Source organism: Cryobacterium tepidiphilum (assembly GCF_003716325.1).
GTDB lineage: Bacteria > Actinomycetota > Actinomycetes > Actinomycetales > Microbacteriaceae > Cryobacterium > Cryobacterium tepidiphilum.
Genome location: NZ_RDSR01000013.1, coordinates 1 through 57,208, shown reverse-complemented (window position 1 = coordinate 57,208; position 57,208 = coordinate 1). Strand labels below are relative to the sequence as shown.

Annotated in this window: 51 protein-coding genes (1 of these 51 cut by a window edge); 10 read left to right on the top strand and 41 right to left on the bottom strand. The window is 66.5% G+C overall.

Annotated elements, in window-relative coordinates:
* Window positions 1-1,115, top strand: partial view of a xylulokinase gene (gene xylB, locus EEJ31_RS09010; RefSeq protein WP_123045977.1) — the 3' portion only. 283 nt of this gene lie to the left of the window's left edge; the window shows 1,115 of its 1,398 coding nt (coding positions 284-1,398); the start codon falls outside the window, past its left edge; its stop codon occupies window positions 1,113-1,115.
* Window positions 1,116-1,210: 95 nt separating this feature from the next.
* On the opposite strand, the gene EEJ31_RS09005 is transcribed toward xylB, so the two are convergent.
* From EEJ31_RS09005 to EEJ31_RS08970, 8 genes are all read right to left on the bottom strand, one after another.
* Window positions 1,211-2,323 carry a glycerate kinase gene (locus EEJ31_RS09005; protein ID WP_123045991.1) on the bottom strand — a complete coding sequence of 371 codons (1,113 nt, stop codon included), beginning with the start codon at window positions 2,321-2,323 and terminating at the stop codon, window positions 1,211-1,213.
* 84 nt (window positions 2,324-2,407) lie between these two features.
* Window positions 2,408-3,784, bottom strand: a complete 1,377-nt coding sequence (gene aldh / locus EEJ31_RS09000) for an aldehyde dehydrogenase AldH (RefSeq protein ID WP_123045976.1) — start codon at window positions 3,782-3,784, stop codon at window positions 2,408-2,410.
* 30 nt (window positions 3,785-3,814) lie between these two features.
* The gene (locus tag EEJ31_RS08995) at window positions 3,815-5,383 is read right to left on the bottom strand and encodes a GMC family oxidoreductase (RefSeq protein ID WP_123045975.1); all 1,569 of its coding nucleotides are present in this window, start codon (window positions 5,381-5,383) and stop codon (window positions 3,815-3,817) included.
* Window positions 5,380-5,901: a hypothetical protein gene (locus tag EEJ31_RS08990; protein WP_123045974.1), complete on the bottom strand. Its 522-nt coding sequence runs from the start codon at window positions 5,899-5,901 to the stop codon at window positions 5,380-5,382. The genes EEJ31_RS08995 and EEJ31_RS08990 overlap by 4 nt, the downstream gene beginning before the upstream one ends.
* Window positions 5,902-5,981: 80 nt before the next feature.
* Window positions 5,982-7,142, bottom strand: a complete 1,161-nt coding sequence (locus EEJ31_RS08985) for a substrate-binding domain-containing protein (RefSeq protein ID WP_233563818.1) — start codon at window positions 7,140-7,142, stop codon at window positions 5,982-5,984.
* A gap of 95 nt (window positions 7,143-7,237) precedes the next feature.
* On the bottom strand, window positions 7,238-8,308 hold the full coding sequence (locus EEJ31_RS08980; protein WP_123045972.1) for an ABC transporter permease: 1,071 nt from the start codon (window positions 8,306-8,308) through the stop codon (window positions 7,238-7,240).
* On the bottom strand, window positions 8,308-9,354 hold the full coding sequence (locus tag EEJ31_RS08975) for an ABC transporter permease (protein ID WP_123045971.1): 1,047 nt from the start codon (window positions 9,352-9,354) through the stop codon (window positions 8,308-8,310). Before EEJ31_RS08975 ends, EEJ31_RS08980 begins: the two co-directional genes overlap by 1 nt.
* Window positions 9,351-10,850: a sugar ABC transporter ATP-binding protein gene (locus tag EEJ31_RS08970; protein WP_123045970.1), complete on the bottom strand. Its 1,500-nt coding sequence runs from the start codon at window positions 10,848-10,850 to the stop codon at window positions 9,351-9,353. The genes EEJ31_RS08975 and EEJ31_RS08970 overlap by 4 nt, the downstream gene beginning before the upstream one ends.
* Window positions 10,851-11,060: 210 nt before the next feature.
* Between EEJ31_RS08970 and EEJ31_RS08965 the strand changes: the two genes are divergently transcribed.
* The 4 genes from EEJ31_RS08965 (at window position 11,061) to EEJ31_RS08950 (ending at window position 14,425) form a co-directional block, all read left to right on the top strand.
* Window positions 11,061-11,744, top strand: a complete 684-nt coding sequence (locus tag EEJ31_RS08965) for a GntR family transcriptional regulator (RefSeq protein ID WP_123045969.1) — start codon at window positions 11,061-11,063, stop codon at window positions 11,742-11,744.
* Between the two features lie 43 nt (window positions 11,745-11,787).
* Window positions 11,788-13,110 (top strand): GNAT family N-acetyltransferase, encoded by a 1,323-nt coding sequence (locus EEJ31_RS08960; RefSeq protein ID WP_123045968.1) that lies wholly within the window; start codon window positions 11,788-11,790, stop codon window positions 13,108-13,110.
* Window positions 13,111-13,175: 65 nt separating this feature from the next.
* The gene (locus tag EEJ31_RS08955) at window positions 13,176-13,685 is read left to right on the top strand and encodes a DUF421 domain-containing protein (protein ID WP_123045967.1); all 510 of its coding nucleotides are present in this window, start codon (window positions 13,176-13,178) and stop codon (window positions 13,683-13,685) included.
* A 44-nt stretch (window positions 13,686-13,729) separates the two neighbouring features.
* Window positions 13,730-14,425 (top strand): ion transporter, encoded by a 696-nt coding sequence (locus tag EEJ31_RS08950; protein ID WP_233563817.1) that lies wholly within the window; start codon window positions 13,730-13,732, stop codon window positions 14,423-14,425.
* Between the two features lie 21 nt (window positions 14,426-14,446).
* On the opposite strand, the gene EEJ31_RS08945 is transcribed toward EEJ31_RS08950, so the two are convergent.
* Complete coding sequence (locus tag EEJ31_RS08945) at window positions 14,447-15,283, bottom strand: undecaprenyl-diphosphate phosphatase (protein WP_123045966.1); 837 nt, start codon at window positions 15,281-15,283, stop codon at window positions 14,447-14,449.
* A gap of 122 nt (window positions 15,284-15,405) precedes the next feature.
* Between EEJ31_RS08945 and EEJ31_RS08940 the strand changes: the two genes are divergently transcribed.
* Window positions 15,406-16,050 carry a VTT domain-containing protein gene (locus EEJ31_RS08940; protein WP_123045965.1) on the top strand — a complete coding sequence of 215 codons (645 nt, stop codon included), beginning with the start codon at window positions 15,406-15,408 and terminating at the stop codon, window positions 16,048-16,050.
* Here the strand turns inward: EEJ31_RS08940 and EEJ31_RS08935 are convergent.
* From EEJ31_RS08935 to EEJ31_RS08920, 4 genes are all read right to left on the bottom strand, one after another.
* Window positions 16,025-17,014: a sensor histidine kinase gene (locus EEJ31_RS08935; RefSeq protein ID WP_233563816.1), complete on the bottom strand. Its 990-nt coding sequence runs from the start codon at window positions 17,012-17,014 to the stop codon at window positions 16,025-16,027. The two genes, EEJ31_RS08940 and EEJ31_RS08935, sit on opposite strands and share 26 nt — an antisense overlap.
* The gene (locus EEJ31_RS08930) at window positions 17,011-17,682 is read right to left on the bottom strand and encodes a response regulator transcription factor (RefSeq protein WP_123045963.1); all 672 of its coding nucleotides are present in this window, start codon (window positions 17,680-17,682) and stop codon (window positions 17,011-17,013) included. The genes EEJ31_RS08935 and EEJ31_RS08930 overlap by 4 nt, the downstream gene beginning before the upstream one ends.
* A 102-nt stretch (window positions 17,683-17,784) precedes the next feature.
* On the bottom strand, window positions 17,785-20,007 hold the full coding sequence (locus EEJ31_RS08925) for an NADP-dependent isocitrate dehydrogenase (protein WP_123045962.1): 2,223 nt from the start codon (window positions 20,005-20,007) through the stop codon (window positions 17,785-17,787).
* Between the two features lie 106 nt (window positions 20,008-20,113).
* Complete coding sequence (locus EEJ31_RS08920; RefSeq protein ID WP_123045961.1) at window positions 20,114-21,397, bottom strand: APC family permease; 1,284 nt, start codon at window positions 21,395-21,397, stop codon at window positions 20,114-20,116.
* Window positions 21,398-21,476: 79 nt separating this feature from the next.
* Between EEJ31_RS08920 and EEJ31_RS08915 the strand changes: the two genes are divergently transcribed.
* Window positions 21,477-22,673 carry a cation:proton antiporter gene (locus EEJ31_RS08915; RefSeq protein WP_123045990.1) on the top strand — a complete coding sequence of 399 codons (1,197 nt, stop codon included), beginning with the start codon at window positions 21,477-21,479 and terminating at the stop codon, window positions 22,671-22,673.
* A gap of 97 nt (window positions 22,674-22,770) precedes the next feature.
* Window positions 22,771-24,126 (top strand): ABC transporter substrate-binding protein, encoded by a 1,356-nt coding sequence (locus EEJ31_RS08910; protein ID WP_233563815.1) that lies wholly within the window; start codon window positions 22,771-22,773, stop codon window positions 24,124-24,126.
* 205 nt (window positions 24,127-24,331) lie between these two features.
* On the opposite strand, the gene EEJ31_RS08905 is transcribed toward EEJ31_RS08910, so the two are convergent.
* Together EEJ31_RS08905 and EEJ31_RS08900 are read right to left on the bottom strand one after the other, a co-directional pair.
* Entirely contained in the window at window positions 24,332-25,270 is a 939-nt protein-coding gene (locus EEJ31_RS08905; protein WP_123045959.1) for a carbohydrate ABC transporter permease, read from the bottom strand.
* Complete coding sequence (locus tag EEJ31_RS08900) at window positions 25,270-26,265, bottom strand: carbohydrate ABC transporter permease (RefSeq protein ID WP_123045958.1); 996 nt, start codon at window positions 26,263-26,265, stop codon at window positions 25,270-25,272. The genes EEJ31_RS08905 and EEJ31_RS08900 overlap by 1 nt, the downstream gene beginning before the upstream one ends.
* A gap of 212 nt (window positions 26,266-26,477) precedes the next feature.
* On the opposite strand from EEJ31_RS08900, the gene EEJ31_RS08895 reads away from it, so the two are divergent.
* Window positions 26,478-26,705, top strand: coding sequence for a hypothetical protein (locus EEJ31_RS08895; RefSeq protein WP_148040154.1), 228 nt, complete (start codon window positions 26,478-26,480; stop codon window positions 26,703-26,705).
* Between the two features lie 9 nt (window positions 26,706-26,714).
* On the opposite strand, the gene EEJ31_RS08890 is transcribed toward EEJ31_RS08895, so the two are convergent.
* Window positions 26,715-27,278, bottom strand: coding sequence for a DUF488 domain-containing protein (locus EEJ31_RS08890; RefSeq protein WP_123045956.1), 564 nt, complete (start codon window positions 27,276-27,278; stop codon window positions 26,715-26,717).
* 76 nt (window positions 27,279-27,354) lie between these two features.
* Between EEJ31_RS08890 and EEJ31_RS08885 the strand changes: the two genes are divergently transcribed.
* Entirely contained in the window at window positions 27,355-27,996 is a 642-nt protein-coding gene (locus EEJ31_RS08885) for a LysE/ArgO family amino acid transporter (protein ID WP_123045955.1), read from the top strand.
* 85 nt (window positions 27,997-28,081) lie between these two features.
* Here the strand turns inward: EEJ31_RS08885 and EEJ31_RS08880 are convergent, their stop codons facing one another.
* The 25 genes from EEJ31_RS08880 to rplJ all read right to left on the bottom strand — a co-directional run bounded on the left by EEJ31_RS08880 (window position 28,082) and on the right by rplJ (window position 56,684).
* Complete coding sequence (locus EEJ31_RS08880) at window positions 28,082-28,489, bottom strand: Pycsar system effector family protein (RefSeq protein ID WP_148040153.1); 408 nt, start codon at window positions 28,487-28,489, stop codon at window positions 28,082-28,084.
* 125 nt (window positions 28,490-28,614) lie between these two features.
* Entirely contained in the window at window positions 28,615-29,532 is a 918-nt protein-coding gene (locus tag EEJ31_RS08875; protein WP_123045953.1) for a hypothetical protein, read from the bottom strand.
* A 166-nt stretch (window positions 29,533-29,698) separates the two neighbouring features.
* Window positions 29,699-30,673, bottom strand: coding sequence for a class 1b ribonucleoside-diphosphate reductase subunit beta (gene nrdF / locus EEJ31_RS08870; RefSeq protein WP_123045952.1), 975 nt, complete (start codon window positions 30,671-30,673; stop codon window positions 29,699-29,701).
* Window positions 30,674-30,705: 32 nt separating this feature from the next.
* Window positions 30,706-32,811: a class 1b ribonucleoside-diphosphate reductase subunit alpha gene (gene nrdE, locus EEJ31_RS08865; protein WP_123045989.1), complete on the bottom strand. Its 2,106-nt coding sequence runs from the start codon at window positions 32,809-32,811 to the stop codon at window positions 30,706-30,708.
* 32 nt (window positions 32,812-32,843) lie between these two features.
* Window positions 32,844-33,248, bottom strand: coding sequence for a class Ib ribonucleoside-diphosphate reductase assembly flavoprotein NrdI (nrdI, locus tag EEJ31_RS08860; RefSeq protein WP_123045951.1), 405 nt, complete (start codon window positions 33,246-33,248; stop codon window positions 32,844-32,846).
* A 39-nt stretch (window positions 33,249-33,287) separates the two neighbouring features.
* Window positions 33,288-33,521 (bottom strand): glutaredoxin-like protein NrdH, encoded by a 234-nt coding sequence (nrdH, locus tag EEJ31_RS08855; RefSeq protein WP_123045950.1) that lies wholly within the window; start codon window positions 33,519-33,521, stop codon window positions 33,288-33,290.
* A 633-nt stretch (window positions 33,522-34,154) separates the two neighbouring features.
* Window positions 34,155-35,300 carry a type IV toxin-antitoxin system AbiEi family antitoxin domain-containing protein gene (locus EEJ31_RS08850; RefSeq protein ID WP_123045949.1) on the bottom strand — a complete coding sequence of 382 codons (1,146 nt, stop codon included), beginning with the start codon at window positions 35,298-35,300 and terminating at the stop codon, window positions 34,155-34,157.
* Between the two features lie 197 nt (window positions 35,301-35,497).
* Window positions 35,498-36,679: a multiple monosaccharide ABC transporter permease gene (gene mmsB, locus EEJ31_RS08845; RefSeq protein ID WP_123045948.1), complete on the bottom strand. Its 1,182-nt coding sequence runs from the start codon at window positions 36,677-36,679 to the stop codon at window positions 35,498-35,500.
* Complete coding sequence (mmsA, locus tag EEJ31_RS08840; RefSeq protein WP_123045947.1) at window positions 36,676-38,217, bottom strand: multiple monosaccharide ABC transporter ATP-binding protein; 1,542 nt, start codon at window positions 38,215-38,217, stop codon at window positions 36,676-36,678. Before mmsA ends, mmsB begins: the two co-directional genes overlap by 4 nt.
* A gap of 79 nt (window positions 38,218-38,296) precedes the next feature.
* Complete coding sequence (gene chvE, locus EEJ31_RS08835; protein ID WP_407643224.1) at window positions 38,297-39,433, bottom strand: multiple monosaccharide ABC transporter substrate-binding protein; 1,137 nt, start codon at window positions 39,431-39,433, stop codon at window positions 38,297-38,299.
* 64 nt (window positions 39,434-39,497) lie between these two features.
* Window positions 39,498-41,015: an L-arabinose isomerase gene (araA, locus tag EEJ31_RS08830; RefSeq protein WP_123045945.1), complete on the bottom strand. Its 1,518-nt coding sequence runs from the start codon at window positions 41,013-41,015 to the stop codon at window positions 39,498-39,500.
* Window positions 41,015-41,725 carry an L-ribulose-5-phosphate 4-epimerase gene (locus tag EEJ31_RS08825; protein WP_123045944.1) on the bottom strand — a complete coding sequence of 237 codons (711 nt, stop codon included), beginning with the start codon at window positions 41,723-41,725 and terminating at the stop codon, window positions 41,015-41,017. Before EEJ31_RS08825 ends, araA begins: the two co-directional genes overlap by 1 nt.
* The gene (gene araB, locus EEJ31_RS08820; protein ID WP_233563814.1) at window positions 41,722-43,470 is read right to left on the bottom strand and encodes a ribulokinase; all 1,749 of its coding nucleotides are present in this window, start codon (window positions 43,468-43,470) and stop codon (window positions 41,722-41,724) included. Before araB ends, EEJ31_RS08825 begins: the two co-directional genes overlap by 4 nt.
* Before the next feature lie 365 nt (window positions 43,471-43,835).
* Window positions 43,836-44,861 (bottom strand): LacI family DNA-binding transcriptional regulator, encoded by a 1,026-nt coding sequence (locus EEJ31_RS08815; protein ID WP_123045942.1) that lies wholly within the window; start codon window positions 44,859-44,861, stop codon window positions 43,836-43,838.
* Between the two features lie 127 nt (window positions 44,862-44,988).
* The gene (locus EEJ31_RS08810; protein WP_123045941.1) at window positions 44,989-46,137 is read right to left on the bottom strand and encodes a cystathionine gamma-synthase; all 1,149 of its coding nucleotides are present in this window, start codon (window positions 46,135-46,137) and stop codon (window positions 44,989-44,991) included.
* 70 nt (window positions 46,138-46,207) lie between these two features.
* Complete coding sequence (locus EEJ31_RS08805) at window positions 46,208-47,572, bottom strand: cystathionine beta-synthase (RefSeq protein WP_123045940.1); 1,365 nt, start codon at window positions 47,570-47,572, stop codon at window positions 46,208-46,210.
* Window positions 47,573-47,690: 118 nt separating this feature from the next.
* Entirely contained in the window at window positions 47,691-49,568 is a 1,878-nt protein-coding gene (locus EEJ31_RS08800; RefSeq protein WP_407643226.1) for an ABC transporter ATP-binding protein, read from the bottom strand.
* Window positions 49,569-49,722: 154 nt separating this feature from the next.
* Window positions 49,723-50,604, bottom strand: coding sequence for a carbohydrate ABC transporter permease (locus EEJ31_RS08795; RefSeq protein ID WP_123045938.1), 882 nt, complete (start codon window positions 50,602-50,604; stop codon window positions 49,723-49,725).
* Window positions 50,601-51,965, bottom strand: coding sequence for an ABC transporter permease subunit (locus EEJ31_RS08790; RefSeq protein WP_123045937.1), 1,365 nt, complete (start codon window positions 51,963-51,965; stop codon window positions 50,601-50,603). Before EEJ31_RS08790 ends, EEJ31_RS08795 begins: the two co-directional genes overlap by 4 nt.
* Before the next feature lie 24 nt (window positions 51,966-51,989).
* Entirely contained in the window at window positions 51,990-53,324 is a 1,335-nt protein-coding gene (locus tag EEJ31_RS08785; protein WP_123045936.1) for an ABC transporter substrate-binding protein, read from the bottom strand.
* Between the two features lie 178 nt (window positions 53,325-53,502).
* On the bottom strand, window positions 53,503-54,741 hold the full coding sequence (locus tag EEJ31_RS08780) for an MFS transporter (protein WP_123045935.1): 1,239 nt from the start codon (window positions 54,739-54,741) through the stop codon (window positions 53,503-53,505).
* A complete protein-coding gene (locus EEJ31_RS08775; RefSeq protein ID WP_123045934.1) occupies window positions 54,738-55,178 on the bottom strand; it encodes a MarR family winged helix-turn-helix transcriptional regulator in 441 nt (146 codons plus the stop codon). Before EEJ31_RS08775 ends, EEJ31_RS08780 begins: the two co-directional genes overlap by 4 nt.
* A gap of 81 nt (window positions 55,179-55,259) precedes the next feature.
* Window positions 55,260-55,412 carry a hypothetical protein gene (locus EEJ31_RS13885; protein WP_158603934.1) on the bottom strand — a complete coding sequence of 51 codons (153 nt, stop codon included), beginning with the start codon at window positions 55,410-55,412 and terminating at the stop codon, window positions 55,260-55,262.
* Between the two features lie 323 nt (window positions 55,413-55,735).
* Window positions 55,736-56,119 (bottom strand): 50S ribosomal protein L7/L12, encoded by a 384-nt coding sequence (gene rplL, locus EEJ31_RS08770; RefSeq protein WP_123045933.1) that lies wholly within the window; start codon window positions 56,117-56,119, stop codon window positions 55,736-55,738.
* A 43-nt stretch (window positions 56,120-56,162) separates the two neighbouring features.
* Window positions 56,163-56,684, bottom strand: a complete 522-nt coding sequence (gene rplJ, locus EEJ31_RS08765) for a 50S ribosomal protein L10 (RefSeq protein ID WP_123045932.1) — start codon at window positions 56,682-56,684, stop codon at window positions 56,163-56,165.
* Window positions 56,685-57,208 lie beyond the last annotated feature (524 nt).

Below are 57,208 nucleotides of genomic sequence, written 5' to 3'. Positions count from 1 at the left end.
GCGCGCAGGCCGCCCTCGACCTGATCACGGAAGTCGGCGCCGAGGAGTACGCCGCCCGCACGGGGTCAGTACCGGTCGCGTCGTTCACGGCCACCAAGCTGCGCTGGCTGCGCGACGCCGAGCCCGAGAACGCGGCGCTCGTCGCGGCTGTGGCGCTCCCCCACGACTGGCTCACCTGGCGGCTGCGCGGCTACGGTCCCGCCAACGAGAGTCCGCTCGGCCCGGACCTCGTCGCCCTCACGACCGATCGCTCCGATGCCAGCGGCACCGGCTACTGGTCACCGGTCACTGGCGGCTACGACCTCGACCTGTTCGAGCGGGCGCTCGGCCACCCGGCCCTGCTCCCGCGCGTGCTCGCCCCCGGCGAGCCGGCCGGCAACACCCCCGGCGGCATTGTTGTCGGGCCGGGGGCCGGCGACAACGCAGGAGCCGCGCTGGGGCTGGGGGCGGGCGCGGGCGACGTGGTCGTCTCGATCGGCACGAGCGGCACCGTGTTCGCCGTGACCGAGACCCCCGCAACGGATGCCTCGGGCACCGTCGCCGGATTCGCCGACGCGAGCGGGTTGTTCCTGCCGCTCGTCGCGACGCTCAACGCCGCGCGGGTACTCGACTCCATCGCCGGCCTCCTCGGCGTGGACCACGCCGAGCTCGGCCGGCTGGCCCTCGAGGCTCCGGCCGGTTCGGCGGGACTCGTGCTGCAACCGTATTTCGAGGGCGAACGCACGCCGAACCTGCCGCGGGCCACGGCATCCGTCTTCGGCATGACGCTCGCGTCGACCGGCCGGCCGAATCTCGCGCGGGCGGCCGTCGAGGGGCTCCTCTGCGGGCTCGCCGACGGCCTCGACGCGGTGCGGGCGCAGGGGGTGACGGCCGAGCGCATTCTGCTGATCGGCGGCGCCGCGCAGAACCCCGCCGTGCAGGCGATCGCCGCGCAGGTGTTCGACGTGCCCGTCGTCGTGCCCGCGCCCGGCGAGTACGTGGCCGACGGGGCGGCGGCGCAGGCGGCGTGGGCGCTCAGCGGCACGCGCCCGAACTGGGCGCTGTCGATCGTCGCGAAGCCCGCGGTCGACCACCGGCCCGTCATCCGGGAGCAGTACGCGGCGCACCGCGCCTGACGGCGGCGCCCCGCTCAGCCACGACGCGCGGCTCGAACGCCACTGCGCGGGTTGAGTTCAACGCGCGCAGCGGCGTTCAGCCGGCGCGACGCGGATCAGGAGCGTGCGGCCGCAACCTCGGCGCCCGACGCGGCGAGCGCGGTGCCGGCCACGCGCAGGTACCGCAGCGGGTCACCCATTGCAGCAGCGCTCGAACCCGCCAGCTCGGTCAGCGACTGGGCGCCGACGAAGCCCCTGGTCTCGGCGCCGATGCTGCCGGCAACAAGCAGCGCCGTCACATCCGCTGCCTCTGCCAGCCCACGAACGTAGCTGGCGACCTTGCCGGCGTCGCTCTGGTCGTCGAAGCGGCCCTCGCCCGTGATCACGATGTCGGCTCCGGAGATCGCGCCGGGCAGCCCGACCGCGTCGCCGACGGCCCCTGACCCGGCAGCGATGACGGCGCCCCACGCTACGAGCCCGAAAGCGGTGCCGCCCGCGGCGCCCGTGCCGGGCAGGTCCGCCTTCGCCGGCATCCGCGTCGCCAATGCGGCCAGGTTCGCTTCCATGACCCGCAGCTGTGTGGCATCCGCCCCCTTCTGCGCACCGAAAACGGATGCCGCACCCGCCGGCCCCAGGAGCGGGCTCGTGACGTCGCTAAGCACGGTGGCACCACCCGCCGGCAGTGCGCGCAGATCGCTGAGGTCGACCCGGTCGAGGTCGCCCAGCCCGCGGTTGCCCAGGGCGATCTGCTGCCCCTCCGCGTCGAGGAACCTTGCGCCGAGGGCGGTGAGCGCGCCCGCGCCGCCGTCGGTCGAGGAGCTGCCGCCCACAGCGAGCAGCAGCCGGTCGACGCCGTGGTCGAGGGCGGCGGCAATGGCCTGGCCGAAGCCGAGCGTGTGCGCGTCAAGCGGGCGGAGCCTGTCGAGCAGGCCGAGTCCACTGGTGTTGGCGAGCTCGACGACTCCGGTGCCGTCGGGAAGCAGCAGCCAGCAGCTGTCGACCGGGCGGTCGTCGGGCCCCTGCACAGTGACGGGCATGCGGGTGGCTCCCGGAACGGCCGCGGCGAAGGCGTCGAGCGTTCCTTCCCCGCCGTCGGCCATCGGGAAGTGGCGCAGCACATCGTTCGGCCGCACCGATGCCCATCCGCTGGCGATGGCGTCGGCGACGTCGACGGCGGTGGCCGTTCCCTTGAACGAGTCCGGGGCGATGACCACGGTGAAGGCAGGCATGTGCTCAAGCATGGCATGAGCGGTTAACGGCCCGCGCAGCCTGCCTCCCACGAGGATGGAGTGCGCGTTCTTCGGGAGCCTGGCTCAGGCCTGCCATACCGTCTTCACATTGACGAACTCGCGGATGCCGAAAGCCGACAGCTCGCGGCCGTAGCCTGAGTCCTTGACACCGCCGAAGGGCACTGCGGGGAACGACGCCGTCACGCCGTTGACGAACACTCCCCCCGCTTCGATCTCCCGGCCGAGCCGCGCGATCTCCTCCTCGTCCGTCGTCCAGACGCTGGAGCTGAGCCCGAAATCGGAGTCGTTGGAACGCTCGATCGCGTCGTCGATGCTCCCCACCCTGTAGAGGCAGGCCACCGGGCCGAAGCATTCCTCGCGGTAGATGCGCATGTCGGGGTTAACATCGCTCAGCACTGTTGCCGGATAGAACCAGCCCTCGCCCTCAGGAACCTCGCCCCCGACCAACACGGTCGCGCCCTTCGAGACTGCATCCTCCACGAGCTCCTGAACATCCTGTCGTCCGCGCTCGGTGGCAAGCGGCCCGAAGGCGGAGTCGTCGGACAGGGGGTTCCCGGCTTTGGCGGCCGCCATGCCTGCCACGAATTTCTCAGCGAAGGCGTCGTAGACGTCTTCGTGCACGTAGTAGCGCTTCGCGGCAATGCACGACTGTCCGGAGTTCTGCACCCGAGCCCCCACCGCCGCTTGTGCCGCCTTGTCCACATCAGCGGATGGCAGGACGACGAAAACATCCGTGCCGCCGAGTTCCAGCACGGTCTTCTTCACGTTCTTCCCGGCGGCCGCAGCCAGGGAGGCACCAGCGGCGACCGACCCGGTGAGCGTGGCGGCCCGGATTCTACGGTCGTCGAGCAGGGGTGCGACGTCCTTGCCCTCGACAAGGAGGGTCTGGAACGCACCGCGCGGGAATCCGCCTCGTTCGAAGAGGTCACCGAGGTACAGCGCACACTGGGGAACGTTCGACGCGTGCTTGAGCAGCCCGGTGTTGCCGGCCATGAGCGCGGGCGCAGCAAAGCGCACCGCCTGCCACAGCGGGTAATTCCAGGGCATCACCGCGAGCACGACGCCGATCGGGTCGAAGCGCACGCTGAGCGCAGAGGCGTTGACAGCGGATGGCTCAACCGGCGTCTCGGGAGTCAGATAGCGTTCCGCGTTGTCGGCGTAGAAACGCATTCCTGTGGCCGACTTCAGCGCCTCGTACTTCGCCGTCGAGAACGTCTTGCCCATCTCGGTCGTGATGAGGCGAGCCACATCGTCAGCTTCCGATTCCAGGATTTCCGCGGCCTTTCGCATCCACTCGGCCCGCTCGGCGAACGTCGTCCTCTGAAGCTCACGGAAGGCGGCGTCAGCGGCGTGGATCTTCTCCTCGACCTGCTCTGCGGTGAACGGCTCGAACGTCTTGAGGGTTGTCCCGGTGGTGGGGTCGATCGTGGCGATTGTCATTTCGGTTTACTCCTTGATTGCGTGGTGCGGTCAGAGCACGCCTACGCGCGCCTGCTCCATGAGGTATTCGGCCTGTCGAAGCACGAGGGCCATGATGGTGAGTGTCGGGTTCGCGGCCGCTCCCGACGTGAAGATGGATCCGTCGGAGATGAACAGGTTCGGAATGTCGTGTGCTTGCCCGAAACTGTTGACCACTCCGTCTGCGGAGGAAGCACTCATCCTGGCCGTGCCGAGGTTGTGGCCGGAGGGCATTCCCGGCGCGCGAGTGGTACGCACTGCTCCCACCGCCCGGAAGAGCTTCTCCCCCTGCGTGTAAGCGTGGTCTCGCATCGCGATGTCGTTGGGATGGTCGTCGTAATGCACCTCAGGCGCGGGCAACCCCAGGTGATCCTTCAGACTGCTGCTCAGGGTCACCCGATTCGTCTCGCGAGGCATGTCTTCGCCGCAGATCCACATACCCGCGGTGCGCGTGTACGCCTCGATCTTCGACGTGAACTCCGGCCCCCAGCCGTGCGGGGTCATGAAGGTCGAGAAGGAGGGCAGCCCCTGCGCGATGCTCTCCATGTAGTAGCCGCCGACGAAACCGCGGGAGGGATCGTGCCGTGACTCATCATTGACGATGCCGGCCATCGGCTCGCCGCGGTACATGTGCACCTCATCGGGGAACTCCGCGTACACCACACCGGTTGTGTGCCGCATGTAGTTGCGCCCGAGCTGTCCCGAAGAGTTGGCGAGACCATCCGGATGGCCGTTGGTCGCCGACGTCAGCAGAAGGCGAGGCGTCTCAATGGCGTTGCCGGCCATGGCAACCACGCGCGCGCTCTGGCGGTGCAGTACGCCGTCCACGTCGCTGTACACGACCCCGTCGGCTCGCCCATCGGTACCGAGGGTGATCTGGACGGCCTGGGAGTTGGTGCGAAGTTCCAGGAGTCCGGTGGCCAGCGCCTTCGGAATCTCGCTCACGAGTGGGGACCACTTCGCTCTGCTCTTGTCGCCTTGCTGGCAGAATCCGTCCTGCAGCGTGCCCGGTCGGCCGTCGTACGGCTCGACGTTCGTGGCATACGGGCCCGTCGCGTAGTGCTCGTAGCCCAGACGAGCGGCACCGTTGGCCAGCACCTTGTAGTTGTTGTTCGCCGGCAATGGAGGGCGACCGTGCCGATGCGATGTCCCCATCGCGATCTCGGAAGCGTCGTAATAGGGCTCGAGCTCCTGCAAGTCGATGGGCCAATCCGCGAGCGCGGCATCAGACACCTGTCCGTACACTGAACGGGGGCGGAACTCGTGCGCTTTGAACCTCGGCGTGAGGCCCGTCCAGAACGTCGCTGTACCGCCGACGACCTTGCCCATCCATGCCGGGCTTCCCGGAAAGTCCGACGCGAGGCTCCAAGTGCCCGTCGCGAGCCTCGGGTCCTTCCAGGTGAGCTGATCGAATGCCTTGCGTTCATCGTTGACGAAGTCCTCGTTCGACACCCACGGTCCGGCCTCGAGCATCACGACTTTTTTCCCCTGCCGCACCAGTTGCAGGGCGAGAGTCGCGCCACCGGGGCCAGAACCGATGATGAGTGCGACATCGTCGTCGGTGAGTTCGTAGCGGGTCATGCGTTGCTCCTTGTCTGGGCGGCCGCGTTTTCCGGCGTCACTGTCAGCGAGCCGATCTCAACGAACGGGGCGTCGCTCTCCTCGATGCGGGGTTCGGGGAGCCAGGCGAGGTCGTTGAACCCCCGGTCACGGTAGCCGCCGTGTTCGAAGGATGCGCCGGGGTAGCCCACGGCCGCCCATACTTCGTGATCGTCGTACAGGTGCCAGGCGACGAGGTCGCGAAGCGTCGCGAAGAAGCGTGTCTCCTCCCGTGCCGTGAGCAGGTCGTGCAGGTCAGTAGCGGGGACTTCGCCGAGATGGGCGCCGCTGGCGAGCCGCAGCTCTGTGAGTCCGTCGCGGAGCAGATGCCACAGCGCAGGCTCAACGGATGCCCTGGCCAGGATCTGCTCGACGGTTCGCTGGTAAGGCGCATCCGGCAGTCCGGGGTGCGGATAGAGAGTGCGGGCGAGGGACACGAGCTCGGCGACCTCGCCGGGGTCGGACCGGCCGTCGCGTGATGGCCTGTCGTCTGACGTCATTGTCGTAAATCTTTCTCTTCGTCGTATAGCGGGACGGCGGGAGTGCGAGGGGCTGGTCCGCCGGCCCCTCGCGCCACCGGTTACGGCATGGTCCGGTTCTGCCATACCGTGGGGAATCCGGGCAGGTTCTCTCCGCCGAAGGAGGAGTAATGGCCGTCGGGCATTCCCTTGTTGGCGGCGACCACGGCGTCGAGGTCGTCCTTCGTCACGGGCACCTGCGGGAGCACCCAGTCCTTCGGGATCGGCTTGCCCTCGAAGAGCATGGCCGTTGCCAATAGGGCGGTCCGCCACTGGAATGCCGAGTACACCGAGGCGAAGCCCTTAAACCCTTTGTCCTGCCAGGCACGCAGGTACGCGAGGCTGTCTTCACCGGTGACGATCGGGATGTCCTTGCCCGCGTCTTCGAATGACTCCACGGCCGGGACGGCCTGGTCGGCAAGGTCGACCCAGACAGCGTCGATGTCGCCCTTGGCGATTTCATCCGTGATGGTGCTCTTGATCTTCGTCGGGTCGGCGCCAGTGATGTAGTCCGTCACCTTGAGCCCTGCTTTGTCGAAGATATGCTGGGCTGCAGCCCACCGCTGCTCGAAGACGTCTACTCCGGGCGCCGTGCGAAGCGCGATGACCCGTCCGCCCTTCGCGACGTTGTCGGCAACGAAGGTCGCGGAGTCGATGCCCCAGGCCATCCCGCCGACGGAGTGGACGAACACTGTCTCGCAGTCGGTGCCGGCGCCGCGGTCGAAGATGATCACGGGCTTCCCGGTGTCACAGGCCCGCTGCACGGCCGGCGCCGTCGCCTGTGGAGAATTGGGGGCGATGATGAAGGCGTCGCAGTTGTTCTCCTTGATGAAGTAGTCGATGTCGGCAACCTGCGTGTCGTCGCTGTCCTGAGCGTTGCGGGTCTCCATGCCGGAAATGATGCCTTGGCCCTGAAGCACCTTCAGCTGCTGGTTCATCGTGATCCACCCCGTCTGCCGCCAGGTGTTGCTGAGCGCGGCGTTCGAGAAGCAGACCTTCTTCGGGCCATCGGCCTTGAACGGTGCCGGGTCGACCATTTCACCCTCGATGTACTGGAGGTAGGGCGTGGAGGGATCTCCCGTGAATGTCGCCGTTCGCTCCGCGTTCTCCAGGTCGAACTGCGTCTGATCGAACCAGCTGTTGGCCGTGGGCGTCCCGCTATCCGGCTGGGCTGCGCCCGCGGTGTTCGATCCGGGCGCACAACCGGAGAGCGCGAGGATCACGATCGCGGCTACCCCAAACGTCGTTGTTTTCGAGCCAATCTGATGCACTTTCTTCCCTTTCTTTGGTCCGGCCGCGGTGGCAGGAACGCTGGTGGTCATGCGGAGACTTCTTCCCCCGGGGACGGCGCCGGGGACGCCACCGGGATACCAGGCGACGCCGAGAATGCACGCCGGCGCCACCGGATGAGCGGCGCGCCGAGGGCGACGAGAATGATGGCGCCCTGGACGGCGGGACGCCACGTGGAGGCGACCCCGACGAAACTGAGCAGGCTGAAGAGCACCTCCAGGGCGAACGCCGCGGCGACGGCAGACATCAGCCAGCCTCGTCCGCCGCTCAGCGCCACGCCGCCGAGCACGACGGCGGTGATCGCGGCGAAGTCGTAACCGTCGCCGACGACCGGGCTCACCCCGGCATAGCCCACGAGGAGAACGGCGGCGACGGTGGACGCCAGAGACGACAGGATGAAGGCCCTGGTTCGCAACCACCACACCGAGGCCCCGCTCAAGCTGGTCGCCACGGGATTGTCCCCGGCAGCGATGAGCGTCCGCCCGAAGGGTTTCCGCATCAACCAGGCGGCGAGCACGACAAGAGCCATGAGCACCACGACGGAGTACGGCAGGAAGCCGAGGATCGGCACGTTCTCGAAGCCGTCACGCCCGATGGCCCGGAACGAGTTCACCGGATTGCCGCTCGGCGCCCCGCCGGTGGCATAGAAGGTGAGCCCGGAGATCGCCAGGGACGTGCCGAGCGTTGCGATGAAGCTCGGCACCTTGAGCAGTGTGGTGATGACACCGTTGACAAGTCCTACGGCTGCGCCGAGCCCAATCATGAGGAGAACCACGGGCAGGATCCTCGCCGCGTTCTGCCCGATGAGGTTTCCCGCGAGCACCACTTGTGCCGCGATCACCGCGGCCATCGACAGGTCCAGTTCCCCGGAGACGATGACGAAGTACTGTCCGGCCGCGACGATGGCCACCGGCGCGGTCCGGCCGATGAAACGCATCAGCTGGTCGGGGGCGGCAAGGCCGGGGTTGTACAGGATGAGGGCGATGAGGAGCGCCGCGAGCAGCAGGTAGATGGCGCCGCCCGGGGTTGCGAATGAACGCAGAACACGCACGCGCATCGGCAACGGGGCAGTGTTGTAGCGGGAGATGGACGTCGTCATCACAGTTCACCTCGTGCAGTCGAGACGGATGCTCGTCTCCCTTCGGAGGCGACCGGGAAACGGAAGGTGGTCCTTGGGATCGACGACCGCGCGTAGACGGCAACGGCCATGATGATGATCAGCCCCCGCACCACGTCCTTCAGATAGGGGTTCAGCTGCATGATGCCCATGACGCTGTCCAGGGTCGCGAAGATGAGGATGCCGCCCAGTGAGCCCCAGAGCGAGCCTCGCCCACCGGCGAGGACCGCCCCGCCGAGCACGACGGCGGCGATGGAGAGCAAGTCGTATCCGCCTTGTTCCCCCACGCCGGGGCTCCCCACGCCGAGCCGTGCGACGATCACCAACCCGGCGATACCGGCGAAGAGGCCGGACAGCGAGTGCGTGACGATGATCGGAACGGCGTTGTGGATGCCGGACATACGAGCGACCGCCGGATCACCGCCGACCGCATAGATGTGAAGACCCACCCGGGTTTTGGCGAGAAGGGCAACCGTGGCGACGAGACAGAGGAACATGATGATGGTCATCACCGGCACGAATCCGATGCTTGCCTCCCCGAGCGACGCCAGGGCAGGAGCAGCCTTCCCCGTGCTTCCCCGATAGTTCGAGAACAAGTAGCCGGAGACGATCAACCCCACGCTCAACGTTGCAATAAATCCGTTGATCTTCACAAAGCCGACCAGAAGCCCGTTGACGAGTCCGATAAGAGTGGTCGTGATGAGCGCCGTGGCGATCCCCGAGGCCATGTTGGCCGACTGTCCGGCCATGACCCCCGCCGACAGCACGCTCGCGATGCTCACGAGGAACGGAACCGACAGGTCGAGGCTGCCGACGAGGATGACGAGTGTCTGCCCGATCGATACGAACCCGAGAACCGTGGTGCTCGTGAGCAGCACCGAGATGTTTCCCTGGGTGAAGAATGACCGGCCTGCGGAGGCAGCGATCACGGTGCTCAGCAGGAGGACGACGAAGAACACCAGGTAGACGATGGTTGTGGTGGAGGAGAAGATGCGAGGCGCGCTTCCCAGCGCCGTGGACGCCCTCATGCTGCCACCTCGCTCGCGGAGACTCCCGAGGCCGCCTGGAGTATCGCTTCTTCGCTTGATCCAAGGGGAAGCTCCGCCGCCAGCCGCCCGTCCTTCATGACGAGAATCCGGTCGGCCATGCCGATCACCTCCGGCAGTTCACTGGAGACCATGAGGATTGCGTGGCCGGCCGCCGCCAGGCTTCGGATCACGCTGTACAGCGCGTGACGTGCGCCGACGTCGATTCCTCGTGTCGGCTCATCGAGCAGGATGATGCGCGGTTCGGCCAGCAGCCACTTCGCGAGCACCACCTTCTGCTGGTTTCCTCCCGACAGGAACTTGATCTCCTGGTCGGGACCACGGGCAGCGAGCTCCAATTCGAGGAACAACTGGTTCGCGCGATGGCGCGCTTTGCCCGCCTTCGACGGCTGCGTCGAGCGGATGACGGCGAGAGCGTTGTCCATAACGCTCTGGTTGAGTGTGAGCCCGGTCGCCTTGCGGTCCTCCGTGATGTGGGCTATCCCTTTGCGGATGGCTTGCTTGGGACGCCGGATCAGCGCCCGCTCCCCGTTCAGCCTCAAAAAGCCGCGCGTGAAGGGCGCAGCACCGGAAATCCCCTCCAGCACCTCGGTGCGTCCGGATCCCTGCAATCCGGCCATGCCGACGATTTCGCCGCGACGCAGAACAAGGGACACGTCATCGACCAAGCCATTTCCGGCGTGCTCCAGCTCCAGCGCGACCTCACCAACGGTCGTGCCCGGTGCGACCGGAGGGAACAGGGCGGACAGGGAGCGTCCGACCATCAAACGCACCAATTCCTGTTCGGTGAGCTCCGCAGCATCGTGAGTCGCGACGAGCTGCCCGTCCTTGAGCACCGTGATGCGGTCACAGAGGTCGAAGATCTCGCGCATGCGGTGCGAAACGTAAAGAATCGACACTCCCCGTGCGGTCAGCCGGGAGATGATGCCGTAGAGAAGCTCGACCTCGTGGTCAGCGAGCGCGGAAGTGGGTTCGTCCATCGAAATGATCCGAGGCTCATAGCTCAGGGCCTTCGCAATTTCCACGATCTGCTGCTGCGCGACCGAGAGCTGGCGCACTCGGACGGCCGGGTTGATCGAATCGACGCCCAGGGTGTCGAAGAGAGCCTCCGTTCTGCGTGTCATTTCCCGCCGTGAGACGAAGCCATGTACTCGAGGTTCTCGCCCAAGGAAGATGTTCTCCGCCACCGTGCGCTCTGCGATGAGGTTGAACTCCTGGAACACCGTCGAGATCCCGGCTTTGTAGGCCTGCACCGGGTGACTGAAGTCCACCTCCTCGCCGTTGAGGCGCACAAAGCCGGAATCTTTCGCGTAGACGCCGGCCAGGATCTTCATGAGCGTCGACTTTCCCGCCCCGTTCTCACCCACCAGCCCGTGAACCTCGCCCCGACGAATGTCGAGGTCAACGTTGGAAAGCGCGGGGTAGCCGAAGAAGGACTTGCTGATTCCTCGCGCCTGCAGTGCAAAAACCAATTTCATCTCACTTCGTCGTGACGGTGGTTCCAGTCAACGGAGCCCGTTCGTTCCGTTGGGGCGACGATAGCCCATTCTGCATTCTGTAGCAAGCATTATCGATAATGCATAGAATTGCTGTGGGCGAGCAGCCCGTTAGCATTGAATCGACAGTGAGGAACGGTCATGGAGAAGCGTTGGACAGAATCGTTCGATGCGGCACGGGAAGGCTGACGAATGCGCTCCGCTCGTCTCCCGCGCGTGACCCTCGCCGAGCAGGTGCGGGATTTCCTCGTGCTCGAAATTGCCCAGGGCCGAATCCCGCCCGGTACCCCCCTCCGTGAATTGGAGATCGCGGAGCAGCTCGGCACGAGCCAGACTCCCGTCCGCGAAGCGTTCCGTGCACTCGCCGCCCTGGGCCTGCTCGAGTCACGCATCCACGTCGGGACGCGGGTGCGCGAGGTGGCGGAACAGGACCTGGTCGACGCCGTCCCCGTGCGTTCAGCCCTCGAGGGGGTGGCAGGACGCCTGGCCGCCCCACGGATGAAGGGCGAGGGGCAGGAGCTGCGCGCCGCTTTCGACGCCATGCTGCACGTCGCGGCATCCGGTGATCGTCTCGCCTACGCGGACGCGAGCACGCAGTTTCACCGGTCGATAGTTCAGGCGGCCAGGAACGAGTCGCTGTTACGGGCCTGGAACGCCCTCGGCATCGAGGTCATGACGATCATGACGATGGCCTCGACAGATGTCCCTCTCGAGGTTGCCGCCGAATCCCACAGAGAAGTGCTGGAAGCCTTGGAATCAGGAGACCCGGAGCAGGCTGAACAGTTGCTGGCCCACCACGTCGCGGAGTATCTGCCAGGGCGCCTGCAGGTGGAACGCCACGCGGATGACGGTCGAACGGAGCCGGCTACGGCGTGACCTAGCCCTGTCGATCGACAGATGCCTCGAATAGGGTGAGGCGGTGAGCGACTTCGAAAACCTGCCCATCGATGACCACTCCCGCCAGCTCCTCGCCGAGGGCGGCCTGCGCTTCGGCCTGGTCGACACGGCCGATTCCGACATGGTGCGCCGCTGGCTTCTCGCCGAGGACCGCGGCTTCCACGACCCCCTGCCGAGCGACGAACTGCTCGCCGCCCAGGCGCGCGACCTGCAGCACGACCGCGTCAGCGGCGTCTGGGATCCCACGTCCGCTTCCCCCGCCGACCCGATCGGCACCGTGCGCTCCTGGCTCATGGGCCTGACCGTCCCCGGCGGCGACACGGTTTCCGCCTGGGCGATCAGCGCCGTCACCGTCGCCCCGACCCACCGCCGCCGCGGCATCGCCCGCGAGCTCCTGAACTCCGAGCTGCGCACCGCCCAGCGCGCTGGCCTCCCCCTCGCGATGCTCACGGTGTCGGAAGCGACGATCTACTCCCGGTTCGGCTTCGCGCCCGCCGCCGACCAGGCCACCCTCACCATCGACACCAACCGGGTGCGCTGGACCGGCCCCGTGCCGGGCGGGCGCCTCCACATCGTTCCGCCGTCGTCGCTCCTCGACGCCGCCCCCGCCATCTTCGCTCGCGCCCGCGTGCGGTTCCCCGGCGAGATCGACCGCCGGCCCGAGCTGTGGCGCTACATTCTCGGCCTCAACCCGTTGAAGCACGGCGAGCGCGACGACCTGGTCGCGGTGCGCTACGACGACGAGGCCGGCGACCTGCAGGGATTCGCCGTCTACCGGTTCGAGCATGAGAAGACGGGGTACCCGAGCCGCCTGCACGTGACCGACCTCGTCGCGGCGACCGACGACGCCTACGCCGCCCTGTGGCGCTACCTCATCGAGATGGACCTCATCAGCGAGGTGCACGCACCACTCCGCAGCATCGACGAGCCCGTGGCGTGGCAGGTCTCCGACCGGCGCGCCGTGCAGAAGACCAACGAGCACGACCAGCTGTGGCTGCGGATCCTTGACGTTCCCGCGCTGCTCAGTGAGCGCCAATACTTCGCGCCGGGCGCGTTCGTGCTCACCGTGAGCGACAACCTGGGCCTGGCCGATGGCGAGTTCCTTCTCACGGTCGACGCCGACGGGCGCGGCCAGGCGCATCCGTTTTCTGGCGCCGACGCACCCGCCGACGCCGCCCACATCACCCTGTCGATTGCTGAGCTCGGCGCCCTCTATCTGGGCGGCATGAGCGCGCTGGTGCTGGCGCGGGCCGGGCGCGTCGGCGAAGAGACAACGGATGCCGCGGCTCGCCTCGACGCATCATTCCATTCTCCGTACGCCCCGTGGGTGAGCACCTCCTTCTAGCGCCGCCTTCTAGCGCCGCAGGGATTCACCTGTCGGCGACCCGGCTTGTGTGCTAACCCGGTTGCATGTGGTTTGACTCGTGGACGGACATCGGCAGGATCCTCCTGGTCGGCGCCAGCACCTACGTGGTGCTCATCGTGGTGCTGCGCCTCTCAGGCAAGCGCACCCTCAGCCAATTGAACGCGTTCGACTTCATCGTCACGGTCGCGCTGGGTTCCACGCTGTCGAGCATCCTCCTCGACAGTACGATCTCCTGGTCCGAGGGGCTCACCGCTCTTGGATTACTGGCCGCATTGCAGTTCCTGGTCGCCTGGGCCGCCTCACGCCGGCCGTGGGTCCGGGGCCTCCTGACCGCGCGTCCGGTCCTTCTGTTCTCCGATGGTTCGATGCACCACGACGCTTTGAGAAGACAACGGCTCACGGAGTCTGCCGTGATGCAAGCGATCCGAGGCTCAGGGAGGGGTGATCTGTCGCTCGTCGGTGCCGTCGTCCTCGAAACCAACGGGACCTTCAGCGTCATTCCGGGTAGTGACTGCGGTGACAGGTCGGCCTTGTCGGGAGTGGAGGGCGAGTGACGCCGGAGCGGAACGCGGTGGAGCCGCCCACTGATGCTGCCCGTTTGACCTCCGCCGAGATCCTGGCCCGCCGCCTCGACAAGCCGATGGGCTTCCTCGGCGTTGTCTTCCTGTTCGTGGTGCTCGGGCAGCTCCTGGCCAACGACCCGCTGCTCGTCACAGTCCTCACTGTGCTGAGCTGGGTGTTCTGGGCGGTCTTCGTGGGCGAATTCCTGCTGCGCGCCTACATCGCGGGCTTCCACCGCACGTTCTGGGCGAAGAACTGGTGGCAGCTCATCTTCCTCCTCGTGCCGTTCCTGAGATTCTTCCGCGCCCTGGAGGCTCTGCGTTTCGTGCGCTTCGCCCGGTTCGCTCGGTTCGGCAGCGTGATCTCCGCCGGCGTGCGCGGCACCCGTTCCGCCGGGCGCCTGCTGACCGGACGCATCGGCTGGCTCGTCGCCGTGACCGCGGTCGTCATCCTGGTGGCCAGCCAGATGCTCTATCTCTCCGGCTCCTACGAAAAGTACGGGCAGGCACTGCACGAGGCGGCCCTCGCGACGATCACCGGCGGCGGCATCGAGGCAACGGATGCGCTCGCGCAATTCCTGCAGGTGGTTCTGGCCGTGTATTCGGTCGTCGTGTTCGCGACCCTCGCCGGTTCGCTGGGTGCCTACTTCCTGCGCGCGGCCGACCCGCGGCCGGTCGCCCCGGGCCTCGCCGAGCCCCTGCCCGCACCTCCCGGCGCCCCGTCTGCCCAGTGAGCGGGCCTCGGGCGGCGGGCGTTAGGTGGGGGTCACCACGCCGGTGAGCAGCAGCACGGCGAGCACCACGCCGAGCGCGACGCGGTAGCCGACGAAGACCGTGATGGGGTGGTGGGCGACGAGGCGCAGGAGCCATGCAATCGAGACGTAGGCGGTGACGAAGCTCACGAGCGTGGCGAGGAGGGTGGCGCCCCAGCCGACGCTGGCCGAGATCGCACTGCCCGCGCTCAGCGCCTCGTAGGCGCCCGCCGCCGTGAGCGCCGGTATCGACAGGAAGAACGAGATCCGGGTGGCGGCGACCCGGTCCAACCCGCGGAAGAGGCCCGCGCTGATGGTCGCACCCGAGCGGGAGACACCGGGGATCAGGGCGACACACTGCATCACGCCGATGTAGAGCGCGTCCTTGAGAGTGATGTCCGGCTCCGCCCGGCGCTGCGTGGCCATCCGCTCCGCGACGAGCATCACGATGCTCCAGCCGATGAGGGCGACCACCACGACCCAGAGATTGCGAAGGCCACCGGCGATGATGCCCTTGCCGAGAAAACCGACCACCCCGATCGGGATCGAGCCGAGAATCACGTACCACGCCATCCGGTAGTCGGCGTCACGTCGCACCCCCCGGTGCAGCAGCCCGTTGACCCAGGCGGAGATGAGCCGGGCGATGTCGCGCCGGAAGTACACGATGACGGCGATGATCGCGCCCACCTGGATGATGGCGGTGAACGCGGTCACGCCCGGGTCGTCGACCGTGAGGCCGAGCATCTTCTCGGCGATGGTGAGGTGCCCGGTGCTGGAGACCGGCAGGAATTCGGTGATGCCCTCGACCAGGCCAAGGATGAGCGCGTGCAGGAGATTCACGTCCCCGAGCTTGCCGTGCTCGTTCTCAGAACTCTCTAAAGCGACGGTTTCTTAGAGGATTCTGGGCCGGCGACGACGACGCTTGACGATGCGGCCGCAGGTGCGGTCGCGGAAAGGGCCAGATGTTCCTCGCGCTCCCCCTCCTTCATCCGGGCGACCTCTTCGACCCGGCCGCACTCCTTCAGGGCGCGGGCCCGTGGGTGCTGGCGGTGATCGTCGTGATCGTCTTCATCGAGACCGGCCTGCTCTTCCCGTTCCTCCCCGGCGACAGCCTCCTGTTCACCGCCGGCCTGCTGAGCATCCCACTGGGCCTGCCGCTCTACGTGCTCGTCCCCGCCGCGGCGCTCGCCGCCATCGTCGGTGACCAGGTGGGGTATTCGATCGGAAAGACGTTCGGCCAGCGCCTGTTCAAGCCGGATGCGCGGCTTTTCAAGTCCGCGTACCGTGACCGCGCCGATCAGTTCTTCCTACGGTATGGCGCACGTTCGCTGGTCCTCGCGCGCTTCGTGCCGATCGTGCGCACCTTCATCCCGCCGATCGTCGGCACGTCGAGCCTCCCGTACCGCCGGTTCCTCCTGTGGAACGCCATCGGGGGTATCGGCTGGGCTCTCGCGCTCTCCCTCGCCGGCTTCTGGCTCGGCAAGATACCCTTCATCGCGAACAACGTTGACCTCATCGCCGTCGTGATCGTCGCGGCGTCTGTGGTTCCGGTGGGGATCGATCTCCTGCGGCGCCGGGCCTCTACGCCGCTGCGAGAGGAAGGCTGATCAGGATCGTCGTTCCCGCGGCACCGGTCGCGGTGACCCGCACGTCGCCGCCGCATCGCACCACGGTCTCCTTCACGAGTGCCAAGCCGATTCCGTAACTCCGCGCCGGGCCGCCCGGTGCCCGGGCAAAGCGGTCGAAGATACGCCCGGGTTCGATCCCGCTGATGCCGGTCCCCGTGTCAGCGACGCTCACCAGCGCCTCGCCGTCCGATGCGGAGACGGTCACGTCGATGCGGCCCGCCTGTGGCGTGTGGGCGAGCGCGTTCTCGAGCAGCGCGACGACGGCCCTCCGCAGGGCGGGAGCGGCCACGGGAACCAGGGCGTCCTTGCCGCCGGCGATCTCGAGGGTGACCTCTCTGGTCCCCGCCAGCATCCGGATCCCCTCCACCGCCCCGCTCACCACCTGGGCCACGACCGCTACCTCGCCCGACCGCGCGCTCCCCGCCGTCACGAGCAAGAGGTCATCGACCACCTCGGCGAGCACGCGGCTGTCCTGCCGCATGCGCGCGAGAGTGCCCGCTGCGGGGCTCGCCTCCCCTGCCTGCCGCTCGGCGAGCTGGAGGCGGGCGTCGAGGATCGCCAGCGGCGTGCGTAACTCGTGACTGGCATCCTGCACGAACCGGCGTTGCGCCGCGAGGGCGTCGGCCAGGGGCACGATCGCCCGCCTGGCGCTGACGAGGCCGACGACCGCCGCAAGTATGACGCCGGCCACACCGCCCCCGATCAGGGCCATCAGCAGGTCGCCGCTTCCCACGTAAATGCTGCCGGGTTTCACGGCATGCTCGAGCACCTCCGCCGTCTGCGAGCGTTGGGCAATGAACACGATCGCAGCAGCGAGCACGAGCAGCACGGCGATGGCGCAGACGGATGCGACGTACAGGCCGACCTTGCGGCTCGCCGCTCGCACGACGGCGCCGTCGGCGTCGCTCCGCCGCATCCGCTCGAATCGTCCTGTCCGGTTCACGTTCCGTCTCCCAACTGGTACCCCGTCCCGTGCACGGTGCGAATGTTGGAACGACCGAGCTTCCGGCGCAGATAGTGCACGTAGGTGTCCACGATCCCCGGCTGGTCGTCAGGGCTGAAGACGGCGTCGATGAGCTCGGCCCGCGTGAACACGCGTCCGGGCGCGTCGACGAGCACCTCAAGCAGGGCGCACTCCCGCGGAGAGAGCGACACCCGCTCGCCGTAGTCCGACACGGCGAGCCGCGTGCCCGGTTGGAAGGACCAGGCGCCGAAGGTGCGCTCCGCCGGCTGCGCGGCGTACGTGCGGGTGAGCGCCCGCAGCCGCGCGGCGAGCTCACGCGCGTCGAAGGGCTTCACGAGATAGTCGTCCGCGCCGGCATCGAGGCCCTCGACACGGTCGTCGACGGCGCCGAGGGCGGTGAGGATGAGGATGGGGGTGGCGATTCCCGCGGCGCGCACCGCGGCGATGACCTCGATCCCGTTCCGGGTGGGGAGGCCGCGGTCGACGACGAGCGCGTCCCACGTGCCGGTCAGCGCCCGGCGCAGGCCCTCCTCGCCATCCGCGGCGAGCGACACAACGACGTCATCGGCGAGAAGCTCGACTATGAGCGGCCCCAGCTGGGGATCGTCCTCCAGCAGCAGCACGCTCGGCCGGCCCGTTGCATCCATTGCCTCATTGTCGCAAACGCGCACGTGGGCGGCGGCAACGACAGGGCCGTCCTGCCTCTCACTCGTGGTGGAGGGGCAGGACGGCCCTGGGTCACGCGTTGATCAGCTGGTCAGCCCGGCCAGGATGCGGTTCAGCGTCGGCGAGGGGCGCATCACGTCGGAGGCCTTCTCGTCGCTGGGGTGGTAGTACCCCCCGATGTCGACCGGCGAGCCCTGCACGCCCAGCAACTCGCCGAGGATGGTGTCCTCGTTCTGGGCCAGCTGCTCGGCGATGGTCGTGAACGCCCCCGCCAGCTCGGTGTCTTCGGTCTGCGCGGCCAGCTCCTGCGCCCAATACAGGGCGAGGTAGAAGTGGCTGCCGCGGTTGTCGATCTCGCCGACCTTGCGGCTGGGCGACTTGTTCTCGTCGAGGAACGTTCCCGTGGCGCGGTCGAGGGCATCGGCCAGCACCTGGGCGCGCTTGTTGCCGGTGGTCTTGGCGAGGTGCTCGAAGCTGCTGGCCAGGGCGAGGAATTCGCCGAGGCTGTCCCAGCGGAGGTGGTCCTCCTTCAGCAGCTGCTGCACGTGCTTCGGGGCGGAGCCCCCGGCGCCGGTCTCGAACAGGCCTCCGCCGGCGATCAGCGGCACGATGGAGAGCATCTTGGCGCTGGTGCCGAGCTCGAGGATCGGGAACAGGTCCGTGAGGTAGTCGCGCAGCACGTTGCCGGTCACCGAGATCGTGTCCTGACCTTTGCGGATGCGTTCGAGCGAGAACGCGGTCGCGTCGGCCGGCGACATGATCTCCAGCTGCAGACCCTCTGTGTCAAGCGTCGCGAGGTGCTCGGTGACCTTGGCGATGAGGTTCGCGTCGTGAGCGCGGGTCTCGTCGAGCCAGAACACGGCCGGCGTCTGCGAGTCGCGGGCACGCCCGACGGCGAGCTCGATCCAGTTGCGAATCGGGACATCCTTCGTCTGGCCGGCGCGCCAGATGTCGCCGGGGGCGACCTGGTGCTCGATGAGCACCCGGCCGGAGCTGTCGACGACCTGCACGGTGCCGGCCTTCTCGATCTCGAAGGTCTTGTCGTGGCTGCCGTACTCCTCAGCGGCCTGGGCCATCAGCCCGACATTGGACACCGACCCCATGGTGGTCGGGTCGAAGGCGCCGTTGGCGCGGCAGTCGTCGATCGTCACCTGGTAGACGCTCGCGTAGCTGCTGTCGGGGATGACCGCGAGCGTGTCGGCGGGAGCGCCGTCGGGGCCCCACATCTTTCCGGAGGTGCGGATCATCGCCGGCATCGACGCATCCACGATGACATCGCTGGGCACGTGCAGGTTGGTGATGCCCTTGTCGGAGTCGACCATCGCCAGCTTCGGACCGTTCTCAAACCCCTCGTTGATGAGTGCCGAAACGCCTTCGCGCAGGTCGACGGGAAGCTGGTCCAGTCCGCTGAGAATCGCGGCCAGGCCGTTCGCGGGGTCGAGGCCGGCCTTGGCCAGTTCCGTTCCGTACTTCTCGAAGAGCTCGGGGAAGAAGGCCTCGATCACGTGGCCGAAGATGAGCGGGTCGGAGACCTTCATCATGGTGGCCTTCAGGTGCACCGAGAACAGCACGTCCTCCGCCTTCGCGCGGGCGATCTGCTCGGTGAGGAACTTCTTGAGCGCGGCGACGTTCAGCACGGTGCCGTCCACGATCTCGCCGGCGAGCACCTTGATGCCGTCTTTCAGCACCGTGGTGCTGCCGTCGTCGCCGACGAGCTGGATCTTCAGGGTGTCGTCGGAGTCGATGACGACGGACTTCTCGTTGGACCGGAAGTCGTCGGCATCCATGTGGGCGACGTTGGTCTTGGAGTCGGGGCTCCAGGCGCCCATGGAGTGGGGGTGCGACCGGGCGAAGTTCTTGACGGATGCCGGGGCGCGGCGGTCCGAGTTCCCCTGGCGCAGAACGGGGTTCACCGCGCTGCCCTTGATCTTGTCGTACCGCGCGCGAACGTCCTTCTCCTCGTCGGTGGAGGGGTCATCCGGGTAGTCCGGCAGGGCGTAGCCCTGTTCCTGCAACTCGGCGATGGCGGCCTTCAGCTGCGGAACCGACGCGCTGATGTTCGGCAGCTTGATGATGTTGGCGTCGGGGCTCTTGGTCAATTCGCCGAGTTCGGCCAGGGCGTCGCTCATCCGCTGGCCTTCTTCGAGGTAGTCGCCGAAGGCCGCGATGATGCGCCCGGAAAGGGAGATGTCGCGTGTCTCGACCTCCACGCCGGCTGTCGAGGCGTACGCCTGGATGACCGGGAGCAAGGAGTGCGTCGCCAGCATGGGTGCTTCGTCGGTGTGGGTGTAGATGATCGTGGCCATAGGCGCGCTGACTCCCTGCAGTGTTATGGAATCTCGGGGAAATCCCCTGCCATTCACGATACCGGACGCCTGCCCGCAACATCCGTTGCAGCAAGCCCGAGACGTCCTACGACCGCTTGTGCGACGCGAACCACCACTGGTTCAGAAAGATTGCGAGCGCAATAGCCACCGTGACAGACACGGTGAGCAGGTCGCTGCGCACCTTGACTGCGACGAAGGCGAACAGCACGATCGCGTCGAGAACGATGGCGACGACCGGCACCCAGCGTCGCGCCCCGATCGTGCTGTGCAGGCGGCGGATGACGCCCCAGTGCACCGCGATGTCCATGGTGATGTACAGCAGGGCGCCCATCGAGGCGATCTGGCTGAGGTCGAAGAACACGGTGACCAGAATCGCGAGCCCCACCGTGATGACAAGGGATTGATGAGAGATTCGGCCGGGAAGGACGGGTGCCTGCCCCATGTCATGCAACATCTCGTACAACCGGGACACCGAATACAAGCTGGCGAGGAGACCCGACAGCGTGGCGATGATCGCGATCGCGATGGTCAGGACTACTCCCCAGGCGCCGAAAAGGGGGTCCGCCGCCGCCGCTATGGCGTAGTCCCGTGCCTTCACGATGTCTGCGACGTCCAGGCTGGCAGCGGTGGCCGTCGTGATCAGCAGGTACAGCGCGGCGCACAGTGCGATGGAGATCGCGATCGATCGGCCGATATTCCGCTTCGCATCACGGACATCCGCACCCTGGTTCGTGATCGTCGTGAAGCCCTTATAGGCGAGGATGCAGAGGGTCGTTCCGGCGAGGAACCCCAGGATCCCGTGCTCCGGCGCCGTCTCGGGCGCGACGATGCCGGTGAAGGAGGAGAGGCCGGAAGCGGCTATGCCGGCCACGGCGAGCACCGCGAGTCCCACGATCTTGGCCGCGGCCGTTGTCATCGCAGAGCCCTCGACCAGGCGATTGCCGAAGATGTTGACCAGTGCGGCGAGAGAAATCGCCAGCACGCCCAGCGCAGGCACCAGGAAGGCGTTCCCCTCAAGCCCGAAGGGGCGCAGCACGTAGGTGCCGAAGGTGCGGGCGAGGAGACTCTCGGCGACGACCATGGAGACATACATGAAGAACGAGAAGGAACCGGCGACCACACCAGAGCCGTAGGCCGCCTTCAGCAGCATTGCAATGCCGCCCGACGTGGGGTTGGTGTTCGAGTACTTCACGTACGAGTAGGCGCTGAAAGCGACGACCAGCGCCCCGGCGAGGAACGCCAGCGGCATGAATCCGCCAGCCAGCGCCGCCACCTGCCCGACCAGCGCAAAGATCCCGGCACCGATCATGACCCCTGTTCCCAGGGACACCGAACCGAGTAACGAGAACTTCGCGCGACTGTCCGGCATGCGCACAGCCTAGGTGGGGTCACAGGATTCCGCCCGGTCGGAGGTCGACAAGGGCAAACATGAGGCAGAGGGTGGTGACGTGCCACTTCTCCTCTCGTTCGCCCTCCTCCTTCTCCTGGGGTCGCTGATCTCCGGCCTGGCGCATCGCACGATCATCTCGACCGCGGTGCTCTTCCTTGTTGCGGGTTTCATTCTGGGTGGCGGCGTTCTCGGAGTCATCGCCCTGCAGCCGGGCGAGCCCATCGTGACAACGCTCGCGCAGCTGGCCCTGTTCGCGGTGCTGTTCACCGACGGCCAGGAGCTCGGTGTCCGCGACCTGCGGTCCGCCTGGCGCCTTCCGGGTCGGGCGCTGCTTCTCGGCATGCCACTGACCTTCATCGTCGCGACCGTCCTGGGCGTCGCCGTTGCCGGGCTCGCCCTCACCGACGCCATGCTCGTCGCGGCGGTCCTCGCGCCCACGGATCCGGTCTTCGCCTCGGCGATCGTCGGGCGACTCGAGGTGCCCCAGCGGCTTCGCCGACTGCTCAATGTGGAGTCGGGCCTGAACGACGGCCTCGCCCTGCCTGTGGTGCTGATCCTGATCGCGGCGGCCGGTGGGCCCCACGTCGACTACTGGTCACTGGCCGGGGAGCTGGCCCTCGGCGTTCTCCTCGGGGTCGCGGTCCCGCTTGTCGTGGCGCAGTTGCTGAAGCTGCCGCTCCTGCGCCCCACGCACACCTACTCCGCCCTGGTCCCCGTGGCGATCGGGCTGATCGTCCTCGGGATCGCGCAGCTCACCCACGCCAACCTGTATCTCGCCGCCTTCAGCTCGGGAGTCACGATCGCGAGCGTCGCACCCGAATTGCGCGAGTCCTTCCAACAGTTCGGTGAGCTGGTGGCGGAGCTGCTCAAGCTCATCGCGATCCTCGTCTTCGGTGCCCTCGTGTCTCCCACGCTCCTGGCCGGCGTCCCTTTCAACGGCTACATCTTTGCCGCGTTGCTGATCGTGGTGGCACGCCCCGTTGCCGTACTCGCTGCCCTCGCGGGAAGCGATCTGAGGTGGAGCGAACGCCTGACCGCCTCCTGGTTCGGACCCAAGGGATTCGCCTCCGTGCTGTATGGCCTGCTGGTGCTCAACAGCAACGTCAGCCACGCGGAGCACCTCTTCCATCTCATCGTCGTCTGCATCGCGCTGTCGATCGTCGCGCATTCCTCGACGGACGTCCCCATCGCCAACTACTTCCGCCGTTCAGGGGAGACGCTTGCCTCACCGGAGCCGACGAGCGAACGTGAGTGACTCCACCGGGAACGGGCCTCCGCACCTGTGCTCGTGCTCACCGGAGTAGTACTGTGTGGCCCAGAACCGAAGGGACTCCTCCATGAAGAAGAAGGCGATGATCGCCATATTCACCATCTCGGCAACGGTGGCGATGCTCACGGGCTGCTCCTCCGGAGGCGCCACGAAATCCGACGACTCCTTCTCCACGAAGGCGCAGGGCGCGATGACGGCCTGGGGCTTCAACAACACGGATGACGTCGGAAAGGCCCGCCTCGCGCACGCCGAGAAGGCGATCCCCGACGTCACCATCACCATGGACCAGACCGCGTTCGACGCGCAGAAGTTCACCACGCGGGTGGCCAGCGGCAACGTGCCCGACGTCGTGCAGATGGATGCCAACTTCGTTGCCACCTACGCCGCGCAGGGACTGATCATGCCCCTCGACGCCTGCTATTCGGCGCACAAGGTCGACGGCAAAGAGCGGTACTACGAGTCGGTCATCGACGCCGTCAGCTACAACGACCATGTCTGGGCGGTGCCGCAGTTCTACCAGCCGCCGGCGATCATCCTGAACAAGAGAGTCATGGATGCCGCGGGCGTCACCAACGCGGACATCAACACGTCGAAGCCCGACGCCCTCATCGCCGCCGCCAAGAAGATGTACCAGGCGAACGGCGGCATCCCCACGCGCCTCGGTTTCGACCCGGTCGCCACCGGCCAGACGGAGCTTTGGATCCTCGGCAACGGCGGGCAGCTGATCGACGACTCAGGCAAGCCGACGCTCGACAATCCGGACAACCAGAAGGGGCTCCAGCTCCTCAAGGACATCTACGACGCCCAGGGCGGCTATGCGAAGGCCAAGAGCTTCTCCGACACCTTCGACACGTTCGGCAAAGACAACCAGTTCGTGAAGGACCAGGTGGGCGCCCAGGTCGACAACCAGTGGTACGTCAACGTGCTCACCCCCTACGTGGACGGCGTTGAGATCGACGCGGTCCCGTTCTACGGTGCTGACGGCCAGCCGTTCACCGTGGCCGGTGGCAGCGCGTTCGTCATTCCCGCCGGGGCGAAGAACAAGGATGCCGCCTGCGCCTGGGCCCTCGACCTCACCAGCCTCGACTCCTGGAAGGCCGCGGGCGCCGCACGTGCGGACACCGTGTCGAAGACGCCAGGGGCGGTGTTCACGGGCCTCTTCACCGGATCGCCCGAGGCCGACAAGGTCATTCGCGAAACCTATGTGAAGCCGAGCGGAAACGAGGGCTTCGACAAGACCATCGCCACGTTCTACGACATCGTCTCCCACGGCAAGTCGATCGGCACCTCCCCGGTCGGCCAGCAGGTGAAGTCCGAGCTGCAGAACGCGTTGCAGGCGGTGCTGCTGGGTTCCAAGACCCCTGAGAAGGCGCTCGCGGATGCCCAGGATCAAGTCATGCGCGCCTACGACAAGGCGCAGAAGGACAACGGCAAGTAGCGCATCCGTTGGTGCACGCTGAGGGCCCGCCGTGGGCCCTCAGCTTCTGCGGTTGACGACCACCGCGCTGCTCCTTATTCAGGAGCGGAGGTGTGTCACGCTCGAAATTGATGCTCCTGGGCAGAGACACGCCCCTCGTTTCCTGACACGGAACGGGACGGGTTCGGCCCCGTGACTGTCCACCGCCGGCCTCACTCCCGCGGGACTAGCCCTTGCGGCCCTGGGTGGCGACGCCCTCGATGAAGTAGCGCTGCCCGAACGCGAACAGGATGAGCATCGGCAGCGTCACCAGGAGGCTCGCGACCATGACGTACTGGTAGTCGCCGTGGCCGCCGTTCGTGGGGCTGAATGTCGTCATGGCGTAGGAGATGCCGAGCGGCACCGTGTAGTCGCTCACGCTTCCCGCGCTCAGGTAGATGAGGGCGCCCTGGAAGTTGTTCCAGCTGGCCTGGAACTCGAACAGGAAGATGATCACGAACGACGGGATCGACAGCGGCATCGCGATGCGCGTGAACAGGCCCCAGTAGCTGGCGCCGTCGAGTCGGGCCGCCTCGAACAGTTCCCGCGGCAGACCGAGGAAGAACTGGCGCTGCAGGAAGATGTAGAACGCCGAGCCGAACAGGTTCGCGCCGAACAGCGGAATCCACGTGCCCAGCGCCCCGAGGTCCTTCCAGATCAGGTACTGCGGCACCATCGTGACCGCGCCCGGGAGCATCATTGTCGCGAGCACCAGGCCGAACAGGATCTTCCGGCCCGGGAACGAGAAGTAGGCGAAGCCGAACGCGACCATCGAACTCGAGACGGCGACGAAAGTCGCCGCGAGCAATGCGATGAGAATGCTGTTGCCGATCCACGGGAGCAGCGGCAGCTGGTTCCAGACCTCGACGTAGTTGTGCGGAACGAAGGTCTCCGGGATGAGCGCGTTGTCGAAGACCTCCCCGCGGGGCTTGAGGCTCGCCGCGAGCAGCCAGGCGAACGGGTAGAGGAAGAGGAGGGCGAAGCCGACGAGCACGACCGCGAGCACCGTCTTGCCGATGCGGGAGCGGATGCGATACCAGCGATCGCCGTTTGCGGTGCGCGTCGCGGCATCCGTCATCTCGGCGTCGAAACTCACGACGCCTGCCCGCTGCGTGGTCGCCGACATCAGCGGTCCGCCTCGTAGTACACGAACCGGTTGCTGAGCTTCACCTGCACGAGCGTGATCAGCAGGATGATGACGAACAGCAGCCACGCCATGGCGGAGGCGAAGCCGAAGTCGAATTGCCGGAACGCCTGCTGGAACAGGTAGACGCCGTAGAACAGCGACGCCGCCGGCGATGAACTCGTCTGGTCGCGCCAGAACAGCAGGTACGCCTGGTCGAACACCTGCAGGGCGGCGATGGTGAGCACGATCACGTTGAAGAAGATGGCCCCCGAGATCATCGGAACCGTGATCGAGAAGAAGCGCCGAACCGCCCCCGCGCCGTCGATCGAGGCGACCTCGTACAGCTCGCGCGGCACGTTCTTGAGCGCCGCGAGGAAGATGACCATGGTGCCGCTCACGCCCCACAGCGTCATGAGCACGATCGAGGGCTTCACCCAGTTCGGGTCGATCAGCCACTGCGGGCCGGGGATGCCGAAGAACCGCAGGGCGTTGTTGATGGCGCCGGTGTTGCCGTTGAGCAGCAGCAGGAAGACGGATGCCGTCGCGACGGACGGCGTCATCTTCGGCAGGTAGTAGATGGTGCGGAAGATGCCGGCTCCGCGGCCGACCTTGGCGAGCAGCATCGCCAGTGACAGGGCGACGATGATCTCCAGCGGCACCGCGAGCACGGCGTAGAAGAGCGTGTTGCCGAGGGAGAGAGCGACCTTCGGGTCGTCGAACAGCTCGGCGTAGTTGCCGAACCCGGCGGGCGTGCCGCTGTTGGTGGCGAGGTTGTAGTTGCTGAACGAGATGACGAGGCTGTAGATCATGGCGCCGGCTGTGAAGACCAGGAAGCCCACGATCCACGGGCTGATGAACAGGTAGCCGGCGAGGGCCTCCCGGCGGTTGTACTTGCGGTTCTTCCGCTGTCGCGCGGGGCCGGGGCCGGACTCGGGCGCGCGGCCGGCACGGGCGCGGTCGAGGGGAGCCGCTCCCGCATCCGCTCGTGCCACCATCCCCACAGGACTCCCTTCGCGTCGCTTGGTCCCAAACTACTGCGAGAGCCGCTTCTCGGGTCGATTCTCCGTCGTCATCGTCGGGCCGCAGTGTTTTCATGAGGATGGCGGCTGCGCGCGAATCCCGACACGCCCCGAAAAGGGGGTGCCGCGATGGATAGCTGAGGATTACTCTCTGGACACGACCTACCAAACCCGAATCGGAGGATCCGTTGAAATCTGCACCCACGATCTTGGTGACCCTGCACCAGCCCGAAATGTTCCGCCGCAGCCGTCGCGTGCGTGTCGCTGCCAGCAAGGGCGGCGAACTGCCCACCCGCCTCATCGACCCGATCGACCGCAAGGGACGCGTCATCCCCGGCGAATGGGCCGCCGCCACCGACGAGGACGGCACCGCCGTCTACCGCTGGGCCGGCTCCCCCGCTCTCGCCACCGCCTGAGCGCTCGCGTTACTGGGGATCCTGGCCCGCCTCATCCGCTGGCTCGGTCGGCGGATACCAGACCCTGGTGCCGTCCACCGCGGCGAACGATCTCATGGTGTGCGGCTTCGTCGATGTGGGCGTCATGATGTCGAACACCTCGATGCCGCGAGCGAGCAGGGCATCGCCCACCAGCGAGCGGTGGCACCGCCACGGCACCGCTTCGGCGCACATGATGGCGACCGTCTGGTTTGCGGCGAGGGCGACGAGCTCGTCGATGCCGGCGGCGAACTCCGGCGTCTGCATGTAGTCCGCGTAGTTGCGGAAGCTGCGGTTGCGCCAGGCGCCGTTGATGGTCGGCTCCGATACCTTCGTGTGCCGGAGGCCGCCAAGCGCGGCCAGGCGCTGGTAGTCGATGCCCGCCTCCGGCATGCTCGCCTCGAGCTCGTGCTCGCCGAACTGCGGGTTGTGCCGAGAACCCGGCACCGTGCGCACGTCGATCAATCGCTCGACGCCGTTCGCCCGCAGCATGCCGACGAACTCATCGAGCGGATGCGTCGAGTGGCCGATCGTGAACACGCGCGTCTCGGTCATGCTCCCATTGAACCCCCGCCGGCAGTTGACCGCCGCATCCCGCGGACAACGACTCGACGGGGCCAGCTGCCGTGGGATGATCGACCTCGTGTCACCCAGCCACACCCTCCTCCCCGCACTGTTCGGCCTCAGCACCGGCCTCGCGCTCATCGTCGCGATCGGCGCGCAGAACGCTTACGTGTTGCGGCTCGGCATCGAGGGCCGCAACCGCACGATCCTGCCCGTCGTGCTGGTGTGCGCCGTGTCGGATGCCGTGCTGATCCTCGCCGGGGTGCTCGGGATCGGCATAGTGGTGCAGCAGGTTCCGGCCGCGCTCGTCGTGGTGCGGGTGATCGGCGCTGGGTTCCTCATCGTCTACGGCCTCTTCGCCGCCCTGCGCGCCGTGCGCCCAACCGTTCTCGTGGCCGCATCAGGAAGCGCGCCGGTGAGCACGCGGGCGGCCGTCGCCACCATGGCGGCCCTGACCTGGCTCAACCCGCACGTCTACCTCGACACGCTGCTCTTCCTCGGCTCGGTCGCCAACCAGCACGGGCCCATCGAGCGGTGGTGGTGGGCCGGCGGCGCGGTCCTTGGGAGCTTCATCTGGTTCTTCGGTCTGGGCTTCGGGGCCCGTCTGCTCCGACCGTTCTTCGCGCGGCCGTCGTCGTGGCGCATCCTCGATGCCATCATCGCCGTCGTGATGATCGTGCTGGGGCTCCGCCTCGCGCTCGGCGGATGAGCCCCCGCCGTCTCAGAAGGGTTGGACACGATCAGTGGAACTGTGAGAATTGTCGCGCTCTCTTCTGCTGGCATCGACAGCAAAACTACCCAAAGAACAGTGCCGCACCGATGATTAGGACAGCAACACCGGCGACACACATCGACCGTCGGATCCACGCATACTTTCGCCGCACGAGCCGGGAAAGGTGCCAAAGCTGATGGACGGTCCGATCCGGGGCTGCCATCGCATTCCCCTCCAATGCCTCGCTGAACTCCTGCACGCTTCCGTAACTGGCGACGTGGCCCCAGTACGCGATACCACCGCTCAGATCAGCAGCATGAAAGCGCGGCCAAACCGCCATTGCGACCATCGCCACAGAGGCAACTGCCAACGCCGCCCCGACCCACCAAGCACTCGCGCCGCGAGCGCTGAGGCTGTCGGGGCTCCAGTCGCCCGCGAGCTGGCCGCTCAGAACAAGGCCAAACCCGATGCCCAGTGCGGCGAGTAGCATGGAAGCCTTTTGGTCCGCTTGTGACACTTCGGCTCGGGCTTCCGCGAGCATTGTCGCCGTAACCACATGCACGTCTTCAACGTCCTCCTCACCAAGGAGGGAACCGTGTGGCTTCCTCCTGGGGCTCATCGGGCCCGCTCACGAAGCCCGACTAGCTCTGTGAATCGTTGCTCCCGCTCGACCCTTCGTTCCGCCACGGCGGCCTGGAAATCTGTTCCCTCCGTCAGCGAGTCACGTGCATTCCGCGCCTCCAACGGAATGTCAGTGCGCCGCGTCGCCCCTGAGAGAATTTGGTTGCAGAAGAGCTCACCATGCAAGTCACACCAGTTGCTTTCTAGCGAAAGCCCGAACTTCTGCGCATCCGGAATTTTATCGAGTCGAATCGGGTTCCAGAGGAGAGCTGGAGGTGCCTCCTTCGCCAGACCGCCTCGGCAGCCGCACGAAAATGCCAGGTAGTCGTTCTGCGAGATCTGGTCCCAAATTGAACCTGTCACATAGATCCGCTCAGGGTCCGCCTGCTGCGCCGCTTTCGCCGCATAATTGACGGGTCGGCCTGCCCACACAGGCTCCTGCATGTCCAGGTGCCGCTCAAGCCCTACCCGCTTGACCATTACGGGCCCGCTTGAGAGACCTACCTTGAATCCGGTCGCAGGAACTTCGTCCCATTTGGCTTCGAGCTGCGCCTCAAACTTAGAGCTGAACGTGTGGATTGTGATTGCTGCACACATCGCTTTGACATATGCCTGTGGGCCCCAGAAAAGACCGAATCCTCCGTCCCCCTGGATGTCAACGAAATCCGCCCCGAAGTCGTTCAGCGTACGAACAACCCCGCCAATGCCGGCGTCGTAGATACTCGCTGTACCTTCAGCCGTGCGTCCTTTCTCCAAGTTGGTGGATGACTTCAAGTCGAAGACGACAGCAACGATGTCCGTCAATCTGTGCCAGGTCGGACCGATCTCAAGATCATTGACATCGAACGTGTCAACATCTTTCAGGACGACCTTTGGTTCCGTGTCAATCTTGGCCTGCGTGCGCTTTTCCAAGTCACTTAAGAGATTGAAGAGCTCGATGATTCCTCCACGTTGATTCGGAAATAGCGATCGATAGGGCTAGGAGGCGCAAGCGGACGCATCCCCTGGCCGCGGGCGGAACTAGACCCGCCAATGCATTCGCCGCTGGCAAGAAGCCTCGCCCTGCTGAGACGTCCTGCTAGAAGTCCCAGTCCGCGTCTTCGGTGCTCACGGCCTTGCCGATCACATACGACGAGCCCGACCCCGAGAAGAAGTCGTGGTTCTCATCTGCATTCGGTGACAGCGCCGAGAGAATCGCGGGATTCACATCCGTCACCGTCTTCGGGAACATCGGCTCGTAGCCGAGGTTCATCAGCGCCTTGTTCGCGTTGTAGTGCAGGAATTTCTTGACGTCCTCGGTCAGCCCGACTTCGTCGTAGAGGTCCTGCGTGTACTGGATCTCGTTCTCGTACATCTCGAAGAGCAGGTTGAACGTGTAGTCCTTGATCTCGTCGCGACGCTCCTGGGTCTCCTTCTCGAGGCCCTTCTGGAACTTGTAGCCGATGTAGTAGCCGTGCACGGCCTCATCGCGAATGATCAAACGGATGAGGTCGGCCGTGTTCGTGAGCTTGGCCCGGCTCGACCAGTACATCGGCAGGTAGAAGCCCGAGTAGAACAGGAACGACTCGAGCAGCGTCGAGGCGACCTTGCGCTTCAGCGGGTCGTCACCCTGGTAGTAGTCCATGACGATCGCGGCCTTGCGCTGCAGGTTCTGGTTCTCGGTCGACCAGCGGAACGCCTCGTCGATCTCCTTCGTCGAGCACAGCGTCGAGAAGATCGACGAGTAGCTCTTGGCATGCACCGACTCCATGAACGCGATGTTCGTGTAGACGGCCTCCTCGTGCGGGGTGATCGCATCCGGGATCAGCGAGACGGCGCCCACCGTGCCCTGGATGGTGTCGAGGAGGGTCAGGCCGGTGAACACGCGCATGGTGAGCTGCTGCTCGGCCGGCGTGAGCGTGTTCCACGACTGGATGTCGTTGGACAGCGGGATCTTCTCGGGCAGCCAGAAGTTGTTGACGAGGCGGTTCCAGACCTCGACGTCCTTCTCGTCCTCGATCTTGTTCCAGTTGATCGCCTGGACGTGGTCGACCAGCTTCAGCTTCTCAATCATTGGTGGTCCTTACGGCTAGAGAGGTCGACGGGTCACAGGGCGCAGGAGACGCACATCTCGAGCTCCGTGCCCTCGAGAGCCATCTGCCGAAGACGGATGTAGTAGATCGTCTTGATGCCCTTGCGCCACGCGTAGATCTGCGCCTTGTTGATGTCGCGCGTGGTGGCGGTGTCCTTGAAGAACAGCGTCAGCGACAGGCCCTGGTCCACGTGCTGGGTGGCAGCGGCGTAGGTGTCGATGATCTTCTCGGCGCCTATCTCGTAGGCGTCCTGGTAGAACTCCAGGTTGTCGTTCGTCATGAACGGCGCCGGGAAGTAGACGCGTCCGAGCTTGCCTTCCTTGCGGATCTCGATCTTCGACGCGATCGGGTGGATCGACGCTGTCGAGTTGTTGATGTACGAGATCGACCCGGTCGGCGGCACCGCCTGCAGGTTCTGGTTGTAGATGCCGTGCTTCATGACGGATGCCTTGAGCTCGGCCCAGTCCGCCTGCGTCGGGATCGCGACGGCGGACTTCGCGAACAGCTCTGCGCCGCGCTCCGTCGTCGGCTGCCACACCTGGTCGGTGTACTTGTCGAAGAACGTGCCCGACGCATACGTCGAGTTCTCGAACCCGTCGAAGGCGTGACCGCGTTCGATGGCGAGCTTGTTCGAGGCGCGCAGCGCGTGGAACAGCACCGTGTAGAAGTAGATGTTCGTGAAGTCGATGCCCTCGTCGCTGCCGTAGAAGACGCGCTCGCGGGCGAGGTAGCCGTGCAGGTTCATCTGCCCGAGGCCGATGGCGTGCGACTTGTCGTTGCCGTCTTCGATCGAGCGAACGGATGAGATGTGGCTCTGCTCAGAGACCGCGTTCAGTCCGCGAATGGCCGTCTCGACCGTCAGGCCGAAGTCGGGAGAGTCCATCGCCAGCGCGATGTTCATCGAGCCGAGGTTGCAGGAGATGTCCTTGCCGATGGTGTCGTAGGAGAGGTCCTCGTTGTAGGTCGTTGGCGTGTTGACCTGCAGGATCTCCGAGCACAGGTTCGACATGTTGATCCGGCCCTGGATGGGGTTGGCCCGGTTCACGGTGTCTTCGAACATGATGTACGGGTAGCCGGACTCGAACTGGATCTCGGCGATCGTCTGGAAGAATTCCCGCGCCTTCATCTTGGACTTCTTGATGCGGGGGTCGTCGACCATCTCCTGGTACTTCTCGCTGACGGAGATGTCGGCGAAGGGCACACCGTAGACGCGCTCCACGTCGTAGGGCGAGAACAGGTACATGTCCTCGTCCTTCTTGGCGAGCTCGAAGGTGATGTCGGGAACGACGACGCCGAGCGACAGCGTCTTGATGCGGATCTTCTCGTCGGCGTTCTCACGCTTGGTGTCGAGGAAACGCATGATGTCGGGGTGGTGCGCGTGCAGGTACACGGCGCCGGCGCCCTGACGTGCGCCCAGCTGGTTGGCGTAGCTGAAGGAGTCTTCGAGAAGCTTCATCACGGGGATGATGCCGCTGGACTGGTTCTCGATCTGCTTGATCGGTGCGCCGGCCTCACGGATGTTGGAGAGCAGCAGGGCGACGCCGCCGCCGCGCTTGGAGAGCTGCAGCGACGAGTTGATGCCGCGGGAGATGGACTCCATGTTGTCTTCGATGCGCAGCAGGAAGCAGGAGACGAGCTCGCCGCGCTGGGCCTTGCCGGTGTTGAGGAACGTCGGGGTGGCCGGCTGGAAGCGGCCGGCGATGATCTCCTCGACCAGGCTGATGGCCAGGGCCTCGTCGCCGTCGGCAAGCCCGAGCGCCGTCATCACCACGCGGTCCTCGAAGCGCTCGAGGTAGCGCTTGCCGTCGAAGGTCTTCAGCGTGTAGGAGGTGTAGTACTTGAACGCGCCGAGGAATGTCTGGAAGCGGAACTTCTTGGAGTACGCCAGGTCGTTGAGCGTGGTGATGAACTCGAACGAGTACTTGTCGAGAACGGCCTTCTCGTAGTACTGCTTCTCGACCAGGTAGTCGAGGCGTTCCTTCAGGCTGTGGAAGAACACGGTGTTCTGGTTGACGTGCTGCAGGAAGTATTCCCGTGCTGCCTCACGGTCCTTGTCGAACTGGATCTCGCCGTTCGCTCCATAGAGGTTGAGCATGGCGTTGAGGGAGTGGTAGTCCATTCCCACGGTCGGCGCGTCGATCACGGACGTCTTCACCGCTGTTGCTTCCAAAATGATTCCAATCCGTCGTGAACGATGCGCACATCATCCGGTGTTCCGAATACTTCAAATCGATAGAGGTGCGGCACGTCGCATTTGGCCGCGATGATGTCTCCGGCCAGGCAGTACGCCTCGCCGAAGTTGGTGTTGCCGGCGCCGATGACGCCGCGGATCAGGGATCGGTTGCTCTCGTCGTTGAGAAAGCGGATCACCTGTTTAGGCACCGCACCCTTGCCGTCGCCCCCACCGTAGGTGGGAACAACGAGCACGTACGGCTCCTCGATGCGGAGCGACGGCTCCTTCGCGTGGAGCGGGATCCGCACCGCCGGCTTCCCGAGCTTCTCAACGAAGCGACGGGTGTTGCCCGAGATGCTGGAGAAATACACGAGCCCAGCCATGAGGCACCTCCTTCGCCGGTCGAGGTCGCGGGAGGCGGGTCAGCCTACGCGGTCGGCGAGTTCCTGGATCTTGTCGGGGCGGAAACCCGACCAGTGGTCCTCGTCAGTGATGACGACGGGCGCCTGCAGGTAACCGAGGGCCTTCACCGTTTCGAGCGCCGTCTCGTCGGCAGACAGGTCGAGCACGTTGTACTCGATGCCTTTGTTGTCCAGTGCGCGGTAAGTCGCCGTGCATTGCACGCAGGAAGGCTTGGTGTAGACCGTGATTGCCATCGTTGGCCCTTCTCATTCCTCGGCCCCCCGGGCCGAAACGTGGTTCAAAAGTGGAGCGGAATCGAGGTGCTGCCCTCGTGGTTATCCCGTGTTTCAATACTACATCTAGTGCCACCCCAAAGGAACAGCCACTACATGAAGTAATTACATAAATGTAGTTTTATACAGGTTGTGCACCGGTTGTCAACAGCTCAACCGCCCCCTTTCGGGCCGTTTTCCGCGGATGCGACGTCAGTTATCCACAGGAGCCGATTCTTCACTTTCCACCCCTGTGGAATCCGCCCTGTTTCGGCCGGTACATCCCCTCGCCTCCTCTTCACCCCCGTGCGCGGGCCACCCGTCTGCCCTCGCTCGCGCTCGCGGCCGTGGCCGTTGTGGCGACCGTGGTCGCGGTCGCGGTGCGAGTCTCGCACCACCCACCGACGGTCCCCACTCCACCGCGAGCATGCACTCGAGCGCCGCACCACACCCCTGGCGCGCCGGCGTGGGTTTGAGAAGGCGGCGCCTGCCCAAGCACGCGCCCCCTTCCACAACCCGCGCCGTGACATCCGCTGCCCAGCCACGCCACCCACGCCAGCCCACGCCCCAGCCACGCCCCGCCACGCCAGCCACGCCCCGCCACCCCCAGTCACGTCACGCCCGAGGCACGCCCTCCGCCACGAGGAAGTCGTAGAACTTCCGCGGCGAGATCGCCGTGTCCCAGATCCAGCGACTGAAACTGTTGACGCGGCGCCGCAGCGCGTCCTCCCGCAGTTTCTCGGCCACGACTACGTCGACGGGGTCCCGGTCGCCGAGTACCGCCCCGCGCGTGTACTTGACCATGCCGTCGAACTCACCGATCTTGCGGATCCCGCGCCAATAGAAGTCGACCCAGTAGTCGTGGCCCTCGATGTTGGGAAACGAGACCTGGAGTTCGGGAACCTCGAAGCCGAGCTCGAAGATGCGCACGCGGCTGAGCGACTCCCCCGGGTTCGCGGCCAGCGGGTTCGCGAACGCGATCGCGCGCTCCGCCTGCTTCCGGCCCCTGCGCGGGTCGACCGCCGCCAGCTCGTTGAGCAGGCTCCCCCGCGTCAACCGCGGCACCAGCTGAAGACCCCGCCGCGCCGCAGCCTCCACGCGCTCACTCTCGACGCGCAGGGCGTGGTCGATCATCGTCACCGCGGCGAGAAAGCTGCTGGTCGTTGCCACGTCGACCAGGGTGCGCTCCAGCGACGTCACTGCAAGCTCGCCGATCTGCACGGGTTGGGGCGGAGCCACGCCGCGATGACTGGTGATGTAGCGCGATGTGCTCCCGCCGGTCGCATCCGCTGTGATCACATGCACCGTCTCGGGCCAGCCCCCGATCACCGGCAGCCCGTGGAGAGCCGCCGCCGACATGTGCGACACGAGCATCGGGCGTTCCGCGCAGCGCGCCACCGCACGCACGAGCAACCGGTGATTCACCTCTGCCTGCTTGGCTGTGCCGTGCGGCCACCCTGATGCGTCCGCATAGACGCCACGGCGGATGCGCACAAGTACTCCACGCTCAACGAGTCTTCGCGCGGCGTGGGCGTTGATGCCTCGTTCAAGCAGGTCACGAGCGGGTATCAGCCCGCCGTGCCGCAAACTCAACTGGGTCACCACGTCTTCGTCCATGCCGCCACTCTCGCGGGTGCGCCGGCACGGATGCACCGGCGCCGCGAAATTGGGGAGAACCTGCCACCAGCATCCGCTGGGGAGGCCCGGGCTGGCCTTCGGGAAGAGGGCGGGCGCCCCGAAACCCGCCCGTTTCGTGAACACGCGCCGAGCAGCCCGCCGAGCCTTAGCGGTGGCTGGGCACGTTGCGGCTGGCGTTCAGGAAGGCGGCGGGCGTTGTGCGCACCGCCGGCTTCCTGAACCACCGCCGCGAGCCCTCCGACGGATGCGACGGGGCGGGGCACGCAGAAGGGGCCCCGCGTCGACGACGCGAGGCCCCTTCTGGGCAACGGATGCGCGGCTCAGCGACCGCCGGAACGGCGCTTGTTGTAGACGTCGAACGCAACCGCCGCGAGCAGCACCAGGCCCTTGATGAGCTGCTGATACTCGGTGCCGACACCGAGGATCGACATGCCGTTGTTCAGGATGCCGATGATGAGACCACCGATGATGGCGCCGGTCACGGTGCCGATGCCGCCGGTCACCGCGGCGCCACCGATGAAGACGGCGGCGATGGCGTCGAGTTCGAAGCCGTCACCGGCCTTCGGGTTGGCGAGGTTCAGCTGGGCCGTGAAGACCAGGCCGGCCAGCGCCGAGATGACGCCCATGTTCACGAACAGCTGGAACGTGACGCGCTTCGTCTTGACGCCGGAGAGGGCGGCGGCGTTGAGGTTGCCGCCCAGCGCGTAGACGTGGCGCCCGAACACGCTCCGCGCCATGACCGCCGAGTACGCGACCGTCAGCACCCCGAGCACGATCAGGACGATCGGCGTGCCACGGTAGCTGGCCAGCAGGTACGTGATGAGGAGGATCAGAGCGGCAGTGAACACCAGCTTGATGAGGAACCACGACAGCGGCTCGTCCTCGACGTTGTACTTCTTGCGCGCGACGCGGGAGCGCACGGCCTGGGCGACCAGCAGCAGCGTCGCGAGCACGCCGAGGGCGACCGTGAGCGGCTCGAGGAAGCTCGTGCCGCCCCCGAGGTCGGGCAGGAAGCCGCTGCCGAGTGCGCGGAACTCCGTGGGGAACGGCGAGATCTGCTGGTTCTGCAGCGTGATCTGCGTCAGGCCGCGGAACGTGAGCATGCCGGCGAGTGTCACGATGAACGCCGGTATGCCGAAGTAGGCGATCCAGAACCCCTGCCACATGCCCACCAGGGCTCCGAGGATCAGGCAGAGGATGATGGCGACCCACCACGGGATGTTCCACTGGGTGATCATGACGCCCGACATGGCGCCGACGAAGGCGACCACCGAGCCGACCGAGAGGTCGATGTGGCCGGCGATGATCACCATGACCATGCCGACGGCCAGGATCAGGATGTAGCTGTTCTGCACGATCAGGTTCGAGACGTTGATCGGTTTCAGCGTGATGCCGTCGGTCGCCACCTGGAAGAAGATGATGATCGCGATCAGCGCGATGAACAGGCCGATCTGGCGCAGCTGGCCGGCGAGGTAATTAAGTGCGGATCCGAACGCGCTCATGCGTGGTCCTTCTCCCTTTCCTGGGTCATGTGTTGCATAAGGTATTCGGCCGTCGCCTGGTTGCGGGGCACGTCTGCCGTGATCCGGCCCTCCGAGAGGGTGTAGATGCGGTCGCAGATGCCGAGCAGCTCGGGCAGCTCCGAGGAGATGACGATGACGCCCTTCCCCTCATCCGCCAGCCGGTTGATGATCCCGTAGATCTCGTACTTGGCGCCAACGTCGATGCCGCGGGTGGGCTCGTCGAGAATCAGCACGTCCGGGTCGGAAAACATCCACTTCGACAGCACGACCTTCTGCTGGTTGCCGCCCGACAGCTTGCCGGTGAGCGCCTCCACGCTGGGAGCCTTGATGTTCATGCTTTTCCGGAAGCCCTCGGCGACGACGACCTCACGGTTCGAGTCCACCCAGCCGGCCCGGGAGATCTTTCCGAGCGCCGCGAGCGTAACGTTGCGCTTGATGTCCTCGATGAGGTTGAGCCCGTAGTGCTTGCGGTCCTCGGTCGCGTAGGCAAGGCCGTTGTCGATGGCAGCCGACACCGTATTGGTCTTGATCTCGGTGCCGTTTTTGTACACCTTGCCCGAGATGTTGTAGCCGTAGCTGTGCCCGAACACGCTCATCGCGAGCTCCGTGCGCCCGGCGCCCATGAGCCCGGCGATGCCGACGATCTCCCCGGCTTTGACCGAGATGCTCGCGTTCGACACGACCTTGCGTTCATGGTCGAGCGGATGGTGCACGGTCCAGTTCTCGACGCGGAGGATCTCCTCGCCGATGTGCGGCGTGTGATCCGGGTACCGGCTCTCGAGGTCGCGGCCGACCATGCCCTTGATGATGCGTTCCTCCGTGATCTGGTCGGAGTGCATGTCGAGGGTCTCGATGGTCTTGCCGTCGCGGATGATCGTGACCTCGTCGGCGATCGCCTTGATCTCGTTCAGCTTGTGGCTGATGATGATCGACGTGATGCCCTGCCCCTTGAGGTGCAGGATCAGGTCGAGGAGGTGCGCTGAGTCCTCGTCATTGAGGGCGGCCGTGGGCTCGTCGAGGATCAGGAGCTTGACCTCCTTGGAGAGCGCCTTCGCGATCTCCACGAGTTGCTGCTTGCCGACCCCGATGTCCATCACCTTGGTGATCGGGTTGTCCTTCAGGCCGACGCGGGCCAGCAGCTTCGAGGCTTCGAGGTTGGTCTTGTTCCAGTCGATCCAGCCGTTCTTCTGCTGCTCATTGCCGAGGAAGATGTTCTCCGCAATAGAGAGGTACGGGCTGAGCGCGAGTTCCTGGTGGATGATGACGACACCGGATGCCTCGGAGTCGTTGATGCTCTTGAACTCGACGGTCTTGTCTTCGAGGACGATCTCGCCGTCGTAGGTGCCGGCCGGGTACACGCCGGACAGCACCTTCATCAGGGTGGACTTTCCCGCCCCGTTCTCGCCGCAGATCGCGTGGATGTGTCCCCGCTGCACTGCGAGCGAGACATCCTGCAGCGCTTTCACGCCGGGGAAGGTTTTCGTGATGTTGCGCATCTCGAGAATGTTTGTGGTCACCGAGCTTCTTCTTCCGTGCGGTGAGGGTGGTGGCAGTGGCGGCGGTTGGCCGCCGCCACTGCCGGGTGAGGGGAGGAACCTACTTGAGGTCGGCCTCGGTGTAGTAGCCGCTGTCGACCAGGACTTCCTTGTAGTTGTCCTTGGTGACGACCGTCGGCGGGAACAGGAAGGTCGGGACGACCTTGACCTTGTTGTTGTAGCTCGTGGTGTCGTTGACCTCGGGCTCCCGGCCGTTCAGCAGGTCGTCGGCCATCTTCACGGCTTCGTCGCCGAGCAGGCGCGTGTCCTTGTAGATGGTCGAGTACTGCTGGCCGGCGATGATCGACTTGACCGACGCCTGCTCCGCGTCCTGGCCCGTGATGATGGGCAGGGCGTCGGTCTTGTAGCCGGAGCTGGTCAGCGCCGAGATGATGCCGATCGACAGGCCGTCGTACGGGGAGAGCACGCCATCAACCTTGCTGCCATCGGAGTACGTGCTGGCGATGAGGTTCTGCATGCGCTTCTGGGCGGTTGCCGGGTCCCAACGCAGCGTGGCGATCTGGGTGAAGCCGGTCTGGCCGCTCTTGACGTTGATGATCTTCTTGTCCATGTAGGGCTTGAGGGTCTTCATCGCGCCGTTGTAGAAGAACGTGGCGTTGTTGTCGTCCGGGCTTCCGGCGAACAGCTCGACGTTGAAGGGGCCCTTCTCGCCGGTGTCCTTGCCGTCCTTGTCGAGGATGCCGAGGCCGGTCAGCAGGCTCGTCGCCTGCTGCACGCCCACCTCTTCGTTGTCGAAGGTGGTGTAGTAGTCGACATTCTTGTTGCCGTTGATCAGGCGGTCGTACGCGATGACCTTGACGCCGGCTGCGGCAGCCTGGTCGAGCTGGTCGCTGAGCGCGGTGCCGTCGATCGAGGCGATGATGAGCACCTTGGCGCCCTTGGTCAGCATGTTGCTGATCTGCTGCACCTGCTGCGGGATCTTGTCGTCGCCGTATTCAAGGTCGACCTTGTAGCCGAGCTTCTCGAGGGACGCCTTGACCGCGTCGCCGTCCTTGATCCAGCGTTCCGACGTCTTGGTCGGCATGGCCACGCCGACGAGCGCGCCCTTGTTGGCGCCGGCCGCATCCGTGCTGTCGCCGCCTCCGGCTCCGCCGCGGCCGCCGCCTCCGGCGCACGCTGCGAGTGAAAGTGCGAGTCCGAGGGCAGCGATGCCCGTGAGGACCTTACGTGTCTTCACTGTGTTTCCTTTCATTTCTTCTGTTTCGACGGTGGTGTCGATTCGGGTCGTGCGAAATTGGTGATTACAGGCCTTGTGCCAATCGGTAGTAGGCCTGGTTCCAACGGACCTCGCGCGTGAAGTCGCGCAGGTTCGTGGTCTCATCGATCACGAGAAGCTCGGTGCGAGCCATCTCGGCGAAATCGCGGAACACGTCGACGCCGACCGAGGTCGACATCACGGTGTGGTGGGCCGCCCCGGCGGTCAGCCAGGCGGCAGCGGAGGTGGCGAAGTCCGGTTGCGGGCGCCAGACGGCACGACCCACGGGCAGGTTCGGCAGGTCCTCGGTCGGGTCGACCACCTCGACGACGTTCGCCACCAGGCGGAACCGGTCGCGCATGTCGGACAGGGCGACGACGACCGCGGGCCCGGGGTCGGCCGTGAAGACCAGGCGCACCGGGTCCTCCTTGCCGCCGATGCCGAGCGGGTGGATCTCCAGGCTCGCCTTCGCGCTGGACAGCGCCGGGCTCACCTCGAGCATGTGCGCCCCGAGGATCAGCTCCTGCCCGGGGACCATGTTGTAGGTGTAGTCCTCCATGAGGCTCGCCCCGCCGGGCAGGCCGGCCCCCATGACGGCCGCGATGCGCACGAGAACGGATGTCTTCCAGTCACCTTCCGCGCCGAAACCGTAACCCTCGGCCATGAGCCGCTGCACCGCGAGGCCGGGCAGCTGCCGGAGTGAGCCCAGGTCCTCGAAACTCGTCGTGAACGCGCCGAATCCGCCCTCCTCGAGGAAGGAGCGGAGCCCCAGCTCGATGGCGGCCCCGTAGCGCAGCGAGTCGTGCCGGTCGCCGCCCTTCCGAAGCTCGGGAGCGACCGTGTAGAGCTCGTCGTACTCGGCCACGAGCGCGTCGATGTCGGCGTCGGAGGCGGCGTGCACGGCATCCGCCAGCTCGGTGACGCCCCAGGTGTTCACCTGCACGCCGAACCGGAGCTCGGCCTCGGTCTTGTCGCCCTCGGTGACGGCCACGTAGCGCATGTTGTCGCCGAAGCGGGCGAGCTTGAGGGTGTGTGAGGCGGCCCAGCCGGCCGCGGCGCGCATCCAGGTGCCGATCTCGCCGGTGACCCGGGCATCCGTTGCGTGCCCGACGACGGTCTTGCGCGCCACGCCCAGGCGCGTCTGGATGTACCCGAACTCGCGGTCGCCGTGCGCGGCCTGGTTGAGGTTCATGAAGTCCATGTCGATGCTCGACCAGGGCAGCTCGACGTTCGCCTGGGTGTGCAGGTGCAGCAGCGGCTTGGCGAGGATGTCGAGACCGGCGATCCACATCTTCGCCGGCGAGAACGTGTGCATCCACGCGACGAGGCCGATGACGTTGTCGGCGGCGTTGGCGTCGAGCATGGCGCGGCGGATGGCGTCAGAGCCGGTGAGCACGGGCTTCCAGACGATCTTCACCGGGATCTCGGCGGATGCCCCGAGCGTGCGGGCGATCTCCTGCGACTGCTCGGCGACCTGGCGCAGCGTCTCCTCGCCGTAGAGGTTCTGGCTCCCGGTGAGGAACCAGACCTCGTACTGGTCGAGGGTGGTGGCGAGTCTGGGCATTACTGGATCACTCCTTGCGGCGCCTGGCCGTAGACGTTCTGGTAGCGGTCGAAGAGGGAGTCGATGGCGTCCTGCGGGATGGGGATGACCTCGCCGGCCTGGCGCGCGAGGTGCACCGTGCGGGCGACGTCTTCGACCATGACGGCGGCCTTGACCGCGTCGCGGGCGTCCTTGCCGATCGTGAACGGGCCGTGGTTCTGCATGAGGACCGCGCGGGATCGGTGTCCGGTGAGGGTCTGCACGATGCCGCGCCCGATGGAGTCGTCGCCGATGATGGCGAACGGGCCGATCGGGATCTCGCCGCCGAATTCGTCGGCCATCGCGGTGATGACGCACGGGATGGCCTCGCCGCGCGCCGCCCAGGCGGTGGCGTAGGTGGAATGGGTGTGCACGACTCCGCCGACCTCGGGCATATTCCGGTAGACGTATGCGTGGGCCGCGGTGTCGCTGGACGGCGACCGCTCCGAGCCGGGGGTGCCCGGGATGACGGTGCCATCGAGGTCGCAGAGGATCATGTTCTCGGGCGCGAGGTCGGGGTACTCGACGCCGCTGGGCTTGATCACGAACAGGTCCGCGCCGGGCACGCGGCCGGAGACGTTGCCGCCGGTCCAGACGACGAGGTTGTTGCGCACGAGTTCGGAGTGCAGGCGGGCCACATCGGCGCGCACGCGCGCGATCGCGACCTCGACCTGGGGGCCATAGCTGCTCATGAGGTGGCCTCGACGAAGGCGGTGCCGGCATCCGTTGTCTCGCCGGTGTCACCGGAGGCCTCGCGCTTGAGGGCCTTGAGGCGGTGCATGACGTCGTTCGCGCCGCGGCCGAAGTAGTCGTGCAGGAGTGTGTATTCCTCGAACAGGCGGTCGTAGGCCGCGGCTGCCTCGTCGTCGGGGGTGTAGACGTTCTTGTTGAGCTTGCCCATGGCCTGGCCGGCGGCGCGCACGTCGGGATAGGCCCCGGCCGCGACAGCGGCGTGGATGGCGGAGCCGAGGGCAGAGCCCTGGTCGCTCGCGATCGTGGAGATGGGCATCCGCAGCACGTTGCTGTAGGTCTGCATGAGGAAGCGGTTCTTCAGCAAGCCGCCCGCGACGATGAACTCGGTGACCGGCACGCCCGAGGAGGTGAAGGCTTCGATGATGGTGCGGGCGCCGAAGGCGGTGGCCTCGAGCAGGGCGCGGTAGATCTCCTCGGCGCGCGTGGTCAGGGTCTGGCCCACGATCACGCCCGAGAGCTCGTGGTCGACGAGCACCGAGCGATTGCCGCTCTGCCAATCGAGGGCGATGAGGCCGTGGGCGCCGACCGGGGCGTCGGCGGCGAGGTCGGTGAGGTACTGGTGCACGCTGACGCCGGCCTGCTCGGCCTCGTCGAAGTAGCGGGCCGGCACCTGGTTGCCCACGTACCAGGCGAAGATGTCGCCCACGCCGGACTGCCCGGCCTCGTAGCCGTAGCCGCCCGCGACGATACCACCGTCGACCACGCCGCACATGCCGGGAACCTCGGCGAGCAGGTCGGAGTTCATGACGTGGCAGGTGGAGGTGCCCATGATGGCGACCATCTGGCCGGGGTCGACCGCCTGGGCGGCGGGGGCAACGACGTGCGCGTCGATATTGCCCACGGCGACGGCGATGCCCTCGGGAAGCCCGGTCCATGCGGCGGCCTCGGCGCGCAGCGTTCCGGCGGCCTCGCCCAGCTGGCGGATCTCGTGCGCGACCTTGTCGTTCGCGAACCGCGCGAAGTCAGGGTTCAGGGCGCCGAGGAATTCCTCGCTCGGGTATTGGCCGTCCTGGTAGATGCCCTTGTAGCCGGCGGTGCAGGCGTTGCGCACGTACCGACCGGTGAGCTGCCAGACGATCCAGTCGGCCGCTTCCACCCAGTGGTCCATGCGGTTGTAGAGCTCGGCGTCTTCCTCGAGCAGCTGCAGGCCCTTGGCGAACTCCCACTCGCTCGAGATGAGGCCGCCGTAGCGCGGCAGCCAGCTCTCGCCTCGGGATGCGGCGAGCTCGTTGATGCGATCGGCCTGCGGCTGGGCGGCGTGGTGCTTCCAGAGCTTGACGTAGGCGTGCGGGCGGTCGGCGAACTCGGGAAGCTCGTTCAGCGGCGTGCCGTCGGCGATGGTCGGCACCATGGTGCAGGCGGTGAAGTCGGTTCCCACTCCGACGACGGTGGCCGGGTCGATGCCGGCTGCTTTCACGGCCTCGGGCACCGCGGTCTTCAGCACGTCGACGTAGTCCTGGGGCACCTGAAGCGCCCAGTCCGGCGGGAGCCGGCGGCCAGTTGCGGCGAGGGTCGTGTCCATCACGCCGTGGGGGTACTCCAGCACCGCCGAGCCCAGTTCCGCGCCGTCGGAGACCCGCACGACGACGGCGCGGCCCGAGAGGGTGCCGTAGTCGATGCCGACGACGTAGGACTCGCCCTGGCCTCCGACTTCGGGCGTCTGGGGTGCGGTGCTCGTGCTCACGAATCGACTCCTTTGTCCGTATCGGATGCGCTGGTCCGGCATTGCTACGGATGTTGCGTTGGTGCGAATGCTGCGTACTGGTGCTGATGCGCCGACGTGACGTGTGCACCTGGTTCGCGCTGACGGATGTCGCTCCGGACCCGATCCATGTGAACGGTCACATTGACTGAGCTTATGTTAGCCGCAGCCGCAAGCCGTCTGTCAACCACCAAAAAATCTCGATTGCATAACTGCCCCTCCCCGCCCCCGCTTCCCCGCCGCGAGTGAGCAGTTTTTGCGGGAATAGACGCGCTATTCCCGCAAAAAGTGCTCACCCGCGAAGCGGGGTGAAGGACGGAAGAGCACCCGCGAAGGGGCGGAGGGGGCTACGGGCGGAAGGGCGGCGCGGTGCTCGCGCGGACCACGAGCTCGGGCTGGAGGGACCGTGAGTACCCGGAGGACGGCTCCCCGTTGATCTCGGCGAGGAGCAGGGCGATGCACCGCCGGCCGAGCTCGGGGAAGTCCTGCCGCACCGTGGTGAGCGGCGGCCAGAAGTGCGCGGCCTCGGGCACGTCGTCGAAACCGATGACGCTGACATCCTGCGGCACGCGGAGCCCCGACTCGGTGATCGCGTGCACCAGGCCGAGCGCCATCTGGTCGTTCGAGGAGAAGATCGCCGTGAAGTCACGCACCCGCAGCAGCTCCCGCCCCGCGTGGTAACCGAAGTTCGCGGTCCAGTCGCCGAGGATCGGCGCCGTCGTCGGCACGTCCTGCGCCCCCATCTCCTCGAGGAAGCCGCGCATGCGCGCCTCGGCCTCGATCCAGTCCTGCGGGCCGGCGAGGTGGTAGATGTCGCGGTGGCCGAGTTCGATGAGGTGCCGGGTGGCGAGCCGCGCACCCGCGATCTGGTCAACCGACAGCGCGCGTTCACGATGCACGCCGGTGGACTGCAGGGTGACGAGCGGAATGTCGAGCGACATCTCGGCGAGGGTGTCGAACACCCGTGACTGCGGCGCCATCACAACCATGCCCTCGACCGCCTGGTCCAGGAGGTGCTCGACGGCCGCTTCGATCGACGCGGGGTCGACGGAGGTGAGGTTGGCCGTGTTGACGTAGTAGCCGGCGGCCCGGGAGGCGTCCTGGATGGCCGCGATGCTGCTGGCGGGACCGTACTGAGTGCTCGACGCGGAGATGACGCCGATGGTGCGCGAGCGCCCCTTGACCAGTGCGCGGGCGGCGCGGTTGGGCCGGTATTGCAGCTCGTCCATGACCTGCTGCACGCGCGCCTTGGTCGAGTCGCGGATGCTTGGGTGGTCGTTGAGCACGCGCGACACGGTCTGGTGCGAGACACCGGCCAGGCGCGCGACATCACGGATGCTGGGCGCACGGCCCTTGGACGTATCCGTTGTCATTCGGCGGCCTCACTCGGAATGTGCACGGTCACATTGTCGAGCACAGCTCTAATTATGCACACTGCGCCTGAATGTGACAGTCACATCGGGGAAGGGCGTGACAGCAGCAGGCCCCATGCGCCGAGGGTCAGAGCCTGGCGAGCGCCCGGTCGAGATCGGCGATGAGGTCGGCGGCGTCTTCGATGCCCACCGAGAGGCGCACCACGTTCACAGGCACCTCGAGCTCGGTGCCGCGCACCGAGGCATGGGTCATCTCCGACGGGTAGTTCACGAGCGACTCCACCCCGCCGAGCGACTCGGCCAGCTGGAACAGCTCGGTCGACTCGGCGAACGTGCGTGCAGCCTGCTCTCCCCCGGCGAAGGCGAGAGAGAGCATGCCGCCGAAGCCGCGCATCTGCCGGGCGGCGAGATCGTGCCCGGGGTGGCCGGGCAGGCCCGGGTAGTAGACGGCGTCGAGCGACGGATGCCCCGCCAGGTGCTCGGCGATCGCCTGCGCGTTCTCGCAGTGGCGCTGCATCCGTACCGCCAGGGTCTTGATGCCGCGGATGGTGAGCCAGGCGTCGAACGGCGCCGATACCGGGCCGGCGGCGAACTGCAGGAACTTCGCCTTCTCGGCCAGCTCGTCGTCGTTCAGGATGAGGGCGCCGCCGATCACGTCGGAGTGCCCGCCCAGGTACTTGGTGGTGGAGTGCACGACGACGTCGGCGCCGAGCGCGAGCGGCTGCTGCAGCGCTGGCGAGGCGAAGGTGTTGTCGACGACGACCGTGAGCCCGTGACGGTGGCCGAGTTCGGCGAGCGCGGCGATGTCGCTGATCTTCATCATCGGATTGCTCGGGGTCTCCACCCAGAGCAACTTCGTCTCGCCGGGGCGGATCGCCTGCTCGACGGCCGCGAGGTCCGACATGTCGACGACGGTGTTCGCGATGCCCCACGGCCCGTGCACCTTCTCGATCAGTCGGTGGGTGCCGCCGTACACGTCGTTGCCCACCACGATGTGATCGCCGGGAGTGAGCGCGGCACGCAGCAGGGAGTCCTCCGCGGCGAGCCCGCTGGAGAACGACAGCGCGTGCTTGCCGCCCTCGAGCGCGGCGAGCAGGGTCTGCAGGGAATCACGGGTGGGGTTGCCGGCGCGGCCGTACTCGTACCCGCCGCGAAGCCCGCCGATGCCGTCCTGCACGAAGGTCGACGTCTGGTAGATCGGCGGAATGACGGCGCCGGTCGTGGGGTCGAAGTCCTGCCCGGCGTGGATGGCGACGGTGTCGAAGTTCTGGTCCATGCAATTCCCCTGTTCTGGCTGGCGCGGGCGCTACGGCGTCGTGCGTCTTGATCGGTGAGTGAAGCGGATGTCAGGCGCTCAGGTAGTTGAGCAGATCGTGGCGAGTGACGACGCCCAGCGGTTTGCCTCCGTCGGCCACGAGCAGCGCGTCGTGTTCGGCGAACGCGGCCTGCGCGGCGGAGACCGGCTCGTTCGCGCCGACGAGCGGCAGCGCCTCCCCGATCACGCTGGCCACGGTGTCGGTCGGCTGCGCGTCGCCGGCGAACACCAGCGACAGGAGGCGCTGCGCGTTGACCGAACCGAGCACCTCGCCCATCACCACGGGCGGCTTCGCGCTCAGCACGAGCACCTGCGAGACCCCGTGCGAGGTCATCGTCTCGATCGCGTCGCGGATTGTGTCGCCGGGGTGCACGTAGACGAACGCGGGCGACGCGTCGGACTTGGCGCCGAGGAGGTCAGCCACCGTCGGCCCGTCTGAGGCGGCGGAGAAGCCGTAACGGTCCATCCATCCGTCGTTGAAGATCTTGCCGAGGTAGCCGCGCCCGCCGTCGGGCAGCAGCACCACGACGGTGTCGTCGGCGCTGAGGTCGGCGGCCGCGCGCAGGGCCGCGACCACCGCCATGCCGCTCGAGCCGCCCACGAGGATGCCCTCCTCGAGGGCGAGCCGCCGGGTCATGGCGAACGAGTCGGCGTCGGAGACGGCGATCACCTCGTCGACGACCGAGGGGTCGTAAGCGCCGGGCCAGAAGTCCTCGCCGACGCCCTCGACGAGGTAGGGGCGCCCGGTGCCGCCCGAGTACACCGAGCCTTCCGGGTCGGCGCCGACGATGCGCACGCGGCCCTCCGACACCTCCTTCAGGTACCGGCCGGTGCCGCTGATCGTGCCGCCCGTGCCGACGCCCGCCACGAAGTGCGTGATCGTGCCGTCGGTGTCGCGCCAGATCTCGGGCCCGGTGGTCTCGTAGTGGCTGAGCGGCCCGTTCGGGTTGGCGTACTGGTTGGGCTTGAACGCGCCGGGGATCTCCCGTGCCAGGCGGTCCGACACGCTGTAGTACGACTCGGGGTCGTCAGGGGCAACGGATGTCGGCGTCACCACGATCTTCGCGCCGTACGCGGTGAGCACGTTGCGCTTGTCCTCCCCCACCTTGTCGGGCAATACGAAGACGCACTGGTAACCCCGCTGCTGGGCGACGAGCGCGAGGCCGACTCCGGTGTTGCCCGAGGTGGGCTCCACGATCGTGCCGCCCGGCTTCAACGAGCCGTCGCGCTCGGCGGCATCGATGATGCGCGTGGCGATGCGGTCCTTCGCCGATCCGCCCGGGTTCAGGTATTCGAGCTTCACGAGCACGGTGGCGGCGACGCCGTCGGTCACGTGGTTGAGCCTGACCAGCGGGGTGTCGCCGATGAGCTCGAGGATGTTCTGTGCGATCTTCATTGGGCCCCTTAAGTACGGCTCAACTCTACCCGGCGGCCACGGCGGGCCGCCTATGGGAGCGGCGCCGTGGCATCCGCTGCGCTCGTGACGCCACCCCCGCGACAGCGGATGCGCGCGCCTACTCGGCGGCCAGTGACGACGACGTGACCTGCTCCGAGTAGAGCCGGGCGTAGGTGCCGTCCCGCTCCAGCAGCTCGGCGTGCGTGCCGTGCTCCACGATGCGCCCGGCGTCGACGACGAAGATCACGTCGGCGCCGACCACGGTGGAGAGCCGGTGCGCAATGGCGATGGTGGTGCGCCCGCGCGAGGCGGTATCGAGGGCGGCCTGCACGACGCGCTCCGAGATCGCGTCGAGGGCGCTGGTCGCCTCATCGAGGATGAGCACCTCCGGGTCTTTCAGGAGCACCCGGGCGATGGCGATGCGCTGCTTCTCGCCGCCGGAGAGCCGGTAGCCGCGCTCACCGACCACCGTCTGGTACTGCTCGGGGAAGGACGCGATCGTCTGGTGGATGTTGGCGGCGCGAGCGGCTGCCTCGAGCTCGGCATCCGTTGCCTCGGGCTTGGCATAGCGCAGGTTCTCGGCGATCGTGGCGTGGAAGAGGTACGTCTCCTGGCTGACGATGCCGATGTGCGAGACCAGCGATTCCTGTTTGAGGTCGCGCACGTCGATGCCGCCGAAGAGCACGCGGCCGGCGGCGACCTCGTAGAAGCGGGGCACCAGGTAGGAGACGGTGGTCTTGCCGGCTCCCGAGGGGCCGACGAAGGCGGCGAACTGGCCGGGTTCGATGCGGAACGAGACGTCGTCGAGGGTGGGGCGGGATTCCTCCGGGGCATCCGGGTAGCGGAAGGTGACGTGGTCGAAGGTGACGCCGGCGCGGGCGACCTGGCCCTCGGCGGCGAGCGCGACGGCGTCCGGCCGATCGGTGATGGCCGGCTGGAGGTCGAGGTACTCGAAGATCCGGGCGAACAGGGCGCTGGAGGTCTGCAGGTCGAGCGCGACGCGCATGAGCCCGAGCAGCGGGAACAGCATCCGCGCCTGCACGGTCGTGAAGGCGACGATCGTGCCCGGTGTCACGTCCGTCGTACCGCCCAGGAGCAGCCAGCCGGCGACCAGGTAGACGATCGCCGGGATGCTGGAGAGGAAGATGCTGACCAGGGCGAAGAAGGTCTGCCCGCTCATCTGCTGACTCACCTGCAGGCGGATCTGGTTCGCGTTCTCGTCGGCGTACCGCCCGATCTCGGCCTTCTGCCTTGTGAAGCTCTTCGAGAGCAGGATGCCCGACACCGAGAGGGTCTCCTGGGTGATGGCGGTCATGTCGGAGAGGGACTCCTGCGTCTTCGTCGCGATCCGCGCCCGCACCTGCCCGACGCGACGCTGCGCGATGACGAGGATCGGCATGAGGATGAGGGCGACGATCGTGAGCTGCCAGTTGAGCAGCAGCATCGCGACGAAGGCGGCGATCACAGTGACGGTGTTGCCGAGCACGCTTGAAATGGTGTTGGTAAGCACGCTCGCCACGCCGCCGACGTCGTTCTGGAGCCGGGACTGGATGACGCCCGTCTTGGTGCGGGTGAAGAAGCTCAGTTCCATGGACTGCAGGTGAGTGAAGAGGCGCACGCGGAGGGCGCCCATCACCTTGTTGCCCACCGTCGCGGTGAGCCAGGTCTGCCAGACGCCGAGCAGCGCCGACCCGATGTACACGGCGAGCATCAGGCCCACGAGGGTGGCCAGGCGCGGTAGGTTCGGGCCGCCCGAGGGCGGGAAGAGGCCCTCGTCGAACGCGCGCTGCGTCAGCAGGGGTGGCACGACGCTGAGCGCGGCACCGATGAGGACGAGCACCACCGTGATGGCGAGGGCCACCTTGTGGCCGGCGAAGAGTTCGGAGATGCGTCGGAGCAGGTGCGGGATGCGCGGGGCCGCCGCATTCTGTGCCTTCTGCGCCTGCCGGTCCGCGCCGCTGACACGGTTGCGGCCGCCGCCTCCGCCGCCATGCATGCTCATACGTTCACTCTAAGCGGGTGCACCGTCCCTCCCCCGCCTCCCGCTCCTGCTCCCTCCTCCCCGTTCCGAATTCAGCGTCCCAGGGGCGCTGAATTCGGGACAGGGACGCGGGCGGAGGGGGCGGGCAGGGGGGCGGGGCGGGGTGGGGTCAGCGCTGGGAGCCGGCGAGCAGCGCCGTCACGAAGTAGCGCTGGAAGGCGAAGAACACGATCAGCGGCACGATCATCGACAGGAACGCGCCAGAGGAGAGCACGTCGATGTTCGACCCGAACTGGCGCAACTGGCTCTGGATCGCCACCGTGAGGGGTTGCGACTCGGAGTTCGTGAAGATCAGCGCCACGAGCATGTCGTTCCAGGTCCACAGGAACTGGAAGATCGCCAGGGAGGCGATGGCCGGCACGCCAAGCGGCAGGATGACCTGCACGAAGATGCGCCAGTCGCTCGCGCCGTCCAGGCGCGCGGCCTCCAGCAGCTCCGACGGCACCTGCGTGAAGAAGTTGCGAAGCAGGAAGATCGCGAAGGGCAGGCCGAACGCCACGTGGAAGAGGATCACGCCGAAGAGCGACCCGAAGATGCCGATGGCGCCGAAAAGCCGCGCCAACGGGATGAGGGCTACCTGGATCGGCACCGCGAGCAGGACGATGACGGCAATGAGAAGCCAGTCCCGGCCGGGGAATTCCATCCACGCGAACGCGTACCCGGCGAGTGCCCCGATGATCACCACCAGGAAGGTCACCGGCACGGCGATCATGATCGTGTTCCAGAACGACCCGGTGATGGTGGGATTCGACAGCAGGTTGGCGTAGTTCTCGAGGGTCAGCTGCGTCGGCTTGACGAAGACCGTCCACCACCCGGAGGAGGCGCTCGCGCCCGAGGTGCGGAGCGACGCGAGGAACAGTCCGACCGACGGCACCAGCCAGAACAACGCCACGATCACCAGGACGACATTGACGACGGAGCGGCTGAAGAAATCGAGGATGCGCTGGCCGACGGTCCGCTTCCCCCGCACGATCGTGAGTTCGCTGGTCATCGCTGCCTCTCCTCGCGGAATCGCTTCACGTTGATGATCATGGAGGGCAGCACCAGCAGGAGCAGTAGGATCGCGAGCGCGCTTCCCAGTCCCTGGTTGCTGCCGCCGCCGAACGACACCCGCCACATCTCCACGGCGATGACGTTCGCCGCCGGTTTCGATGCGCCGGGCGGTATGACGTAGACCAAATCGAAGATCTTCAGGACGTTGATGATGAGCGTGACGAAGACGACGATGATCACCGGTGACAGCAGCGGCGCGGTGATCCTGCGGAACACCTGCCACTCGTTCGCCCCGTCCATGCGAGCCGCTTCCTGCAGCGAGCGGTCCATGGCCGACAGGCCGGATGCGATCATCACCATCGCGAACCCGGCCCAGATCCAGATGTAGGACAGGATGACGACGCCGGTGATGAACGTGGAGCTGAGCCACGACACACCCTGATAGCCCTCGTCGAAGTTGGCCGCGGGCAGGGCGACCGTATAGCTGCCCTGCTTGAGCCCGTCGATGACGTAGCGACCGGTGTCGTCGGTCTGGGCGTGGCCCGCGATCGTGCCGTCCTCGGCCACGGCGTCGACCCGCACGCCGGGAAGCCCGGGCTTGTTCGCACCGATCTCGCCGTTGACGCCACCCCCGCCCTTCACGAAGTCGAGCCAGACGGTGCCGGTGATCTGGTCTGCGTCGGCGCTCTGCGCCTGCTCGGCGGGCTTCGCCGCCTCCGGGACGGTGTCGGGACGGATCCCGACGAGCGGGAAGTTCATCTCTCCGCCCGTCTCGATCGCCTGCTCGCTCCGGATGATGCCGTGCTCGCCGGCGAGACCGGTCTTCGGCCGCACGTTCGCTCCCGGGTAGGCCGCGTCGTCGCCGAAGACACTGTTGATGCCGACCAGCGCGGCGTTGACGACGCCGAGGTTCGGGTTCTCCTGGAACATCGTGCGGAAGATCACGCCCGCGGCCAGCATGGAAATGGCCATGGGCATGAAGATGATCAGCTTGAAAGCCGTTGACCACTTGATCTTGTCGAGCAGCACGGCGAAGATCAGGCCGAGCACCGTGCAGGCGATCGGCGCGACGATCACCCAGATGATGTTGTTGCGGATCGCCGTGAACGTGGAGTCGTTCGTGAACATCGTCACGTAATTGTCGAAGCCGGTGAACTGGCCGCCGTCCGCGCTGAAAAACGAGCGGATGACGGTGTAGACGATCGGGTACAGCAGCAACGCGCCGAGGAGCACGAGTGCGGGCGCGAGGAATCCGAGCGCGATGAAGAACGTCCGGCGACGTGAGGCACCGTGGGAAGGACGGCCTTCGCCGCCCTCCCCACGGTCCATCCCGACCGGAGCAACCGCTGAGTCAGTCATGAAGCCACTCCGTTCGAAAGGGGGTTACTTGTAGGCTGCCTTCGCAGCATCCTCCAGTGCCTGCTGGGTCCCTGAGATGTCGCTCGGGTCCTGCAGGAACTTGATCATGATCTGCCAGAAGCCCTGACCCTCCGTGCCGCCGAAGGCGCTCGGCGTCAGGTCGGACATGTCGAATCGGAACGTCTCAGCGCCGGTGAGCGCCTCGGCGATCTGCTTGGAGATCGCGTCGGGGTACAGCGACGTGTCGACCGACTTGTTCGGCGAGGTCAGGCCGCCTTCCGGAACCCAGATCTCGGCCGACTCGGGCGAGGCCAGGAACTTCATGAGGGCGTTGGTCGCGTCGTCATCGGTGAAGGCGACAGCCGCGTCACCGCCGCCGACCACGGCCGGTCCGGAACCGTTGATCGCGGGGAAGTTGTAGAACAATGCGTTCTTGCCCACCGTCGAGTTGCCGTCGTCCGCGATGTTCCCGGCGACGAAGTCACCTTCGTACACCGTGCCGGCCTTCGGGTCGGCGCCGAACACCTCGGTGACCGACTCAGGGAAGGTGCGCTGCGCCGCCCCGTCTTCGATCAGGGCTTTGTTGCCCCAGAGCGTCTGCAGCACCTTGAGCGCCTCCTCGACCGACGGGTCGGTCCAGGGGATCTCGTGGTTGGTCAGCTGGTCGTACTTCTCGCCCCCGGCGGTGCGGAGGTAGACGTTCTCGAACCAGTCCGTGAGCGGCCAGCCGACGTCAGCGCCGATCGAGATGCCCGCGTAGCCCGAGTCCGAGATCAGCTGCAGCTGCTTCAGGAATCCGTCCCAGTCCTCGGGAACCGTGGCGCCCGCGCCGTCGTAGATGTCCTTGTTGTACCAGACGGTGGACTTGTTGGACCCCTTGAACCAGACGCCGTACGTCTTGCCGTCCACCGAACCGAGGTCGATCCAGCTCTGCGAGTAGTTCTGCTTCACGACGTCGAGTACCTCGTCGCTCAGCGGCTTCAGGTTGCCGTCCTTGGCGAGCTGCTGCAGGAGCGCCGGCTGCGCGAGAAGCGCCACGTTGGGCGGGCTGCCGCCTTCGATCTGCGTGCCGAGGGTGGTCGCGGCCTTGTCGCCGAAGCTCGTGTAGTTCACCTTCGCTCCGGTGTCCTCCTCGAACTTCTTGAGGATCTTCTCGAAGTTCGCCTGCTCGGCGCCTGTCCAGGCTGCGGCAACCTCAAGGGTCGTGCCGTCGAACTGGGAGCCGCCCCCGCCTCCCGAGCTCTCGGTGCTGCCGCCGCCACCTCCCCCGCCGCTGTTGGTGCATCCGGTGAGCACGAGGGCCGCCGATCCGATCACGGTGAGTGATGCGAGTAGGCGGCGATGCTGTGTGAGTGCCATATTTCCTCCACGTCGAGTTGTGATCGTCCCCCTGCCGGAGGACCGACCCTCTTCGCAACGTACCCCCGCGCGTCCGTGGTTGGCAACGCCTCTTTTTCGGCTGTGGACGGGACGTTATGCAATCGTGTCCCGCCGTCACCGACTCCGTGCACGCAATGCTGTTGCGTGCGGACGGATGTCAGCTGTCGCCGACGCTGATCGCCTCCGCCTCCTCGATGGGAGTCTCTGTCAGGCCGTCGGCACGCTTCAGGTGCTTGCGACCGACGACGATGAGCCCCGTGGCGATGACGACGGCGATGGCCCCCGCATAGAACGGCATCGACGGCGAGACGACGTCGGCGAGCAGCGCCGCCACCGGCGGAGCGATCGCGCCGCCCAGGAACCGCACGCCGGAATAGGCCGACGACGCGACCGAGCGCGGCAGGTCGGTGGCCTCCATCACGGTCTCGGTGAGGACCGTGTTCAGGATGCCGAGGAGCATGCCGCCGACGATGACCGAGACGATCAGCCCGACGGCGGAGTGCACGAGCAGCGCGAGAGCGAGGAGGTCGGCGGCCAGGAGCGGCAGAATGACCGAGAGAACGGTGGTGCGCGGCATCCGCCTGGTCAGAATGGGCGCGACCCACACCGACGTGATGGCGACCGAGACGCCCCAGCCGAAGAAGATGAAGCCGAGCGTGATGGCACTGGAGAGCCCGAGGGGCACGAGCGCGAACGGCGTGTAGGCCAGCAGGGTGAAGAACCCGAAGTTGTAGAAGACGGCGGTGGCGGCGAGGAATCCGAGCGCCGGGCGGGCCAGCGCGCGGAACGGCGCGGAGATCGGGCTCGGCGTGGGCTTCGCGCCCTCGGTCTTCAGCAGGGTGACGATGGCGATGAATCCGACGGCCATGAGCACCGCGGTGCCGAAGAACGGGCCGCGCCAGCTCAGCGTTCCGAGCAGTCCGCCCGCGAGCGGGCCGATCGCGAGGCCGATCCCCAGGGCCGCCTCGTAGAGGATGATGGCCGACGAGGTGCCGCCCGACGCGGCGCCCACGATCGTGGCGAGTGCCGTCGAGATGAAGAGGGCGTTGCCGAGGCCCCAGCCGGCGCGGAACCCGATGATCGACTCGACGTCGCCGGCCAGGCCCGCGAACAGGGCGAACAGCACGATCAGCGCGAGCCCGATGAGCAGCGTCTTCTTGGCGCCGATGCGGCTCGAGAGCCAGCTCGTGAAGAACATCGCCACACCGGTGATCACGAGGTAGCTGGTGAAGAGCAGTTCCGTCTGGGCAGCGGATGCCTCCAGCTCCTTCGCGATCGCGGGAAGGATCGGGTCGACGAGGCCGATGCCCATGAACGCGACGACGCAGGCGAAGGCGACGGCCCACACCGCCTTCGGCTGCTGCAGGATGTTGCCGCCCGCGGGTTGGTGACTCATGACGTGATTCCTCTTTCATTGACGACGCGTTCGCGCATGATGGTGACGGCTCGCTCCAGCGTCTCGAGATCCGACTCGGGAAGGCTGGAGAACAGCGGGAGCATGGCAGTGGCCAAGGCGCTGCGCCAGCCAGCGAGTGCCTCCTCACCGGCCACGGTGACCTGGATGACGCTGACGCGCGCGTCGCCGGCATCCGCCTGCCGTTCCACCCAGCCACGCGCCGCGAGGGTGGCGACGAGGTTGGTGGCCGTGGGCTGGGAGACCCGGCTCAACTCGGCGAGTTCCCCGAGGCGCATCGGGCCCGTGCTCGACAGCACGCTGAGCGTGCGCCAGACGGCCGGTGACTCCTTGCCACCCGCGGCGCGGGCTGCCACCCGGGTGAGCCGGTGGCTGACGGCGAACAGGTCGCCGAGCAGTTGGTGCAGATCAGTGGTCACTCCCGCAATTATACATAGCGCAGCTATATATGTGTCCGAAAAGCGGCCCCGGCCGGATTTCTCCGACCGGGGCCGCGACGGTCACCGGATCCAGTTCACTCCCATGGAGTGCTGCACCGGCTCCATACAGGGCGGGTGGGCGGCATCCGTGACCTCCACCCGCGTGGTGGTCGCCGCAGCGATGAGCCGCAGCAGGAAGCGGGCGATTCGCCGCCCGATCGATTGCTTGTTCATGTGTTCGATTCATTTCCGACTCGTGCCCCGTTGCACGTGCCGGCGCGCCAGGGCGCGCCGGAGGGACACTGGGTATGAACCACGTGACGGATGCCACGTGGCCGGTACCGAGCATCCGCTGGGTCAGAGAATCGAAACGCTTCGCAGCCGGGGCTTAAACGCCGCGAGGGCGTCACCCCGTTACGGGGGCGACGCCCTCGGAACGCGGAATACTCGGGAAGAGGCTCGAAAGCCTCAGCCCAAGGAAACCGCGTTCACAGCGTTGGTGAACTCGAGCGACAAGCGCCGGTCAACCACAAGTGAGAACCCCTTGCGGGGCGCTACTACTTGAGGGTGACGGTTGCGCCTGCCTCTTCGAGGGCAGCCTTCGCCTTGTCGGCGGTCTCCTTGTTGGCACCTTCGAGGACGGCCTTGGGGGCACCGTCGACGACAGCCTTGGCTTCGCCCAGGCCGAGGCTGGTGAGCTCGCGCACAACCTTGATGACCTGGATCTTCTTGTCGCCGACCGACTCGAGGACGACGTCGAACGAGTCCTTCTCCTCGACCTCTTCGGCGGGGGCGGCGGGCCCACCGGCGGCTGCGACAGCAACCGGAGCGGCGGCGGTGACCTCGAAGGTCTCCTCGAATGCCTTGACGAACTCGCTGAGCTCGATGAGGGTGAGGCCCTTGAACTGCTCGAGCAGTTCTTCAGTTGACAGCTTTGCCATGATTTTCTCCTTAGTTTTCTTAGTTACTCACCGCGGTACCGGGCTACGCCTGGTTCGCGGACTCCTGCTTCTCACGCAGCGCGTCGACCGTGCGAACGGCCTTCGACAGCGGTGCGTTGAACAGATATGCGGCTCCGAACAGCGAGGCCTTGAAGGCGCCGGCAAGCTTGCCGAGCAGAACTTCGCGGGACTCGAGGTCGGCGAGCTTGCCTACCTCTGCGGCGGAGAGCGGGTTACCGTCGAAGTAACCGCCCTTGACCACCAGGAGAGGGTTTGCCTTGGCAAAGGCACGCAGGCTCTTCGCGACGGCGACAGGGTCACCGTGCACGAAAGCGATGGCGGACGGTCCGGCAAGCTCGTCGTCGAACGACGTGATGCCGGCGTTGTTCGCCGCAATCTTGGTCAGCGTGTTCTTTACCACGGCGTACGTGGCGTCCCCACTGATGTCCTTGCGCAGCTGCTTGAGCTGGGCAACAGTGAGTCCGCGGTACTCGGTGAGCAGAACGGCGGTCGAGCTCTGGAATTTCTCCGTAAGCTCGGCGACCGATGCTTCCTTGTTCGCCATGGCGCTCCTCTTGATCTTTGTTTGCCGGTAGCCCTTGGCGCAGACATGAAAAAAGCTCCAGCGCAGGGCCGGAGCTGAGGCGGATTTCACCGCTTATGACTTCGAACACCTGCGCAGGCCGTTCACGTGAATGAACCTTCGATCACTGTGGCATTTCTGCGCACGGCAATAACCGGCGGTCTTTGGCTTTCATACAAACTAACGGATGCCGCACCCGCCACGCAAATCGGTCAGGTCGCCGCGAGGTCGGCGGGTTCGATCCGCGTGATCCCGGGTGTCCCGTCGAAGGCGCGGTCGCATCCGTTGCGGCTTGCGTTTAGGAAGACGGCTCGCGGCACAACGCACGCCGGCTTCCTGAACCCCACGCCGGAGCGGGGCGCGGGCCCACGCGACGCGAGGCGCGGCATCCGTTGCGGCTTGGGTTTGGGAAGACGGCTCGCGGTACAACGCACGCCGGCTTCCTGAACCCCACGCCGGAGCGGAGCGCGGGCCCACGCGACGCAGGAGCGCGGGCGCACGCGACG

What these genes read in the sequence shown, in the direction of transcription:
- EEJ31_RS08805 (WP_123045940.1), bottom strand. Translation starts at nt 47,572, where the DNA reads ATGAAGATCGCACAGAACATCCTCGAGCTCATCGGCGACACCCCGCTG.
- EEJ31_RS08995 (WP_123045975.1), bottom strand. Translation starts at nt 5,383, where the DNA reads ATGACCCGCTACGAACTCACCGACGACGATGTCGCACTCATCATCGGT.
- EEJ31_RS09005 (WP_123045991.1), bottom strand. Translation starts at nt 2,323, where the DNA reads ATGCCTGCCTTCACCGTGGTCATCGCCCCGGACTCGTTCAAGGGAACG.
- EEJ31_RS08880 (WP_148040153.1), bottom strand. Translation starts at nt 28,489, where the DNA reads ATGCTACTCGCCGCACTGGGCATCGGGTTTGGCCTTGTTCTGAGCGGC.
- EEJ31_RS08940 (WP_123045965.1), top strand. Translation starts at nt 15,406, where the DNA reads ATGTTCCTCGCGCTCCCCCTCCTTCATCCGGGCGACCTCTTCGACCCG.
- EEJ31_RS08890 (WP_123045956.1), bottom strand. Translation starts at nt 27,278, where the DNA reads ATGACCGAGACGCGCGTGTTCACGATCGGCCACTCGACGCATCCGCTC.
- EEJ31_RS08810 (WP_123045941.1), bottom strand. Translation starts at nt 46,137, where the DNA reads ATGGACCAGAACTTCGACACCGTCGCCATCCACGCCGGGCAGGACTTC.
- EEJ31_RS08980 (WP_123045972.1), bottom strand. Translation starts at nt 8,308, where the DNA reads ATGACGACGTCCATCTCCCGCTACAACACTGCCCCGTTGCCGATGCGC.
- EEJ31_RS08965 (WP_123045969.1), top strand. Translation starts at nt 11,061, where the DNA reads ATGCGCTCCGCTCGTCTCCCGCGCGTGACCCTCGCCGAGCAGGTGCGG.
- nrdI (WP_123045951.1), bottom strand. Translation starts at nt 33,248, where the DNA reads ATGGCTGGGCTCGTGTATTTCTCCAGCATCTCGGGCAACACCCGTCGC.
- EEJ31_RS13885 (WP_158603934.1), bottom strand. Translation starts at nt 55,412, where the DNA reads ATGAACAAGCAATCGATCGGGCGGCGAATCGCCCGCTTCCTGCTGCGG.
- EEJ31_RS08920 (WP_123045961.1), bottom strand. Translation starts at nt 21,397, where the DNA reads ATGCCGGACAGTCGCGCGAAGTTCTCGTTACTCGGTTCGGTGTCCCTG.
- aldh (WP_123045976.1), bottom strand. Translation starts at nt 3,784, where the DNA reads ATGACAATCGCCACGATCGACCCCACCACCGGGACAACCCTCAAGACG.
- EEJ31_RS08785 (WP_123045936.1), bottom strand. Translation starts at nt 53,324, where the DNA reads ATGGCACTCACACAGCATCGCCGCCTACTCGCATCACTCACCGTGATC.
- EEJ31_RS08900 (WP_123045958.1), bottom strand. Translation starts at nt 26,265, where the DNA reads ATGGTGGCACGAGCGGATGCGGGAGCGGCTCCCCTCGACCGCGCCCGT.
- EEJ31_RS08815 (WP_123045942.1), bottom strand. Translation starts at nt 44,861, where the DNA reads ATGACAACGGATACGTCCAAGGGCCGTGCGCCCAGCATCCGTGATGTC.
- EEJ31_RS08825 (WP_123045944.1), bottom strand. Translation starts at nt 41,725, where the DNA reads ATGAGCAGCTATGGCCCCCAGGTCGAGGTCGCGATCGCGCGCGTGCGC.
- nrdE (WP_123045989.1), bottom strand. Translation starts at nt 32,811, where the DNA reads ATGGACTACCACTCCCTCAACGCCATGCTCAACCTCTATGGAGCGAAC.
- EEJ31_RS08930 (WP_123045963.1), bottom strand. Translation starts at nt 17,682, where the DNA reads ATGGATGCAACGGGCCGGCCGAGCGTGCTGCTGCTGGAGGACGATCCC.
- EEJ31_RS08885 (WP_123045955.1), top strand. Translation starts at nt 27,355, where the DNA reads ATGATCGACCTCGTGTCACCCAGCCACACCCTCCTCCCCGCACTGTTC.
- EEJ31_RS08975 (WP_123045971.1), bottom strand. Translation starts at nt 9,354, where the DNA reads ATGAGGGCGTCCACGGCGCTGGGAAGCGCGCCTCGCATCTTCTCCTCC.
- EEJ31_RS08790 (WP_123045937.1), bottom strand. Translation starts at nt 51,965, where the DNA reads ATGACTGACTCAGCGGTTGCTCCGGTCGGGATGGACCGTGGGGAGGGC.
- EEJ31_RS08905 (WP_123045959.1), bottom strand. Translation starts at nt 25,270, where the DNA reads ATGTCGGCGACCACGCAGCGGGCAGGCGTCGTGAGTTTCGACGCCGAG.
- rplL (WP_123045933.1), bottom strand. Translation starts at nt 56,119, where the DNA reads ATGGCAAAGCTGTCAACTGAAGAACTGCTCGAGCAGTTCAAGGGCCTC.
- EEJ31_RS08970 (WP_123045970.1), bottom strand. Translation starts at nt 10,850, where the DNA reads ATGAAATTGGTTTTTGCACTGCAGGCGCGAGGAATCAGCAAGTCCTTC.
- EEJ31_RS08955 (WP_123045967.1), top strand. Translation starts at nt 13,176, where the DNA reads ATGTGGTTTGACTCGTGGACGGACATCGGCAGGATCCTCCTGGTCGGC.
- araA (WP_123045945.1), bottom strand. Translation starts at nt 41,015, where the DNA reads ATGCCCAGACTCGCCACCACCCTCGACCAGTACGAGGTCTGGTTCCTC.
- nrdF (WP_123045952.1), bottom strand. Translation starts at nt 30,673, where the DNA reads ATGATTGAGAAGCTGAAGCTGGTCGACCACGTCCAGGCGATCAACTGG.
- mmsB (WP_123045948.1), bottom strand. Translation starts at nt 36,679, where the DNA reads ATGAGCGCGTTCGGATCCGCACTTAATTACCTCGCCGGCCAGCTGCGC.
- nrdH (WP_123045950.1), bottom strand. Translation starts at nt 33,521, where the DNA reads ATGGCAATCACGGTCTACACCAAGCCTTCCTGCGTGCAATGCACGGCG.
- EEJ31_RS08800 (WP_407643226.1), bottom strand. Translation starts at nt 49,568, where the DNA reads ATGCATGGCGGCGGAGGCGGCGGCCGCAACCGTGTCAGCGGCGCGGAC.
- EEJ31_RS08780 (WP_123045935.1), bottom strand. Translation starts at nt 54,741, where the DNA reads ATGAGTCACCAACCCGCGGGCGGCAACATCCTGCAGCAGCCGAAGGCG.
- EEJ31_RS08990 (WP_123045974.1), bottom strand. Translation starts at nt 5,901, where the DNA reads ATGACGTCAGACGACAGGCCATCACGCGACGGCCGGTCCGACCCCGGC.
- EEJ31_RS08795 (WP_123045938.1), bottom strand. Translation starts at nt 50,604, where the DNA reads ATGACCAGCGAACTCACGATCGTGCGGGGGAAGCGGACCGTCGGCCAG.
- EEJ31_RS08910 (WP_233563815.1), top strand. Translation starts at nt 22,771, where the DNA reads ATGATCGCCATATTCACCATCTCGGCAACGGTGGCGATGCTCACGGGC.
- EEJ31_RS08925 (WP_123045962.1), bottom strand. Translation starts at nt 20,007, where the DNA reads ATGGCCACGATCATCTACACCCACACCGACGAAGCACCCATGCTGGCG.
- rplJ (WP_123045932.1), bottom strand. Translation starts at nt 56,684, where the DNA reads ATGGCGAACAAGGAAGCATCGGTCGCCGAGCTTACGGAGAAATTCCAG.